The 41,306-nt window shown below is 62.3% G+C and carries 36 protein-coding genes and 2 pseudogenes; 18 read left to right on the top strand and 20 right to left on the bottom strand.

Annotated elements, in window-relative coordinates:
• Positions 1–158: 158 nt before the first annotated feature.
• The 3 genes from ACWEF6_RS10810 to ACWEF6_RS10800 form a co-directional block, all read right to left on the bottom strand.
• The gene (locus ACWEF6_RS10810; RefSeq protein WP_449682718.1) at positions 159–380 is read right to left on the bottom strand and encodes an MbtH family protein; all 222 of its coding nucleotides are present in this window, start codon (positions 378–380) and stop codon (positions 159–161) included.
• Between the two features lie 120 nt (positions 381–500).
• Positions 501–1,730, bottom strand: coding sequence for a pyridoxal phosphate-dependent aminotransferase (locus tag ACWEF6_RS10805; RefSeq protein WP_449682717.1), 1,230 nt, complete (start codon positions 1,728–1,730; stop codon positions 501–503).
• Positions 1,731–1,805: 75 nt separating this feature from the next.
• Entirely contained in the window at positions 1,806–2,582 is a 777-nt protein-coding gene (locus tag ACWEF6_RS10800) for a thioesterase II family protein (protein ID WP_449682716.1), read from the bottom strand.
• Positions 2,583–2,769: 187 nt separating this feature from the next.
• Between ACWEF6_RS10800 and ACWEF6_RS10795 the strand changes: the two genes are divergently transcribed.
• Positions 2,770–3,966 carry a cytochrome P450 gene (locus tag ACWEF6_RS10795; protein ID WP_449682715.1) on the top strand — a complete coding sequence of 399 codons (1,197 nt, stop codon included), beginning with the start codon at positions 2,770–2,772 and terminating at the stop codon, positions 3,964–3,966.
• Between the two features lie 22 nt (positions 3,967–3,988).
• On the opposite strand, the gene ACWEF6_RS10790 is transcribed toward ACWEF6_RS10795, so the two are convergent.
• Positions 3,989–5,737, bottom strand: coding sequence for a non-ribosomal peptide synthetase (locus ACWEF6_RS10790; protein ID WP_449682714.1), 1,749 nt, complete (start codon positions 5,735–5,737; stop codon positions 3,989–3,991).
• Positions 5,738–5,975: 238 nt separating this feature from the next.
• Here ACWEF6_RS10790 and ACWEF6_RS10785 point away from each other — a divergent pair, with 238 nt between their 5' ends.
• Together ACWEF6_RS10785 and ACWEF6_RS10780 are read left to right on the top strand one after the other, a co-directional pair.
• Positions 5,976–7,577 (top strand): (2,3-dihydroxybenzoyl)adenylate synthase, encoded by a 1,602-nt coding sequence (locus ACWEF6_RS10785; RefSeq protein WP_449682713.1) that lies wholly within the window; start codon positions 5,976–5,978, stop codon positions 7,575–7,577.
• 182 nt (positions 7,578–7,759) lie between these two features.
• Positions 7,760–8,164 carry a VOC family protein gene (locus tag ACWEF6_RS10780; protein ID WP_449682712.1) on the top strand — a complete coding sequence of 135 codons (405 nt, stop codon included), beginning with the start codon at positions 7,760–7,762 and terminating at the stop codon, positions 8,162–8,164.
• Between the two features lie 46 nt (positions 8,165–8,210).
• Here ACWEF6_RS10780 and ACWEF6_RS10775 read toward each other — a convergent pair whose 3' ends face one another.
• Positions 8,211–8,966, bottom strand: coding sequence for an SDR family NAD(P)-dependent oxidoreductase (locus tag ACWEF6_RS10775; RefSeq protein ID WP_449682711.1), 756 nt, complete (start codon positions 8,964–8,966; stop codon positions 8,211–8,213).
• A gap of 219 nt (positions 8,967–9,185) precedes the next feature.
• Here ACWEF6_RS10775 and ACWEF6_RS10770 point away from each other — a divergent pair, with 219 nt between their 5' ends.
• Positions 9,186–10,031, top strand: a complete 846-nt coding sequence (locus ACWEF6_RS10770) for an alpha/beta hydrolase (RefSeq protein ID WP_449682710.1) — start codon at positions 9,186–9,188, stop codon at positions 10,029–10,031.
• A gap of 24 nt (positions 10,032–10,055) precedes the next feature.
• Here ACWEF6_RS10770 and ACWEF6_RS10765 read toward each other — a convergent pair whose 3' ends face one another.
• From ACWEF6_RS10765 to ACWEF6_RS10755, 3 genes are all read right to left on the bottom strand, one after another.
• Positions 10,056–10,361 (bottom strand): helix-turn-helix domain-containing protein, encoded by a 306-nt coding sequence (locus ACWEF6_RS10765; protein WP_449682709.1) that lies wholly within the window; start codon positions 10,359–10,361, stop codon positions 10,056–10,058.
• A 327-nt stretch (positions 10,362–10,688) separates the two neighbouring features.
• Entirely contained in the window at positions 10,689–10,817 is a 129-nt protein-coding gene (locus ACWEF6_RS10760) for a 3-hydroxyacyl-CoA dehydrogenase NAD-binding domain-containing protein (RefSeq protein WP_378195881.1), read from the bottom strand.
• A gap of 186 nt (positions 10,818–11,003) precedes the next feature.
• Positions 11,004–11,798 (bottom strand): helix-turn-helix domain-containing protein, encoded by a 795-nt coding sequence (locus tag ACWEF6_RS10755; protein ID WP_449682708.1) that lies wholly within the window; start codon positions 11,796–11,798, stop codon positions 11,004–11,006.
• Between the two features lie 506 nt (positions 11,799–12,304).
• On the opposite strand from ACWEF6_RS10755, the pseudogene ACWEF6_RS10750 reads away from it, so the two are divergent.
• The 3 genes and pseudogenes from ACWEF6_RS10750 to ACWEF6_RS10740 form a co-directional block, all read left to right on the top strand.
• Positions 12,305–12,430: pseudogene (locus tag ACWEF6_RS10750) on the top strand (DNA-binding response regulator); the annotation flags it as partial.
• A 570-nt stretch (positions 12,431–13,000) separates the two neighbouring features.
• Entirely contained in the window at positions 13,001–13,840 is an 840-nt protein-coding gene (locus tag ACWEF6_RS10745) for an AfsR/SARP family transcriptional regulator (protein WP_449682707.1), read from the top strand.
• 82 nt (positions 13,841–13,922) lie between these two features.
• Complete coding sequence (locus tag ACWEF6_RS10740; RefSeq protein ID WP_449682706.1) at positions 13,923–14,603, top strand: winged helix-turn-helix transcriptional regulator; 681 nt, start codon at positions 13,923–13,925, stop codon at positions 14,601–14,603.
• A 12-nt stretch (positions 14,604–14,615) separates the two neighbouring features.
• Here ACWEF6_RS10740 and ACWEF6_RS10735 read toward each other — a convergent pair.
• Positions 14,616–14,823 (bottom strand): annotated as a pseudogene (locus tag ACWEF6_RS10735) (acyl-CoA dehydrogenase); the annotation flags it as partial.
• A 94-nt stretch (positions 14,824–14,917) separates the two neighbouring features.
• Here ACWEF6_RS10735 and ACWEF6_RS10730 point away from each other — a divergent pair.
• The 4 genes from ACWEF6_RS10730 to ACWEF6_RS10715 all read left to right on the top strand — a co-directional run bounded on the left by ACWEF6_RS10730 (position 14,918) and on the right by ACWEF6_RS10715 (position 18,045).
• Positions 14,918–15,349: a hypothetical protein gene (locus ACWEF6_RS10730; RefSeq protein WP_449682705.1), complete on the top strand. Its 432-nt coding sequence runs from the start codon at positions 14,918–14,920 to the stop codon at positions 15,347–15,349.
• 201 nt (positions 15,350–15,550) lie between these two features.
• Positions 15,551–16,618, top strand: a complete 1,068-nt coding sequence (locus ACWEF6_RS10725; protein WP_449682704.1) for a DNA-methyltransferase — start codon at positions 15,551–15,553, stop codon at positions 16,616–16,618.
• An 86-nt stretch (positions 16,619–16,704) separates the two neighbouring features.
• Positions 16,705–17,043 carry a hypothetical protein gene (locus ACWEF6_RS10720; protein ID WP_449682703.1) on the top strand — a complete coding sequence of 113 codons (339 nt, stop codon included), beginning with the start codon at positions 16,705–16,707 and terminating at the stop codon, positions 17,041–17,043.
• A 165-nt stretch (positions 17,044–17,208) separates the two neighbouring features.
• Positions 17,209–18,045: a DUF3846 domain-containing protein gene (locus tag ACWEF6_RS10715; RefSeq protein WP_449682702.1), complete on the top strand. Its 837-nt coding sequence runs from the start codon at positions 17,209–17,211 to the stop codon at positions 18,043–18,045.
• Positions 18,046–18,116: 71 nt separating this feature from the next.
• Here ACWEF6_RS10715 and ACWEF6_RS10710 read toward each other — a convergent pair whose 3' ends face one another.
• Positions 18,117–18,902, bottom strand: a complete 786-nt coding sequence (locus ACWEF6_RS10710; RefSeq protein ID WP_449682724.1) for a G1 family glutamic endopeptidase — start codon at positions 18,900–18,902, stop codon at positions 18,117–18,119.
• A 268-nt stretch (positions 18,903–19,170) separates the two neighbouring features.
• On the opposite strand from ACWEF6_RS10710, the gene ACWEF6_RS10705 reads away from it, so the two are divergent.
• The 5 genes from ACWEF6_RS10705 to ACWEF6_RS10685 all read left to right on the top strand — a co-directional run bounded on the left by ACWEF6_RS10705 (position 19,171) and on the right by ACWEF6_RS10685 (position 27,487).
• Positions 19,171–19,881: a TIGR02391 family protein gene (locus ACWEF6_RS10705; protein WP_449682701.1), complete on the top strand. Its 711-nt coding sequence runs from the start codon at positions 19,171–19,173 to the stop codon at positions 19,879–19,881.
• Between the two features lie 402 nt (positions 19,882–20,283).
• The gene (locus ACWEF6_RS10700) at positions 20,284–22,188 is read left to right on the top strand and encodes a type ISP restriction/modification enzyme (RefSeq protein ID WP_449682700.1); all 1,905 of its coding nucleotides are present in this window, start codon (positions 20,284–20,286) and stop codon (positions 22,186–22,188) included.
• Positions 22,189–23,249: 1,061 nt separating this feature from the next.
• On the top strand, positions 23,250–24,116 hold the full coding sequence (locus tag ACWEF6_RS10695; protein ID WP_449682699.1) for a DNA adenine methylase: 867 nt from the start codon (positions 23,250–23,252) through the stop codon (positions 24,114–24,116).
• 15 nt (positions 24,117–24,131) lie between these two features.
• Positions 24,132–26,150 (top strand): ATP-binding protein, encoded by a 2,019-nt coding sequence (locus ACWEF6_RS10690; protein ID WP_449682723.1) that lies wholly within the window; start codon positions 24,132–24,134, stop codon positions 26,148–26,150.
• A 5-nt stretch (positions 26,151–26,155) separates the two neighbouring features.
• Positions 26,156–27,487, top strand: a complete 1,332-nt coding sequence (locus tag ACWEF6_RS10685; RefSeq protein WP_449682698.1) for a hypothetical protein — start codon at positions 26,156–26,158, stop codon at positions 27,485–27,487.
• Positions 27,488–28,768: 1,281 nt separating this feature from the next.
• Here ACWEF6_RS10685 and ACWEF6_RS10680 read toward each other — a convergent pair.
• Positions 28,769–29,665, bottom strand: a complete 897-nt coding sequence (locus tag ACWEF6_RS10680) for a recombinase family protein (protein WP_449682697.1) — start codon at positions 29,663–29,665, stop codon at positions 28,769–28,771.
• 581 nt (positions 29,666–30,246) lie between these two features.
• Entirely contained in the window at positions 30,247–31,002 is a 756-nt protein-coding gene (locus tag ACWEF6_RS10675) for a hypothetical protein (RefSeq protein ID WP_449682696.1), read from the bottom strand.
• A gap of 420 nt (positions 31,003–31,422) precedes the next feature.
• Between ACWEF6_RS10675 and ACWEF6_RS10670 the strand changes: the two genes are divergently transcribed.
• Positions 31,423–31,821, top strand: a complete 399-nt coding sequence (locus ACWEF6_RS10670) for a hypothetical protein (RefSeq protein WP_449682695.1) — start codon at positions 31,423–31,425, stop codon at positions 31,819–31,821.
• A 194-nt stretch (positions 31,822–32,015) separates the two neighbouring features.
• On the opposite strand, the gene ACWEF6_RS10665 is transcribed toward ACWEF6_RS10670, so the two are convergent.
• The 6 genes from ACWEF6_RS10665 to ACWEF6_RS10640 form a co-directional block, all read right to left on the bottom strand.
• The gene (locus ACWEF6_RS10665; protein WP_449682694.1) at positions 32,016–32,606 is read right to left on the bottom strand and encodes a hypothetical protein; all 591 of its coding nucleotides are present in this window, start codon (positions 32,604–32,606) and stop codon (positions 32,016–32,018) included.
• A 189-nt stretch (positions 32,607–32,795) separates the two neighbouring features.
• The gene (locus ACWEF6_RS10660; RefSeq protein ID WP_449682693.1) at positions 32,796–33,380 is read right to left on the bottom strand and encodes a hypothetical protein; all 585 of its coding nucleotides are present in this window, start codon (positions 33,378–33,380) and stop codon (positions 32,796–32,798) included.
• A gap of 77 nt (positions 33,381–33,457) precedes the next feature.
• Positions 33,458–33,919: a nucleoside-diphosphate kinase gene (gene ndk / locus ACWEF6_RS10655; RefSeq protein ID WP_449682692.1), complete on the bottom strand. Its 462-nt coding sequence runs from the start codon at positions 33,917–33,919 to the stop codon at positions 33,458–33,460.
• A 33-nt stretch (positions 33,920–33,952) separates the two neighbouring features.
• Positions 33,953–35,998 (bottom strand): ATP-binding protein, encoded by a 2,046-nt coding sequence (locus ACWEF6_RS10650; protein WP_449682691.1) that lies wholly within the window; start codon positions 35,996–35,998, stop codon positions 33,953–33,955.
• A 19-nt stretch (positions 35,999–36,017) separates the two neighbouring features.
• Positions 36,018–37,442, bottom strand: a complete 1,425-nt coding sequence (locus ACWEF6_RS10645) for a Ppx/GppA phosphatase family protein (protein WP_449682690.1) — start codon at positions 37,440–37,442, stop codon at positions 36,018–36,020.
• 279 nt (positions 37,443–37,721) lie between these two features.
• Positions 37,722–38,834 carry a hypothetical protein gene (locus tag ACWEF6_RS10640; RefSeq protein WP_449682689.1) on the bottom strand — a complete coding sequence of 371 codons (1,113 nt, stop codon included), beginning with the start codon at positions 38,832–38,834 and terminating at the stop codon, positions 37,722–37,724.
• Positions 38,835–39,088: 254 nt separating this feature from the next.
• Here ACWEF6_RS10640 and ACWEF6_RS10635 point away from each other — a divergent pair, with 254 nt between their 5' ends.
• Positions 39,089–39,334 (top strand): helix-turn-helix domain-containing protein, encoded by a 246-nt coding sequence (locus tag ACWEF6_RS10635; protein WP_449682688.1) that lies wholly within the window; start codon positions 39,089–39,091, stop codon positions 39,332–39,334.
• Between the two features lie 9 nt (positions 39,335–39,343).
• Here the strand turns inward: ACWEF6_RS10635 and ACWEF6_RS10630 are convergent, their stop codons facing one another.
• Complete coding sequence (locus tag ACWEF6_RS10630) at positions 39,344–39,871, bottom strand: NUDIX domain-containing protein (protein WP_449682687.1); 528 nt, start codon at positions 39,869–39,871, stop codon at positions 39,344–39,346.
• Positions 39,859–41,043: a helix-turn-helix domain-containing protein gene (locus ACWEF6_RS10625; RefSeq protein ID WP_449682686.1), complete on the bottom strand. Its 1,185-nt coding sequence runs from the start codon at positions 41,041–41,043 to the stop codon at positions 39,859–39,861. Before ACWEF6_RS10625 ends, ACWEF6_RS10630 begins: the two co-directional genes overlap by 13 nt.
• Between the last annotated feature and the right edge of the window lie 263 nt (positions 41,044–41,306).

Below are 41,306 nucleotides of genomic sequence, written 5' to 3'. Positions count from 1 at the left end.
AAACACCCTTCCCCCCCCCCCCGCTCTCCCTATCTGTGGTCGCCCCCGCAGCATCCCCGCCCCCCCGGGCTGCAGCCCGGGCGGCCGGACGTCACTCACGTCGCGAGCAGCCATGCCCGACCCGCCTTGATCGCGGAGCAGAGCGGCTGCTCGCCGCGTTACGCCTTGTCGGCCGCCATCGCTTCCTGCAGACTTCGCGGCCGCATGTCGGTCCAGTTCTCCTCGACATAGGCGAGGCTCTCGGCTCGCGTCGCCGGACCGAACTTGACCTGCCAGCCGGCCGGAACGTCCTCGAACGTCGGCCACAGTGAGTGCTGGCCCTCGTCATTGACCAGGACGAAGAACTCACCGTTGTCGTCGTCGAAGGGGTTCACAGTCATGAGTCAGCTCCCGAGTTGAGGTTGGTCAACAGCCCGTTGACAATGCGACTGATCTCAGCCGCATTGTCAACGGGCCAGTACATGCCACGCGAACATCACCTGGAGCGGCAGCTCATGAAGTCACCGCGCCTGCCGCTCGTCAACGAAGGCAAGAAGGGCATCCACACCCGACTTGAGAACGTCTGGATCCACGCAGAAGGCGATCCGCACGAGGTTGTCCGCATGGGAATCAGTGTCCATCGCTACCAGAGCGCCTCGGTCATCGAGCTGCGGACGCAACCCGAACCCCGAGCCGGCAACAACGGCCACACTACGTTCCGCGAGCAACTGCGCCGAGAAGGCCTCCGCTCCCAGACCGGTGCTACTGATATCCACCATCGCGTACCACCCGCCGGCTGGGAGCTCGCGGATCAGGCCGGCGTCTCGAAGTGCCGGTAACACGGTGTCTCTGTTCTGCTGTACCAACTTGCGGTTCGCCTGTGCAGCATCGGGCATCTCCAGCGCCGCGATTCCGCCGTACTGCACCGGTGTCGGCGGAGCGATGATGCCGGCCTCTTGCACCACCCTCATCCCGGCGGCTGCCTCGTCCGTCGCCGGCACGACGTAGCCGAGCCGGTAGCCCGTCATCGCCAGGCTCTTGGAGAACGTGAAGACGCTGTGCACGATCCGCTTCTCCACGGGCAGTCGGCGTTCACTTGCCGCCAGGGACAGATGTTCGCCCTCGTACACGAAGTGCTCGTATGCCTCGTCGCTGATCACGTGCCATCCACGATCGCGCGCGAGCGTGAGCAGACCCTCTATCCGGTCCGCGTCCAGTACCGCGCCGGTGGGATTGGCCGGCGAGTTCACCAGAAGGATCCGGCTGTTGGGTCCCGACTTCTCGGCGATCGATTCGAGGTCCGGGAAGTACCTGTCGTCGAGTGAGTAGAACACCGGGCGCAGACCCGCGAGCAGGCTCTGCTGCACATGGATCGGCCAGTGCAGCTCCGGAAGCAGGATCTCGGTCCCCGGTTCGGCCAGCGACAGCAGCAGCGCCTGCAGTCCTTGACAGGAGCCCGGCGTGACGAAGATCCGCGAGCTCGGCGCGTCGATGCCGTTCTCCCGTTTCAGCTTCGCAGTCAACGCGCGCCGCAGTTCCGGAAGACCTTCGACAGCGGTGTACGTCGTCCGGCCGGCCCGCTGAGCTTCCGCGATCGCCTCGGCGACCTCGGGAGGGGAGGTGAAGTACGGCTCTCCGACGTGAAGTCTGGTCACCGGTGCCCCGGTGGCCAGCGCGCGGGCGTCGGCGGCACGAAAGATCTCGTGCAGCGACGACGACGGAATCGCGGTGGCAATAGGTGGATGGCTCATCGTTTCGTTCCCCAACTCATGGTCAGCTGCGCGGTCACTGTCAGGTCGAGACACTGCTGCTGGGCGGATAAATGCTCACGACACCGCCCGACGCCGCAGACCATCGATCGCTACGTCGGCGAAGACGTCCTCGAGCAGGTCACCGACTGCTGAGAAGACGTGGAAGTGCCCACCCGAGCGACGACGTACGGAGAACGACCCAGTGGTGACTTCGCCCCACTCGACCAGCTCGGACTCGTTCACGAGTGGATCGCCGTCGCCGTGGTAACAGATCACCGGACAGTCGAGCGAGGGTGGGTTCACCGGCGGTTCGTAGAGCTCGTTGGCCCTGATATCCGAGCGCAGAATCGGCAGCAGAACCTCACGCAAGTCGGCGTCGGCGGCAATCTCCGGCTCAACTCCACCGTGGCCGCAAACGATCGACCACAGTTCGTCGTCGTCATGGAGATGGGTTTCCCCCCCACCGGCCAGCCGCGGCGGAGGCGACGCCGAGATGACGAGCTGCACCGGGCGTACTCCGCTGCGCTGCAACGCGAGCGCGGTCTCGTAGGCCACCAAAGCGCCGAAACTGTGCCCGAACAACACCAGCGGGGCGTGGGACTCGAGGGTCAGGAGTTCCGCGCTCACGGACGACGCCATCCGCCGGACATCCTCCACGGCGGATTCGGCGAACCTGTCGCCACGACCCGGGTACTGGGCCACCACCAGTTCGGCCTGGGCGGGCAGCTCGTTGGCAAAGCCGGCGTAGCTCGCGGCCGCACCACCGGCGTGCGGAAAGCAGACGAGCCGGATCGCCGGCCGCGGGATGACGTTCGGCCACCGCAGCCAACCTCGGTTCCCGGTAGGAGTCATGACCTCCACCTCACGCTCAAGCAGACGTGCTCAATCAGAGCCTTGCACCTCTGCGGGTGGCCAGGCTCAAATCTTTCGGCTCTCAGTCACCGGTGAAGGAACTACGCAAGACATCCCGGACTCGACGAATCGCCTAGTCACGCTGGCAGTTGCTGTCCGCACAACGGTCCGGCTGAAGGAGACGCAGGTGGGTGCTGGCGAGTTTCTCGATCTCACGGATCCGGCGACGTTTGTCCGGCACGAACCCCGTGACTACTGGCAGGAGATTCGGCCGCAGCATCCCATCTACTGGCACGACTCCCCCGGCGATCTGCCGGGATTCTGGGTGGTCACCAGGTTCAGCGACATCCAGGCGGCGTACCGCAACGCCAAATCCCTGAGCTCGGCGCGCGGCACCGTGCTCGACGTACTACTGCACGGCAACGACTCCGCAAGCGGCAAGATGCTCGCCGTCACCGATCGCCCCCGCCACCAGCAGCTGCGGAACCTGATGCTGCGGGCGTTCTCCCCCAAGGTCCTCGGACCGGTGGTCGAGCGGGTCGAGCAACGCACCCGGAGTCTGGTCGCCAGCGTGGTCGATGTGGGCACGTTCGACTTCGCCGCCGAGGTCGCCGAGCACATCCCGATGACGACGATCTGCGATCTCCTGTCGATCCCCGACGGCGACCGCGCCGACCTGCTCAGGTGGAACAAGCTGGCCCTGTCCGCGGACAGCGAGGAGGTCGACGACCTCGACTCGCTGATCGCCCGCAACGACATCGTTTCCTACTTCATGGATCTCGCCAAGCATCGCCGGGAGAACCCAGGCGACGACGTCATCACCATGATCGCGAGCACACAGGTCGACGGCGAACTGCTCAGCGAAGAGGAGGTCGCCCTGAACTGCTACAGCCTCATCCTGGGCGGCGATGAATCGTCCCGGATGTCAGCGATCGGAGCGGTCAAAGCGCTGGCCGAGAACCCTGGGCAGTGGGCCGCGCTGCAGGCTGGCGTCGCCTCCCTCGACGACGCGGTCGAGGAGGTGCTGCGCTGGGTCACGCCCGCTATGCACTTTGCCCGGACCGCGCTCACCGACCTGGAGATCGCCGGTCAGAAGATCCGGGCCGGGGACATCGTCACTTTGTGGAACACCTCGGCCAACGACGACGAGACAGTGTTTCCCGATCCGCGAACCTTGGACCTGGCACGCAAGACCAACAAGCACCTCACCTTCGGCCACGGGCCCCACTTCTGCGTCGGTGCGTTCCTGGGCCGGGCGGAACTGCGGGCCCTGTTGTCCTCGCTCGCGGAGTCGGTGCGTTCAATCGAGCTGGCTGGCACGCCCTCGCGGATCTACTCGAACTTCCTGTTCGGCTACAGCAGTTTGCCCGTCAGCTTCCGGTGAGCGGACCCGTCTCAGTCGCCGGTCAGACGGCCCTCTCCACCACTAGCGCCAACTCCGAGATACTGCCGGCCTCGAAGAGTGAGCGGATCGGGATCTTGATGCCGAGGTCCTGCCGGATCCGCGCGGCCAGCTTCGTCGCCAGCACAGAGTGCCCACCGATCTCGAAGAAGTTCTGATCCGGGGTGACCACCGGCAGGCCCAGGAGCTCGGCGACGATCGCGCACAGCACATCGGCGTACGGCATACCCTCGTGCCAGCTGAGCTGTTCGGCAGGGGGCTCGGCGGGGCGCGGTCGCAACGCCTTCCGGTCGATCTTTCCGTTGTGCGTCGTCGGAAGTTCGTCGAGCAAGGTGACTGTCGACGGCACCATGTGATCCGGCAACATACGGCGGACATGGTGGCGCAGCTCCGACTCGGTCACTTCTTCCCCCGGCAACGTCGTCACGTACGCAACCACCCGGGCGTCTGCCAATTCTCCGTCCACCGCAGCGACGGCGAGTTTGACCGCGGCGTGACCGGCCAAGGCTGCCTCGACCTCGGCAAGCTCGACCCGGAAGCCACGAACCTTCACCTGGGCATCGGCGCGACCCGAGAAGAGGAACTCTCCATCAGCCCGACGCGAGCCGCGGTCGCCGGAGCGGTACATCCGGCTGCCGGGTGCTCCCTGTGGATCGGCGACAAAACGGGTGGCAGTGAGGCTCGGACGGTTGAGATAACCGCGGGCCAGCCCGGGCCCGGACAGGTACAGCTCCCCTTCGGCGCCGTCGGCAACTTCTTGCATGCGCTCGTCGAGCACCTGGACGGTCTCGCCGAGCCAAGGCGTCCCGATGGTGATCTCGTCGACAGCCGGGTCGACCGGTCCGCTGAGGGTGGAGCCAACAGTCACCTCGGTCGGACCGTAACCGTTGAAGAGCCGTCGACCGGGTGCCCACTTGCGGACCAAGGTCGGCGTACAGGTATCGCCCGTCGACATCACCGTGCCGCCTAGCAGAACGCCATCGGCGTCAGTGGCACTCAAGGCCACCGGCGGCAAGGTCGCGTGGGTGATCCGGTGCTTCAGCAGGGTTTCCCGCAACGGATCTCCCGGCAGGACGTCGTCCGAGGACACCATGACCAGCGCGGCTCCGGACAGAAGCGCCAGGGTGATGTCCCAAAATGCGGCGTCGAAGCTGATCGACGCCCACTGCAGCACCCGGTCACCAGGGCCCGGACCGATTCGGTGCGCGTGAGTTGCGAGCATGTCGCCCGTACCTGCATGGGTCACCGCCACGCCCTTCGGCGTACCAGTGGAGCCTGACGTGTAGATCACGTACATCAAATGGGATGTGTACAACGGAGACAGCCGCTCAGCGTCAGTCAGGTCGCCGGTCGCCTCACCTTGGATGTCCTCCTGCAGGTCGGGGTCGTCGATCACGTAGTCGGCCACCTCGTCAATCAGGCGGGGAACCTGGCTCGACCGGATCACCAGGACGGGGCTCGCGTCGTCGATGATGTGCGCCAGCCGATCATCGGGGTAGGTCGGGTCCAGCGGAAGATACGCGCCGCCGGCCTTCAGCACGGCCAGCAGCACGATGATCAGCTCGTCCGAGCGCGGTATGGCGACCGCCACCAAGGAATCCGGCCCGACTCCCAGGGCCACCAAGCGCCTGGCCAGCTGGTTCGCGTGGGTGTTCAGCTCGGTGTAACTCAAACTGATGTCACCGAAGATGACCGCGGGCTGGTCGGGGAAGCGGGCAACAGTCGACTCGAACAACTCCGGAACCGTGGACAAGGTCAACTCCTTGGATCAGCCGACTCGTGGAAGGGACGACGCACCTGCTACGGACCCTAGAAGCCCAGGCCGATGACGACCATCGAACTGACAGAGACAGGACAGCGACCCACACGGGCCTCCTGTCGCGTCTCTGTCAGCACGATTGCCTGACGGCGGCGGATGCCGGATGGTGAAGACCGTTGGCCTGTCGTACCGCTGATCCTCAGTTCGATATCTAGTCTGATCGGGAGCCGAGATGCTCGAAGGCTGCGTTTCCTGGCCCGACGAACTCGCCGAGCAGTATCGCCGCCAGGGTTACTGGCAAGGGCGATCGCTGGGCGAGCTCCTGGAGGCGGCCTGCGCCGAACATGCCACCAAGGTGGCTGTCGTGTACGGCGAGCAGCGGCTCACGTACGCGGACCTCGCAGCCCGCTCCGACCTCGTAGCCCGGCAGTTCGTAGCTCGTGGGATCGGCCCGCTCGACCGGGTCGTCGTGCAGTTGCCGAACGTGCCGGAGTTCGCGACCGTGGTTTTCGCGTTGTTCCGGCTGGGTGCCATTCCGGTGCTGGCTCTGCCGGGGCATCGCAAGCACGAGCTCGTTCACCTGGCCTCGCAGTCCGGCGCCGTCGCACTGATCGTGATGAGCGAGTTCCGAGGCTTCGACTACCGGCAGCTCGCCCACGAGGTGCAGCAAGCCGTCCCGGGGGTCGAGCAGGTGCTGATTGCGAACGAGCTCGCCGACAGCGCGCCGGAGACGCGGTATCCGCAGGTCGATCCGTCCGAGCCGGCTTTCTTCCTGCTCTCCGGCGGGACGACTGGCCGGCCGAAACTGATCCCCCGCACGCACGACGACTACGCGTACAACATGCTGGCTACCGCGGACGCGCTCCGGGTCGACAGCACGTCGACGTACCTGGCCGTGAACCCGGTCGCCCACAACGCCGCGCTCGGTTGCCCTGGGCTGTTCGGAACGCTGCTCGTCGGTGGCAAGGTCGTACTCGCCCCGACTTCTCGGCTGGCGGAGCTGATCGGGCTCATCCGTGCGGAGCAGGTCACGCTCACCACGTTGGTACCGGGAACCGTGCGGCTTTGGATCGACTACGCGCAGCGGACGCCTGTCGACCTTTCCGGCGTCCACTTGCAGATCGGCAGTTCCAAGCTGACACCAGTGCAGGCCGAGGAAGCGTGCCAGTTCCTGAACTGCGACCTGAGTCAGTGGTTCGGTGTCGGCGAAGGGCTTCTCACCTACACTCGGCTCGACGACCCGGATGAGGTGAGGTTCAACACCGAGGGCCGTCCAATGGCTCCCGACGACGAAATCCGGGTTGTGGACGACGCCGGCCACGACGTACCGGACAACGTCGAAGGTGAGCTCCTGACGCGAGGTCCGTACACCATTCGCGGCTACTACCGTGCCGAACGGGAGAACGCCGACTCCTTCACGTCGGATGGGTTCTTCCGGACCGGGGACCTGGTGCGACGTAGGTCGGACGGCAACATCGTCGTCGTCGGGCGGCTCAAGGACGTGATCAACCGGTCTGGCGACAAGATTCCGGTCGAGGAGGTCGAGGAACAGCTCATGGCGCACCCCGGCGTCCGGGACGCGGCGGTCGTGGGGGTCGAGGACCCAGTACTGGGTGAGCGCACCTACGCATTCGTCGTACTGCGAAACGAGAGCGTCGAACTCCAAGCCCTGAAGGTGTTCCTGCGAGATCGCGGTCTCGCGACCTACAAGATCCCGGACAAGCTCGTGTCCGTCTCCGAACTGCCCCGCACGCCGGTAGGCAAGGCAGACAAGGTCGCACTGCGCGCCCTGGCCGCCCTCACCCCGCCCGGCGCCAGCAGACAGGCGGCATGAAACACCCCCGCGCCGGGCTCCGAGTTCGGCGCGGGGGCTCGCCGCGCAAGCGTGGGCGTCGCCTTCGAAGATCACCTCGCCCTGGCTCCTGACTGGCTGGGCCCAAGGTGTCGACCAGGGGCCGTCACCCCTTCCTGGCCCCGGAGGTGCCGGTGTACAACCCCGACGCTGGATTCCCCGGAGTGGTCGTCGAACTTGGCTACACCGACGTGCCGGCCGCCGCAGCCTGGCTCACCCGGGTCTTCGGCTTCCGCGAACTACTCCGCCAAACCTTCGACGGCACTGTCTGCCACGCCGACCTGCACACCGGTGCCGGCGTCGTCATGCTCGCCAAGGTCGGCGGGCGGCTCACCATCCCGCCCACCGGTGTGCCGGCCGTGGCTCAGGTGATCGTCTGGGTCGATGACGTCGACAAGCACTACGCCCACGCGCGCGCCGAGGGCGCCCGAACCCTCCACGAACCCCGCGACAAACCCTGGGGCCTACGGCAGTACCTCGCCCTCGACCACGAGAACCACCTGTGGGAGTTCACCGAGCACGTCCGTGACGTCCCCGCCGCCGAGTGGGGAGCGACGACCTTCGCTTGATCGGCACCGCCTCACTACAACGGTTCCGCGAACGCATGCAGCCGGATCAGGTGGTCCGGCCGCCGTCGACCGGTAAGAGCACACCGGTGACCCACCCCGACGTGTCGTCATCGAGGAGCAGGGTGATCCACCGGGCGATCTCATCGGGTTCGCCGAACCTCTCCAACGGGGTCGACGCCAGCAAGTCCGCACGGAGGGTCTGGGTCTGTGGACCGGTAAGCCCCAGGTCGTCGTACATCGGCGTGTCGACCGGGCCGGGCAGGATCGCGTTCACCCGGACCTGTGGCGCCAGCTCCCGCGCCCACGACCGGGTCAGGCTGTTCACAGCGGCCTTCGTCGCGCCGTAGAGGGATCGGTTCGGCATCGCCAGAACGCCACCGACCGACGACACGTTCACCACCGCGCCACGATGCTTACGCAGTTCCGGCAAGCAGGCCCGCAGCACGTTCACCGGTCCACGGATGTGCACTTCGAACATGGCGTCCAGATCGGACGGCGAGGAAAACTCGATCGGCGCGAAGCGCGCCAGGCCGGCATTGTTGACGACTCCGCTCACCGGACCGCACCGATCCGTCAGAGTCCGTACCGCGTGCTCGACCTCGGCTGCCGAACCGACGTCGGCGGGCAGCGCCACCACCTCACCGGGCTCGTCGCTGAGGTCATCGCGCAGAGCCAGCAGTGGTTCCTTGCGCCGACCGATCGCGCCTACCCGCGCGCCTGCCCGGCACAACCTTGCACACGTCGCACGGCCGATCCCCGAACCGGCGCCGGTCACGACCACAGTTCTGCCGGACAAGCTCATCCGCGTACGCTCCTCACTTGCAGTTTCCACGACGCTTCGCCCACAGCCGGCCGCATGCTGACGGCACCAGACGCTACACGTGCCCCACGACACCGAACACACCTACGAAATGTCTTTGAAAGATGCTTTAGACCAGTCTTTCAGAGTTCTGTTGAGCAGTCGAAACGTTGGCAAGATAAATGTTAGCGTGTGACACCGTACTAGTTGGGGGTGACGACAATGACGACCATCTGGGGCGACTTGGACCGACAGTACTCGCCCAGCTCGTGCATTACCGACATCGAGTACTACCTACACGAGTACGCCACACGTAGCGCCGGCGCCCGAGCCACATACCGGCATCATACCGTGCACTATGGGCATTCCGATGTCGAGCAACTTGACCTCTTTCCGCATTACGACGCCAACACACTGCTGGTTTACGTGCACGGCGGCAACTGGCAGCAGCTCAGCAAGAACGAGTCCAGCTTCGCCGCACCTGCCGCCTTGCACGCCGGCGCGGCCTTCGCTGCCCTGGGCTACGGTCTCGCACCGAACTACGACCTCGACGCGATCGTGGCCATGGTGCGCCGTGGCCTGCTGTGGCTGGTGGACAACGCGGAAACCTATGGCATCGCGCCGGGCCGGATCCACCTCAGCGGCAGCTCAGCGGGTGCGCACCTGGTCGCCATGGCCCTGACCGACGGCTGGCTGCCCGACGGGCGGACACCAGCCGAAGTGTTCGGCTCAGCCACACTGCTCAGCGGCATCTACGACCTCGACCCGGTCCGGCACAGTTACGTCAACGATGCACTGGGCCTCACGGAGGAATCGGCTCACCGCAACAGCCCCGTCCAGCACGCCCCAGTCAAGGCGCCACCGATCACCGTGGCCCGTGGCGGACTCGAGACACCGGAGTACGCCCGTCAGCACGACAACTACGTCGCTGCCCTACGTGCGAACGGAATCACCGTCGAGGAAATGGTCCTCGCGCACCGAAATCACTTCGACCTGCCGTTCGACCTCGCCAACCCGGACACACCTGTCGGCAGCACCTTGGTTCGACTGCTGACCGGCAACAGCTGAAGTCCGCACCAGAGAGGCTTTGCTTCAGGAGCTCATAGCCTCGAGGATGTATCCTCGGCCCCACGCGGTGCGGATCGACAGATCGATCGACTGAAGTCTTCGGCGGAGCCGCATAATGTGCAGGTCGAGCGAGTTCCTTGTAAGGGTGGTTACCTGCGTTGCCAAATAGTTCGTGAGCTCGTTGCGGTACACTACTTCGCCGAAGCGTTCGACGAGCAGGGCCATGAGGTGGGCCTGAGTGGTCGAGATCGTGATCGAGTGACTTCCGAAACTCAGCGTTCCCGCCGAGTCGATCCTCGGCGCCCGGCGGCTGTCGAACCGGTTCTGCAAGGCATTGACTCTCGCATCCAGGTCAACCCGAGATATCGGTTGGCGAGCCCAATCTTCAATCGGGTCGTTGCTGACCGGCGGTACCGCGCCTCCTTCTACGACGAGTAATCGAGGTACCCCCTCAAGCTGATAGCGGTTCCGCAGGTCCGCCTGCGCGGGCCACCTGACGAAGACTACGTCGGAGTTCCGACTCCCCATCATTAGTCCTCCAGTCCCAATCAGTAATCGCTTGTAGAAGTGTTCATCCCCGAACTCTGCGGCGCCGACGTCGACTGGAGGGACTGAAGGCCTCCCGCCCCGGGGCGAGCGGAACGCCCGCGCCGCGACTCACCGCGGCGGCGAGCGCGTCGGCGTCGGGTCGGCCAGCCGGACGCGCACACCGCTGCGGGTCAGCGCGAGTCCGATCGACGTGCCGATCGTGCCGGCGCCGAGCACGGTCACAGTGCGGAGGTCCACGAGATCGACGGTACGGCCGCCTCTCGGAGGTCGTCCTCTCTTCGAGTGCACACTCCCCCGTTCATCCTGGGGTGAACTCGTGGTTCTGCAAGCACCTGGATGGCCTTTGCGGGGTCGTCCGGCGCGTCCGGGGCCAAGAACCTGCGGCGCAGGCGCCGAACGTCGTCGCCATCATCGCGCCCCTGGTCAGGCCGCAATCCGCAGCTCGGGACGGGCCAGATCGCGGCTCATACCGTGCGGGAAGGTGTCGGAGGCCAGCGTGATCGCGATGGGCGGATCGGTCAGTTGCAGTTCGCGCAACCGCAGGTACACCTTGGTGGCGCCACCCGGCGACACGACGACCGGCTGCCGAACCGTGCCGAGGTAGATGCTCTCCGCGCCCTCGGCGACCGCGAGCACGGTCCACCGCCCTGGCGGCACGTCCGAGATGGTCAGCCTGGTCGAGCCGACACCGGCCTGCGCGGCGTACGCCACGGGCCCGCACTGCGGGATGCGCTCGGCGAACAGGCCGACCAGCACGTTGGCCGGGGCGGCCTCGGCGGGCAGGTCGACCGTGGCGGACATCGACGCCGCACCCTGCACGGGCAGCCCGTTCGCGCCGGGCAGTGCCTCGGCCGGGGGCACCCGGTGGAAGTCGGGGCTCACGGCGAGCAGCAACTTGCTTACCTCCGGGCTGCGGTACTGGGTGGGGGTCATCCCGACCGCCTTGGTGAACCGGCTGGTGAACGTGCCGACGCTGTTGTAGCCGACGCTGCACACGACGTCGGCCACGGTGAGATCGGTGGTCAGCAGCAGCCGCTTGGCCTCGAACAACCGGACGGCGGTCAGGTAACGGCCCGGCGTCACGCCCGTCAGCTCCGCGAACACCCTGGAGAGATGAAAGGGGCTGACGAACACCTCAGCCGCTATCTGGCCGAGGGTGATGGGGTCGAAGTACCGATCGCGCATCGCCGAAATTGCGTGCTGGACGGCAAGTTGCATAGGTCTCTCCTCCGGTCCTCGAGAACGATCCGCAACCGCCGGATCCACTCGCCTCCCCCATGGACTCCAGCATTTGCGGCACAGTCCGGAACCCTGGAGACAAAGATGTCCTACCTGCTGTGGTCCGTGCTCACTCGCGGCCTCTCACTCGCTTCCGAGTCACCGCACGTCCCTGACCGGGCGGCTCGGCCCCAGTTCGCGTCGTGGTCTGCCCCGACCACGACCCACCGGAGCGCCGCGCGAGGTGCGGCGACGTTCCGGCTCATCATTGCTTCCGACGTCTGTGTCGACGAATCGCGCCGTCAACCTCGTCTGGGAGCTAGCATGACCCCACCTGTTCTCGCGCACGTCAAAGCGGGGTCAAGGACCAGGCAAGTCAGTGGCACCCAGCCGATGGCACGGGCAGTGCGCACGCGGTTGGCCGCCGGGGCGGCCGCATCACCTGATTGTCGTAACGACAGGTCACCCAGCAGGTGGTTCGGCTGGGACAGAACGGATGGCAACCGTTGGTCAGAGTGTTGCTTGCCGAGGACGCGCACATGGTGCGCGGTGCGTTGGTCGCGCTGCTGGGATTCGAACCCGACATCGAAGTGGTCGCCGAAGTGGCTTCCGGCGACGACATCCTCCCCGTTCCGAACCGGGTGGACGCGATCAGGATCGCGCGCGAGGCCGAATGGTTCTGAACGGGCCCGGTCAGCGTGGCGGCAATGGAACCGTGGCGCGCAACCGGTAACTGCCCGGCGGCTCTGACTCGGTCTCCAAGTCGCCTCCGACGAGGCCGAGCCGGCGGATCCTGGGCCATTCGCCAGTCTGGAATTTAGAGCTCGATGGAGTAGACACTGCTGGACTGTTCGAAGTAGTGTTTGCTGCCATTCTGCGTACTTTACTGGACCCGATTGGTCATCATTACGCCTCAGTATTGTGCAGCACGTGACTAACTAACATACTCCTGGTGGTTCGGGAAAGTTAGTGCTGTGCCAGAAATTCTGGTTTCGTGTCGCCGATATCGCCGGTGCACAATCCATGAACCGCATATGCGTTGACCATAGGTACGGCGGGCCGGACTCAAATCGGTATTCGTGGCCGGTGCACTGCCGCGAACACAATCGATCTGCCAATGTTCAGGAATCGACCGTCGCTTGGATCGACATCGAACTGGGCGGACGTCAACCAGCGACGGAAGTCACCGATGGGAGCCACGTATGTTGGATTCCGACCTGGCGTTATGGGACCGATCTGACGACGCCTCGGCCGGGTTCGCCGGCCAGCCCAACGGTGGGCCGCACTTCACCCTTCTCGGCCCCTTGGAGGTCCGCAAGGACGGCGAGGACCACGCACCGACGGCACCGAAGGTGCTCCAGGTGCTGGCGATGCTGCTCATGCGTCCCGGCAAGGTCGTGCAGGGTGACCTGATCATCAAGGAGCTGTGGGCGGACGACCCGCCCCGCGGCGGCCGGACCACCATGCAGACACACGTCTGGCAACTGCGCAGGTACATCGAAGCCAACGGATTCGCCAGCGACGGCGACCGGATCATCGTGACCAGGGCACCCGGGTATCTGCTGCGCGTCGACCCTGGCCAGGTCGACGTCGCCGTGTTCCAGTGGCTGGTCAGGGAGGGCAGGGCGCTGTTCGACCGGCAGCACTACGGCGAAGCCGCCACCGTCCTGCGCAAGGCACTGGACCTGTGGGGCGGGCCGCCGCTGGCCAACGTGACATGCGGCCCTGTGCTCTCGGTGTATGCGACCGACCTGGAGGAACAGCGACGAAACGCGCAGCGCCTGCGCATCCATGCCGAGATCGAGGCGGGCATGTTCTACGACCTGATCGGCGAGTTGCGATCGCTGATCGCCGCCAGCCCCCTTGACGAGGGCCTCAACGGCCAACTGATGCGGGTGCTCAACCTCAGCGGCAGGCGGATCGAGGCGCTGGAGCTCTACCGGCAGTTCCGGGCAAGGCTGAGCGGCGAGCTCGGCCTCGAGCCGTGTAACGAGCTCCAGGAGCTGCACCACGTCCTGCTCTCGGACCAGTCGCACCGCTGAAGGGGCCACGCGAACAAACCAGCTTTCGAACGCAAACCACAACACCTACACCGCCCTCACCGGCGTAGAGGGGACGCACATCATGACCGGTCGAACCTACGGGCAATTCTGTGGCGTCGCCCGCGCCCTCGAGCTCGTCGGCGAGCGATGGTCGCTGCTCGTCGTGCGAGACCTGTTGCTCGGCCCGAAGCGATACTCGGACCTGCGGCAGACCCTGCCGAAGCTGCCACCGAGCGTGCTTTCCGGCAGGCTCAACGAACTGGAAAAGGCAGGCGTGCTCCGGCGGCGCGTGCTGCCGCAACTGGACGCGGGCGTGGTCTACGAACTCACCGAGTACGGCCGCGACCTGGAACCGGTGCTGTTGCAGCTGGGGTTGTGGGGCGCGAGGGCAATGATCGACCCCGCGCCGGACGACCTGTTCACCATGGACTCCGCGATCCTTTCGCTGTACACGACGTTCCGGCCGGAGCACGCGGCGGGCGTCAACGTCAGCTTCGAGATCCGCTATGGCGACCTGATCGTGCACGCCTTCGTGGACGACGGCGCGCTCAAGGTCGCCGAGGGCGCCCTTCCCGGGGCCGACCTCGTCATCGAGCCGGTCGGCTCGATCCAGCCGCTGCTGAGCGGCAGGCTGAGCCCGCTGGCCGCGATCGAGGCCGGGATCCTGCGGGCGAGCGGCAACCTCACCCTGCTGGACCGGTTCGTCGACCTCTTCCACATCCCGGCGCCCCCGGCCCCGGTGGAGGGCCTCGTTGTCCGCTGACCCTGGCCGCCTTCACTGTTCGGTCACCATCGGCGCGGCCAGGAACTGCTCCGGGATGGCGAACGCGTCGACCAGCGTGCGGGCGTAGTTGCTTGCACAGCTGGTCGACGGCGGCGACCACGGCCTTGCCCCTGCTCGCGCTCAGCCACCCGTGTTCGAGTAACCACGCCCGGTCCGCCTCGACGCCCGCCAGCACGTGCAGATCGCAGACGCGGCCGAGCTGCCGCTTTCGCTTGGCTGGCAGGGCTTGCACGTCTCCGGGAGCCGAAGGATTCCTCACCGAGCTGGGCACGATCCGTCCACACAACGCCAACGTGGAGGTCGATGACCTGCTCACCGGGAAGGGGCGTCGTTGCCTGACGAACTTTACGACTGCGGCCTACGCACCAGGGCCACCCGGTGCACGCCTGCTGCGCAAGCAGATCACGGCACAGCTCAAGGAACTCGACACGCAGGACGAGAACTTGATCGACCTCGCCGCCGACAGCACGCTGCCTCGGACCAAGGTCGAGGAGAAGCTGCGCGACATCGCACGCGAACAGCCCGACCAGCTGTCTCAACGCTGCAACGACCAACAGCGCCGCCTACTCAACCAAGCGATCTTCCACGCCATCCAAGGTCAGCGGGCCGCAGCAACCGGCGCGGAGGGCACAACCAAAAAGGACCACCCGCGATGCGGGTGGTCCTGGCTCGCCGTCAGGCGTTGCGGTCCTACTGCGCAGCCTTCATTCAGGCATTTGTTCTAGTGATAACCCTAGGGTGGCCCTGATGCGACCCAGATCGAACCCCGCCCTGGCCCGGTACGTCCGCGAACACGCTGGTCAGGACTAGGAGCGGGTACGCCACCGCCCCAGAGAACCGCCCAGATCGGGCCACGTGGCCCGATCCCCGCCCCGGCGCCCTGACCGGCGCCGGGGCACACCCAATACCTAACCCGAGACCCATTCATGATCAAAACCCCGCAAGGAGGTGAGCTCCCGGCACCCCGTCAGCTCCCCCGCAACACCATCCTCGTCGGTGATGCCCGCCAGCGCCTGGCCGAGCTAACAGCTGACTCCATCGACACCATCGTCACCAGCCCGCCGTACTTCGGCGTCCGCGACTACGGCCACGACCAGCAGCTCGGCGCCGAGTCCGACGTCGACGTCTGGGTGAAAACCCTCCGCGACATCGCGGCTGAGCTGGCTCGCGTGCTACGACCGACCGGCACCCTCTGGCTCAACCTTGGCGACAGCTACGCCCGCCGGCCCAGCGAAGGCGCCACGCCGAAGAGTCTGCTCCTTGGGCCCGCACGAGTCGCCTTGGCTCTGGTCAACGACGGTTGGACGCTGCGCAACGAGGTCGTCTGGGCCAAATCCAACCCCATGCCGTCGTCGGTCGTTGACCGGCTGACTACGACCCACGAGCTGCTGTACTTCTTCAGTCGCTCGCGGCGCTACTACTTCAACTTGGACGCCATCCGTCAACCACTTGTCACACGTCACCGGCCTCCTGAACCTGCGACAAGCAGGGTCTACCCACCGCCAACCACCAGAGCGACGAGCCGACCCGAGCGGACGCTCAACGACAACCGCGGGCTGTCAAGACTCAAGGCCGGCGGCCTGGCTGGTCACCCGCTCGGCAAGAACCCAGGCGACGTCTGGACGCTGCCAACTGCCGGGTTTCGCGGCGGCCACTTCGCGGTCTACCCGCTCGCGCTGGCTGAACGATGCCTACTGGCGACCTGTCCGGAACGAGTCTGCTCGGCGTGCGGGACACCATGGCAGCGCAGCCTCGAGCGCCAGGACGGCCGGCTACTCGCGGTCGGTGACCTCCAGGCTACCTGTCGTTGCAACGCGGCGAGCCACCCCGGCGTCGTCCTGGACCCGTTCCTCGGGACTGGCACGACGGCACTGGCAGCTGAGAAGCACAGCCGCGACTGGCTCGGCATCGAGCTGAACCCGGAGTATGCGGCGATTGCGCGTGAACGCCTGCGTGGTCAACGTCAGCAACGCGGTGAGCCAGCGGCTGCCTGACCTCAGCGCCTCGCCGGTGCCATGCGGCCGCCCATGTCATCCCAGCTGAGGGATGGCCGGCCGCACCAGCACCGAGGAGGCTCCGCATGTCGGATCCACGAAACGTCAACGTCAAGACGCTGGGCATCAAGGTGCCCGACGCCTTGCATGCGCAGTTCGCGCTGGTCGCTCAGCTCGACGGCATCTCGCTGGGAGATGCAGCCCTGCGGGCTGTTGAGCTGTACGTCAACACCAAGCGGGCCGAGAGCGACTTCGCTGCTCGAGCAGAGGCAGCTCTCGAGGAGATCGAGCGCGAAGCCGCTGCCCGACGCGGCGCGATTCAGGGCCTGTTCGGCGAAGCCGTGCCAGCAACAACCGATGCACCTGCCGCCGATGCCCCTGTTGAGCGCCGGGGCCGGCGCAAGACCGGTGAGACCACCGACTGAGCTCGATGGTTCGCCAAACCTGGAGCGGAGCGGCGGTCCGCGAGACCGCCCTCCGCCCCACATCCACCCCAGACCGTGTTCCCCAGTTCAGAGGGGTGATCGGCCTGGTGTGGACCGGACCGCCCACCAGGCAAAAGCCCAACGGTCCAGAAGCGAGCGGCACCCATGCCTAACGCGATCGTCATGCCTGTCGATCTGGGTCAACCGATCCGACAGCAGCACCTCAACCAGAACGACCTCGACGCCTACCGCCAGGTGGTCGGCGGCCCGCTCGAGCTCATCAATCTCGAACGGCCGGACGCCGGCATGTACTTCCACGAGGAAGGCAAACTCGAAGGACTGCCGGTCAACGCCCGCGCCACGGTACTGCTGTGGGTCCACAACAGCGTCTTCCTTGGCCGAGATCTGATCGCCGGTCCGGCGCTGCTGGTTGGACCGCCGGACGCCAACGGTAATGACCTCGACTGTCCCGAAGACCTTGTCGACCTGCTGTTCGACACTGAGCAGTATCTCGTTCAGATGCACGTCGCTGGCGACGCGCTCTGGCACGGCGACAACCAGGTCTTCGAGAAGTGGTTCGACGCCTACGCCCACGCCGTACGGCTCATGCAACGATGGCAGATCGTTGACGAGGTCCGCGTGGTGCCGCGGCTCAGCGACGACCTGCGGGCGGAGTGGTACCAGCTCGGACTGGCCAACCCGTGGATCTCGCAGGCCGGCGATCCGCCGTTTACCCGCGGGAGCTTCGTCGGCTGCTACAGCGTCCAGGAGCTCGAGCAGCGCATCGGGTTCACGAACTGGTCTCTGGGCACGGCGTTCTACTACCGGGACCTGTGCTTCATCCAGCAGGTCGACGGTGGCGATGAGTGGCTGGCGATCCGACACGGGATCGCGTTCGAGAGCATGACGCTGATGCCGTTCATCGAGCAGGGTGAGTTCGCTTCACTAGTGCGTCGACTTCTGGCTGCTTCGAAGGAGCAGTGCGAGATGTTGAGGTACTGAGCAGTATCCGCCGTCCGGTCGAGTGCCGGGCGGCGGATACTCGGACTCCCAGTGATGTTGCCTGCCACCGCCTACTTCGCAGCGAGCCACTTTGACGTGAACGAACGGGCCTGTCCGATGACCGGGTCCACGCGCGGCGCGGAAGTACGTGTCAGGTAATTGCCCGATTGCTTGCTTCGGAGCTCGATCTTATTGACCTTGTAACCCGCCGGGGGCTTCGCCAGATCGATCGCGACGCCGTCCGACGTGAGGACACTGCAATAGATGTCCGTCGGTGAGTACTGCGGGAAGAGATCCTGGCCGTCGGTCCCGGTCGGCTTGCCCTTGATCGTCGGACGCTCGACGATGCACTCACCTGTCACCTGCGGCGTCGTGTAGTTGATCTGCTTGACGAACAGGTCGCTCCAATAGCCCGGATCTGTCTGCTCAAGCGGCGGCGTCACGACGGCAGACAACTGAAACTGCCGAGGCGTGTTCGGTCGCGACGGGCAGCCATAGCTCTCACAGATGTCCAAACTGACGCCGTCCCCCGGACTGATGGCATGGTCGACCTTGACCGCCTGGGCCCGGTTCGGCATCTGCTCCCACCACAAGTAGTAGGTCGGGCCACCATGGCCCGAACAGGTCGCTCCCAAGCCGACCTGTGCCAACGTAGCCCCGTAGGCCCCGTCGATGCCGACCCACCAGACGATCTCCGCCGCCTTTTTCGGACAGGTCACCTTTGGGACCGTGAACGTCGCATGCGCGCCAGTGACACGTGGCGACCCGGTCTGCGCTGTGACGACGTAGCCGGACCAGAGCGGGCTTGTCGGAGGGAGATTCTGAGCTGCTGCGGCTGGGCCACCCGCCAACTGCATGAACAAGCTAAGCAGTCCGAAAACTACCCCAATATTCCGCAACGTTCTTCGCGACTTCCTCACCGAGGCACCTCATTTCTCCACGCAACTCGTCCGAAGCCAGGTCGGAGGGCGCTAACGCCTTGTTACAAGATCATCCACGACTCTCTGGGTATGTCGGCACCGACTTCTAGCCGACAAAGCGCTGGTCACGCTTTGACCAGCCACGAAGTTAGCTGCTGTTAGCCTAGGCATTTCGTTGGGGATGTTCCGTTTGCTACTCTATGGCATGCAAGCCGAAGACAAAGCATGGTGCCGAGAGAAGCTTGAAGCCTACCTCGCTGCTGTCAAACGCTACGATTCATTCATCAACGAAGGAACCGGGTTCAACCAGCCTGCCTTCGAGGAAGCCGTCAAGCTGGAACCCAGCGCGAAGGCGATCATGAGGCGCGTCCTGCCCGACCTTCGCGACTACGAACTGGTCATGGGACCAAGTCGAACTACCGCCATTACCTTCAGCCTTCAGGCGCTTACCCTTCTCGAAGAGGCTGAAGAAATCGAACGTCACCTCGGACCAGCGGGTCCGCAGCCTGCGGCCGATGAGATGCATCCGTGGATCTGGGAAGCCGCCCAAAGCCTCTGGGACACCGGCCATTACCGCGAGGCAGTACAGGCCGGCGCAACGAGCCTCAACGCTCATATCCAAACCCTTGTGAGCCGACGCGACATCTCCGACTACAAGCTCGCCACGGAGACCTTCTCCGAGAACCCGCCAAGCGCAGGAAGGCCACGCCTGCGATGGCCAGGCGATCCCGCCAACGAGTCGACGAAGAGCATGCAAGACGGGCTACGCTTACTCGCGAGCGGAATCTTCCGCGGCATCAGAAACTCGGCCACTCACGAACTAACAGAACTGCCTGAGCAAGCAGCTCTTGAGCAGCTTGTAACGATGAGTCTGGTCGCGCGTTGGATTGAGACCTGCGACCTAACCGTAGCTTGAACCTATGGTCATGCAGTCACGCCTCACCAGGCACGATCGCCCCAGCGTTAGCCGACGTCTTCCGCAGAGTCGCCCCCCGCGCTCTCCGTCTGGGCGTTGTTCTCCGCACGATGTTCCAAGAAGCTCGGATCGACCTCAATGTCACCCGTCAATCTCCAGCTTCGACGCTCAAATACAAGCGTACCGGTAACCGTGAAGGGCAGCTTTCGTCGATAGGCGACGATCGCCCAGTCATGGTCTTGACCAGAGAGAAGTATGTGTACGGTTCGAATTCGGCCATGAACCTCAGCCAGCAGCTGGACAGTGGCTGCTTCGTCACCATCCAGGTCAGGTTCCTCACGATACAGCGGACGAACAACGGATACTCGACCATGAGTTGCTCGAACCTGGTACCGCGTCCTGGTGCCTTCCATTGCCATGCTCTCGCAGACGATCCGCGAATGGTCATTCGAGGCCGAAGTACCCCTGCGGCCCTTCGCTGTGTGCTCGGACGCACGGGTCAGTAGGCAGCAGACCCAGGGCGACGACAACGACATGGCAACTCACGACCTGGCCCTTCCAGCCACGACGGACTCGGATCGCCTCATCCGTCAGATGGCCAGCGTCGAGGAAAGCGCCGCCGGATTGATCGTCGTGCTCTCGACCTATCAGTCCATTTCGACGATCGCCGAGGCTCAGCAGAAGGGCCTGCCGCGTTTCGATCTCATCGACGGCAATACAGCAGACGGACTACGCAAATCCCTCATCGATGAGTTCGACATCATTTATTGCTATAACCTGCGCGGCAACCAGCGCACCGCCGGAGAACTCTCCCGCAAGGAGGGCGGCAAGGTTTTCGATTCAGGTAGTCGAAACACGGTAGCTATACTAATCTTGCTGAAGACAAGTGACGCAAGTGGGCAATGCGTGCTCCACTATCGCGACATCGGCGACTACTTGACTCGCTCGGAGAAGCTCCGCACGCTCGCCGGCCAGGACCTCGAAACTGTTCCGTGGGAAATCCTCAAGCCGAACAGCGAAGGTGATTGGATCAACCAGCAAGATGACCGGTTCGGCACCTTCCAATCGATCGCCGAGCGAGACAAGTCCAAACGCAGCAAGGCAGTTTTTCAAGCATACTCTGGCGGACTCAAGACTAACCGCGATGCCTGGGTATACAACTTCTCGAAGACCCAACTAGAAGAGAATACTCGATCGATGATCGAGTTCTACAACGAGCAGGTGGAGAGTTTTGGCCACCACTGTGGCAAACATGGCATCACAGCGCCGACGACTGCCGATGTCGAAAAATTCATCGATTTAAACCCCAAAAAGATCAGCTGGTCATCGGGACTGATCCCCAAGGTTGCACGTTCTAAGCGAATTGAATTCGACGCAAGCCGGGTCACCCGCGTAGCCTATCGGCCATTCTGCCAACAGTGGATCTACTTCGACCAAGCCGTCAACGATCGCGCCGGACGCCTGCCGGACATATTTCCCGAAGTCAGCACCAAGAGCCTTGTATTTTACAACGTAGGTAATGGTTCAGTCGTACCGTTTTCAGTCATTATGCTTGATTCACTGCCCGATCTGCACCTGACCGGCGCAGGCAGTGGCGGCCAGTTCTTCCCTCGCTACACATATCGAGAAGTCGACGGCCATGGGGATCTTTTCACGGTATCTAGCGACAGCGCAACATGCTACGAACGCATCGATAATATCACCGACTCTACGTTGCTTGACTTCCGCACGACATACAATGACGAGAAGATCAGCAAGGACGACATCTTCTTCTACACCTATGGACTCTTGCATTCTGTTGAGTATCGCGAACTGTTTACGGCGGATCTAAAGAAATCTCTGCCTCGAATTCCAAGGGTTCGCAACTTCCATGAGTACTCAAAGGCAGGTTCACGACTACCAGGTCTTCACGTCAATTATGAGCACGTCACACCATATGCGGGTATCGTCGAGGACGTCAACGGCAGCCCGCTAGCGAGCAACGATCTATTTCGCGTGACCAAGATGAAGTTCGGTCGAGCCAAAGGTAAGCCTGACCGATCGACGATCATCTATAACAGCCACGTTGCAGTTACAAACATTCCCGAAGAAGCGTATCGATATCAACTCGGCGCGCGCTCGGCGATCGAGTGGATTATCGATCGATATCAAATCCGAGCCGACAAGCCATCGGGAATAGTCAATGACCCCAACGACTGGTCCAGCGATCCGCGCTACATTATCGACCTTTTAAAGCGCATCGTAACAGTTAGCCTCGAGACGATGAAGATCGTTGATAACTTGCCGCCGCTCGACATCGTGGAGTGATCAAGCATTGGGCTTATCCAGTAGTGCTGTGGTCGCCGTCATCGCCGACGCCCCGGAATACCGTCTATGGCCAGCGCGGTACGCCCCCTGCCTCGACAACGGCTGTGTGGCGTCGTTCAAGTGCCATCAGTCTCGACTCGGACGCCAGTCGACGTCGTGATCCGGAGCCGCTGCCGCGACGTCAGCTTCTCACCAACTCGTCGTGGAGCCGAACTCTGCTCTAGGTCCCCCTGTAACTGACGCCCCGCCAGCAGCGACATAGGACCCATCGCTACCGATGAGGAGGTGCCTGATGCAACTTCAGGCCACTTGGCGAGCGCTCGCCGTCACCTATGGCGTTATCGCCGGCATCCAACTCTACCTCGCGATCACGACAGGCGCTTTCTGGGCTTGGGTGTTGGCTACTGTCTGCACGGCTGCCGTGGTCGGGCTCGGTGTCGCGGCAGTCCACTGCTCTCAGGCAGCCCACGACGACGAAGTGGTTGATTCGCGCCATCGGGTCGTAACAAGCAGCTCAGCGAGAGCGACCTCATCGTGTGATCATTTATCGTGAGGGGGCGGCGCATGCAGCCGGTTTAGCCAGCAGGGTATCGCTGTCGTCACCCGATTCTGACCAGGTCACAGAGGTATACGTCGAGTGAGCGATGAGTCGGTCAGGTTGGCGTCGGCGATCACCGATCGAGACGGCCAAGCACTCCTCTCTGCTGCCAGCTGCTGCGGGTTTCCGACGGCACGTCGGCCTAGGTACATCAAGCCAGTTGCGCACCTGTCGGCTCTACTCCACACGGGTGAGCTTCATGGGTCGAACCGACCCACCCCGGCGTGGCAGGAAGGCGGCGTGCGTGTCGACAGCGCACGCTGAGGATGCAGCGGAGGCTCAGATCAGGCAGGAGGGGGGCAGGCGTTTATCGATGGTTGACCGCACGAGGCTATCGATGGGGAGCCAACGCGCTGCCGCCCGCTCGCTGTTCGACTACAAGCTCAGGTGGGAAAGGCATAGCAGAGCGTTGTCACGGCCCGGCGGTCGGGGCGAAGCAGCAGGTATCGGTAAGGTGCGTCCGGTGCACGAACCCCCGCCACCGACATCACAGCCTGCCCACGCTTCTCGTCTAGCAGTCGACGACGGTGAAAGGTTTGTTCCGTTCATGAAGTGGGCTGGCGGCAAGCGCTGGTTCGTCCATGCACATGCGGACGTCCTTCCCAGAACCTTCAAAACCTACATTGAGCCCTTCCTCGGCGGCGGCTCGGTCTACTTCCATCTCAAACCGCGACGCGCGATCCTGGGTGACTCCAACCCCGACCTGATCTGCGCGTATCAGGGCATCAAGGCCTACCCACGTGAGGTTGAGGAGCAGCTGCGCCGACACCATGCACACCACAGCTCGGAGTACTACTACCAGGTGCGGAATTCTGAGCCTGATAATCTCCCCGAACGCGCGGCCAGAGTCATCTACCTCAATCGCACGTGTTTCAACGGCATCTACCGCGTCAACCGACAGGGGAAGTTCAACGTGCCTGTCGGCACCAGGTCACAGGTTGTGTTCGACACGGACGATTTCCCGGCGACGAGCCGACTGTTGCGGTCCGCCAGGATCCATCTGGCCGATTTTGAGCAGACCATCAAGCGCGCGAAAGAAGGCGACCTGGTCTTCGCGGATCCACCCTATACGGTACGGCACAACAACAACGGATTCGTCAAGTACAACGAAACTCTGTTCTCCTGGGCTGACCAGATCCGCCTAGCTAGGGCGTTAAGGCGAGCCCGCGATCGCGGCGCCATGGTCGTGGCGACCAACGCTGCCCACGACACGCTTAGAGAGCTGTACGAGCCGTACGGCTTCCAGACTCGGGTGGTGTCAAGGTTCAGCGCCATCGCGGCCGACGCTCAGAAACGCAAGACGTTCGACGAGCTCATCGTATTGAGCTGACGAGGGAGTGTGACCATGACGGCCCCATCGAAATTCTTTTCACGGCTGCAGCACCAGGAGAGTCCTCTGGCCGCGTTGAACTCATTCCTGGACCGGGAACAGAAGTATGAGCAGGCGCAGCAAGTCGAGCTGATGCGGTTCGTGGGTTATGTGCTCGAGGTGGGATACGATGGCGCGACGATCATCACCTCCGACCCTTTCAAACGGGCCGTTGGCGGGATCCCGCGAGGCTCTTTTCTAATCTTGGCCCCCGATGACCTCGAAGATCTTCCACCGCACTTCACTCTCCTACGCGTCATGGAGACCGCGCCGACCCCGCTCAGCCAGCAGGTGCAACAGACCTACTTCGAGCTGCACAAGAAATCGATGCCTGAACTCGACGTGTGGACACAGAGCGAGCTGCAGTGGGGCGCGCTCCGGTGCGCGGTCCTGGGCATGTTTCATCCCGACGTTGACGACCGGTCGAAGGTCCAGTTCGCCGGCGACGTGAACAACGTCGTCAGCGCCCACCGGTACAAGGTGTACGCGCCGGACGCCGAACTACTCGACATCATCGTGAACGGCCTCGTCGACGCAGAGGGCGATGAGACATTCGAGTTGGGCGATCTGAGGCTCACCGAAAGCAGGCTCGCCGACCTGATCGACAGTGCGAACGCCAAGAAGCTGGAGCCGACACCAGTACGCGTTTCAATCGACAAGTTTAAGGGTGCCCGCACAGCCATGTTTGGCAAGACCCGCCTCGGCAAGTCGAACGTGGTTAAGCTCATCGCGCAAGGGATCATCGACTCGACCGCTGGCGACCGCAGCGTCGGCCAGCTGATCTTTGACATCAACGGCGAGTACGCCAACGATAACGAGCAGGACGGTTCGAGGTCGATCCGCAGTGCGAACGAGGACGTCTGCAGTGTGTATGCGTTGACAGAACGCCCGGGCACACCGTCTAAGCGTCTCAGGTTCAACTTCTACGAACAGCCAGATTCGTGTATCGAGGTGCTGGCCTCTCTCCTTGAGGAAGACCGTCAGACTTCGATCTATATCCGAAGCTTTGCTCAGGTCGCACTGCCTTCGATCGCAAGCATCAAGGAGCTCGATCACGGCGCAAAGACGCGGCAGATCCGGAAGATTCAATATTATTGGGCTATTCTGCATGAGGCCGGGTTTGCGTCCGACGAGAGCCGGCTTCGCAAACTGGAACTGAGGTCTCCCAACGCCGCCGATTTCAATCCGAATTTTAATCAAAAGGTCCGAGCGGCGGTCTACGGCGCCGCGAAGCAGGCTGTGCCCGAGAAACAGCCCTTCAACCTGCACACTCTCGTTTCAGAGCTGAAGCTTGTCGCCGCCTTCGTACACAAGAAGGGCGACGACCCGGTACTAGTGAGCACTAGTTCCGGCGAGCCGCTCTTCGACTCCGACGATCTCGCCATGCTGAAATTTTTGAACCCGTCCTCTGGCGCCGGGCCATCGGTCTTGCGGACGTACGCAAAGTACCATTCACCCCACGCCAACGACCTGGTCAACGAGATTGTCCGAGAGCTTGACAATGGACAGACCGTGATCCTCGACCTCGGGAACGCCACAGACAAGGTTCGCCGATATTTCTCCGACGCACTATCCAAAGGGGTGTTCCGCCGCCAGGAAGAAAAATTCACCGGCCAAAATCTGGGCGGGCACTTCGTTCAACTCTATTTCGAGGAAGCGCACAACCTTTTCCCGCTCGATGACAAGGACATCACCGGCGTCTACGCGCGGTTCGCGAAGGAGGGGGCCAAGTTCCACATCGGCATGGTCTACTCGACGCAATCTCCGTCGACCATCAACCGCGAACTGCTGACACAGACCGAGAACTTCTTCATCGGTCACCTGTCGTCCGAGTACGAGGTGAAGGCGCTATCGCGGTTGCAGCGCGCGTTCAGCGGCGTCGAAGAAGAGATCATGCGCTCACGCACACCCGGCTACATGCGTATCCTGACCCGATCGCATCGCTTCGTCGTCCCCGTCCAAGCACGTAAGTTCGAAGCCAGGCAGGGGGACTGATCTGGATGCCGTATCACGGAGGCGAACGTCTCGCCGGCGAACGGGCCAGTAAACTCGGTCACCTTGACGTGGTACGAAGCCCATTCGTCAAGAGTCTGGTCGAACAGTTCGAATATCCCCAGTCAGACGAGAACGGTCCACCTCCCGCGCCGTGGCAGGAGTTCGATCCAGCTGATTCGACGCCCCTGGGCTCCGTCATCGCTGTTGACGGCTCACTGCAGACCGTCGCATCGACCGACCACCCCGTGCGCGAGTTGTCGTTCGTCAAGACTGCTCTTGTCCGACTCGACAAGCGGGAGTTAGACAAGATCGACAAGCGCATGCCTCACCCAGTGCACATGAAGGCACTGATGCGCGACTGCGCACTACACGCAGCCACTGTGTTCCCCTTGCGAAACATACGAGTTCAAGGGCAATCACACCGGACGTTAGTCCGCAACATCGTGCGGGACTCGTTGAAGATCGAAGCCGACGGACTCGCATATGAAACCCTCAAGTGGCTAGCGTACCGGAAATGGGACTCGACGAAGCATCGATCTCCAGCATTCGGCTGTCCCCACTGCGAGGAACTCTCGGAGGGGCTTGCGTACGACACGGATGAGGGTCCGTGCAGCCACTGTGGCAACGAGGTGTTCGTGTCCGATGTCATCGGATTTCACCTTGAGATGGGTGAAGACTCCGCCCCGGAGAGCTTGGCCACCGCCTACATGAACATACACGAAACTCTGCTGCTGTTCTCAGTAGTCCGTCACTTCTGGGTGCGTAACGACTTCAGCTCGCTGAGCAATCTGCTACTCATCAAAGACGGGCCACTGAATCTACGTGCCCAATATTCCAAGTTCGTGGAACCGATCCGCGCTCTGCTTGCCGAGGCAGTGGCTCGCAAGCATCCGATTCACATCATTGGACAGGAAAAAACTGGATACCTCGTCGATCACCTTGCCGAATTCGCTGCCCTGTCACCGCCGGTCAAGGTCAACGACCTGCCTCGTTACGCCGTACTATCCCACCGATATGTCCGGGAGGAGGTCTACCGGACACCGGAACTGCCCAACCCATACGGATTCCGCACCAACTACGGCGAGAAAATCTTCGTTAAACTCGACCCATACAGTTGGATGGTGCTCAACGCGCCTACCGGCAAGTACCTAAACGACGAAGATAAGCCAGCGTCTATTGATGACCTCATCGACTTCGAGCGAGTTCTCGCAACACTTCCGTCACTAGTCAGCTACCACAACGAGGGGGCACTGATCCCGATCAACCTCGCTAACGGTGTTGCGTCGTTGTCCAGCTATCCCTCTGCTGCTGTCCTGAAGCTGTTCGCTGGCCTGTGATCTAGTTGCACCGAGCGGGGAGGTTGCGATCGTGGCGACAGGCGAGCGAATGATCTTGGCGTGAGGGAGGGCATCCGGGTTCGGGTGCGGATTTCGACCTTTGCACCAGCTGACCTGGAGGCCCTCGTGACCCACGCCCACGCCCCCCAATCCCGAGGGGCAGACTGCGCCCGGCCGCTATCGCAACCACGGCGAAACGGGGATGCTCGACCAGTCCAGCCATCCCCACACCAGCCGCGACAGCTAGTACACGACGCAGGCCACGGACGCCACATCCCCTGGTCGGACGTCAAGGCATTGATCAACTGGCTCGGTTGGCCGGTCGGCACGAAGCTGACGTTCACCTCCAAGTCGACGAACTTCGTCAGCATCGACGACATCCCAGGTGCCCCGGGCTATGAGTTCTGCAGGAAGGGGTCAACAGAGGCAAGCGAGGGGTACTGCGGCGTCTAATGCACGTACTGCCACTTGTCAACGTTAAACCGGGTACCGACTGTTCAGCGAAGCGGCTGGCCAGCTCATCGAGACAATTGATGACAGCAAGTTGAGGCAACCGGCCGTTGCTGGCCTTGCTCCCAGAGACGCTTTTACGCCTCAGTCGACAGTTTGCCTGCAAGGCGATCACCACCCACACGCAGGGGCTTCGGTCACGCCGAAGCCCCGCAAACGCGTCAGGACAAGTAGTCGATCAACCAATCGGCCGCTTTGGCGATATTCCCTACAGCGAAGATCACCTTGACGACCATCAAGATCCGCTTCCACCTCAGGCTTCCTTTGCTTGTCTTATCTGGACTATAATTAGCCTTATCAAAAATCATTTCAATCTCCTTCTTATGAATACCTCCGGATCCAGTGGTTGTTGTCCGTTGGTGCCACACACCTTAGCTTGCCACGCCAGTTAGTCAAGCCGGGAATCTCCCGTCACCGCCCGGACTGAATTAGCTTTGGCATTTGGAAACATTGCATAAAAATCTGACAAAAATTCTACCAGCGTGAATGGAGCAGACTCGACAAGCTCGACAGCTCATGTGACCTTCCGCACAGATCAACTTGGTGGCGCGGCGGCGCTGCTGCCGACCAACAGCGAACCCACCAAAACGAAGTCTCGTCAGGAGACTCTGGTCCATGTTCGGCCGGTATTAGCTGCCGACACCATCCGGTCAGCGGGCTGTGAAGTGATGATTGCCGTCAGCGTTGCCGAGTCAGGGTCGAACCGAAGGGCGAGGCCGAGAGCACGGCACATGTCGGCCGCCGCGATGTCCTCGCGCTGACCCGCGCTGGCTAGCCCAGCCAGCTGGTTCGTCGCGAGCCAGGGATCGACCCGCTGCAGGACAGCATCCTCACGGACGTAGACCGAAGTTGTGCGCAGCGGATCAGCCCCTGAAAGCGGTATCGATGCACCGTACGGCGCGTCCTGCGTTCGATCATGCTGCCGCCACCAGCCTTGGCACGGTGCAGCAGCTGCACCCGAATGAAGTCCGCCACCGAGACGATGCCCGGATGTGCGGGCCGCTCCGAGCGCACAACATCGCCTGGATCAGCTCGCCGGAACCGCACGGCATGGCCGGCGGCCACGTCGTCGGGATCGAGCAGGACGTCGTGCTTCGTCCAGCGGCCAAAGACGGCGTAGCCGGTGTAGCGAGGGTTCTCCAAGATTGCCCGAACCGTGCTGGCGTGCCATCCGTCACCTCGTCGGTGCCGATTCTGCGCCGGACACCTCGCAGACGGGCATTGGATCCCGTCTCGGTCCAAGCCAGCAGCGATCTCACGGTCGGTGTGGCTCTCCAGGTACTCGGCAAAGATTCGTGCCACGACCACCGCCGCGTCCGGATCGAGGTCCAGGACTCGCAGGTGAAGTCCTTCGGCGGCTTTGCGCGGATGCGGGTGCAGCCCGCCGTCGACCACGACATAGCCATAGGGGGCGCGACCACCCTGGTGCCGGCCTTCGTTGCGGACCTGCACGTCCATCGCCGCGCGTACCCGCAGCTGGACGTGCCGACGCTCGGACTCGCTCATCCCTCCGAGCAGGCTCATCAGCATCGCGTGCGACGGGTTCCGTGCTTCGTACCGCCCACCCAGTTCGGGAACCCACAGGTCAACTCCGTACGCTGCCAGTCTTGGCGCAGTCAGGGAGAACTGATTGCCGAACCAACATCGTGTGCCCTCGCCGACCACCACGGCCTTCCACCCACGTCCACGGTCCTTCAGCTCGCACAGGGCTGCGCGGCGGCCGGCCGCCGATGCCACGGTACGGATCGGGACCCGCCGATGTCGAAATACTCAGCGACGATCCTCCCACCTCGCGGTTCGATGAACCGTCGGGCGTTGCCCAGCTGCCAGCCTCGCGATGTCCGCGGATCCTGGTTGTCCTCCGTGGAGCATCGGCCGTAGAAAGCAGTGGCATCCGCGCTCGCTTCAACCGGCTCTGCCGCTCCCCTGCCCCACAACGCATCCAAGGCCGCCCACGGATCCTGCTGGATGCTGCTGGCCACGGCCACCTCCGATCCACGCGGCAGCGCTAACGCACTCGCGGCGACCTCCAGAAGTTCAGTGTCGTCCTGCGGCAACGGCACAGCCGCAAAGTTCACTCCGATGAGTGTCGGTACGCAGTGGTGAGCTCAGCAATCTCGGCTTTCGGCGGGTGACCTAACATCGCGCCTCGTCGGCCGCACGCCGCAGACGTGGCGGCTATCAGACGTCGCAGACTGCCTGTGGCATGATCTGGCCCCGGTTCAGCACTGCGCGCAGGACAGCGCTGGTCAGGAACGTTGCTCAGGACGAACGAGCTGAGAATTCAGCGTCGGAAGGGCGGGATCCCGGGATGCCTCGAGCCAAGCCTGTGGTGCCGGGCCGAACGCACGGCGGGCGGCACGGACGGCCAGGGCAGCAACGGTGGCGTTGGCGCCTCCGCCGATCACAGCGCCGATGCCGAACGGAGCCACCCGGCCAAGGACGATGATGCCTTGCTTGGTGCCGTACTTGGTGACGAAGTTCTTGCCCAGGACGCTGTTGATCTGTTTCAGCGTCGCCGTGGGCACCTTGCTGACGAGCTGGCGGGCCCAGTGCTGACCGGTGCGCTCGGCGACCTTCCCGACGATCGCGTTGGAACCTGACTGGCCAAGCAGGATCCCCATGACCAGCGTCCGCCGGCGTTCGATCTCGTCCAGCCGAACGCCGTGGACCTCGGCCACTGAGAGCACGAACAGGACGCTCAGTTCGAGCGAAGAGAAAGCCTCGCCCGCCGACAACGCCAGTGCGACCCCAGTACCGACGGCGGGCGCGGCCGCAGTGGCCCCGACCGCCGCGCCTGTGCCCGTCAGGGCGCTGACGTACATCCTCTCCAGCGTGCGCACGACCTCCGCCGGTGTCGCCTCCGGGTTGCGCTGACGAGCCCGGGCGATGTTCTTGCGTACCAGCGGCGCTTGCAAACCAATGGCCTTGTCCAGCAGCTCGAGGATCGGCTGCCCCTGCCCGCTCGACGCCGGGACCGATCTTTCCAGGGCATCAGAGGCCACACCGAACTCCTCAAGTCGTCACGTTCCACCCAGTTTCGCACCTGACCGGCCACAACCGTTCGCAGACCCGCCTCGATGACGCCGTTCGAACAGGCACCCCTGCTCGAAGGTGAGCAGAGGTGACGTCGGTGATGCCCCCGAGCTCCTTCTTGGACATCGAGGGCGTGAACCAGCCTTCTCCCCCGGGAACGACAGCCACATGACGCGACTGCGGCGGCGGCCGGGCGGCTCGCCGCTACCGGGCGGCAGGCGTGATCAGGAACGACCCTGAGTGCTACACGAGGGTAACCAACCGACTTCGCCAGGGTGTTTCTTACCGCCTGGGGGTGAGGCCCAGAAGATGCTGCGTGGCCCCCTGTTGCACCAGGGAGCCACGCGGGTTGTCCGATTGCTCGCTTGCGACACAACAAATAGGACGTCGTGACTGTACAACCAGATAATGGCAAGAAGCTAGACAACGATGCACCCGATCGGGTCAAGATTGTCACAAGAAAGGCCGATGCGCCTGAGCCGCGGCGAATCGCTTCCCGCGAGGAGATGCTGGCAGCCGCCGATCGCGTCATGATCCGCCGCGGGCTAGGGCGCCAGCGTCGTCGTACCAGCGACAACTGGTTGTGCCTGGCAATGACCATCCTTGCAGGCTGGGCGCAGACCATGCGCGTGTGCCTGCTGCTCGCGGTGGGTGGCGGCATCATCATTGCTGTGTTTATGACGACTGCGCCGGCGGTCGGAACGTCCCTCAGCACGCTTGTTGGCAGCTTCAGTCTTCTCGGCGCGTGGGCAATGCGGCCTCGACGCGGCCGAGTGCCGAGCCTCTGATCGAACTGCGGCCCAGGGTCGCGCAGTCATTGCTCGTACGAGACCAGCAAACGGGTGTGCGACCCCACTTAACCAGACGGGGCGTAACACGCTCTTGACTCCGTACGAATTACAGGAAGAGAGGAGCACTAGTGTAACAGTGACCGAACGCGCGCACCTTCCACCCCGATCTCGATCGGCGTGACAATTGGCCGTCAATAGCGCTTATCCAAAGACTTCACCCGGTCGATAAGTTCCTTCCCGCCCTGCTCCGGCGACCACTTGATGACCTCGAGTTGCCCCCTCGGCGCGTCCCTACGAGCCTGCTCCGCCGAGTTTGTGAGCCTATTCGATGTCACAAGGACAACCAAGTCGTCCGTCATATCCGCCAGATCCAGTAATTCTTGCACAATCATCGAAGGAATGGGGGTTTTGAAATACCTAGGAACGACCCTTAAGCGACCATAGCCGGCACCCGGCGTGCGTATTACTAGCCGACTTTGATCCGATTCGCTATCCACCTTGAAGCTGCTCACCAAAGCGTCTCGGACGGCGTCGCGATATACATCTTCTGCGCTCAACTCAGGATCTACGTTGGCTGCGTCTTTTTCCGCCAAGAAGTCGTCGCGTACAGAGATCATTGAGGCAGCGATGCGGTCCTCGGCCTCATCAACGCTATGACTCATCAACTCGTCAGTCAAGATACGCTGCATCACTACGAGAGGAGCGATCAGCAGTATGGTCGAGCCAATCTGCAGAAGGACCGCCTGCGTAAACTCCGAGGTGAACCCAGCGATCCCGATCATAAGGATCCCCAACCCGACAGAAGACCAAGCCAGAACGGCTGCTCGTCGAGTGGACCGGACCCTCCATGATCTCACGATGTACTTCCGCAAGCCAGACCACATAGAACCAACCTAGCCTAAGAACTACACGATACCCCTAGGCCAAACCAGTGACATCATGCCGTCAGGCAGCCAGCACACGCGCTTAGCTCAAACCGAAATTAGGAGATACCTCAAAGCACGTTCGCACTCATGCGAATCGAACTTGCCAGCTTCACCATTCTGACTCCCCAAGTCTACGCCGAGGTCGACCAAATAAACAGATCCGTGGTCCACACGAAAATCGGACCAGCCAAAAATCGGCCGGAACCCGAGCGCATAGATGCGTTCGATAATAGAGCGAACCTGACCAACCAATAGCTCATACTGGAGCTGATCTACACGCTTTAGCGACCGTAACTGCTCGACGGCCACATCCGGGATATAGTCAATAAGAAGAGTCCCGTTCAAAACGGCGTAGACATTCGGTACCTGAACACCACTGGCCCGCACATACTCGTGATGCTGAAGATACAGCCCTGTAGCAGCCTGTACCGTTTGCGTACCAACAGTTGGCACTAACGCCTTCAGTAAATATGACCGAGCCTGGCCGGCACCCAGGACATCGAAGGCATAGGTGTAGGATTCACCACCACGTCGTGCCCATTCAAATCGCTCCTGGATAGTCGCATCTGAGACCGATTCGCCTGGCATCAACTTTGCTAAGGCTTCGGAGAGGTCCGATACGGAGAACATCGCGCAAAGTTCTGAACTGAGCGACCATCCCATGGGACTCACATGCCTTCGATGTCCTAAGAACCCGCACTAACTGACTATTGCTCGTCCGCGGCGTAAATGAAGTCGTGCAATGGATGCTTGACAGCGAGGACTTCTCCCTCTGCAAAGAAGCGCTTGACCTCCGCCGCTGCCGACTCGGCCGAATCAGAAGCGTGCACGAGGTTGCACTGGACGCTTACAGAGTACTGACCCCGTGCCGTACCAGAAGCCGCCTCACGTCCGTTCGTCGGGCCAACGACCCGTCGAACGACTTCAACAGCATCGACACCCTCCCAGCACTGCACAAGGACAGGGAGCGAACTCATGAATCGCGCAATACGCGGAAAGAACGGACGATCAGCCAGATGAGCATAGTGTTCTTGCAAGAGGCTGTCGTCTAGCATCATCAGTTTACACCCGACCAGCAACAAACCTTTCTGTTCGAACTCGGAGGTCAACTGACCGAGCAGCCCTCGCGCGTACGCGTCCGGCTTAAGAAGAACTAGAGTGCGCTCCACCTAAACTCACCTTCTGGAAAGACTGCGGCAGTCCTAAAAACTACCAGTGCTATTAAACCTGTTGTTCTCGCGCCATTCATCAATCTTGATGCTCGGTTCAAACTGCTCGAGAGCAGCTAGCAGAGCCTGTTCGGCGGACTGACCCTTCCCTTGCCCAGCCAATATAACATTGACAATGTTCCTCATCTCACCGTGCGTCGCCCACTCTAGCTTGTCTCTCTCCTCTCCACGGTCAGCGGACGTCGACAGGCGCTTCAACGCAGAATCAAGCTCCACAACGAAAGTCTCGGAAGCCTCCGCGCCTGGCGTTGCTTGCGCTTCCGCAACACCGTCAATCGTCTGGCGCACCTTCTCGTCAAGACACGCCGGCAGAACCTCTAGGATAAGATCAAATCTTCCGAATCTTCGCGCGGCTTCGTCGATCTGCGGGAAGTGATTTGTCGCCACGAAGAACAGAGATTGCGCCCGATCGTGCAGATCTTGCAGCTTAGGCAATAGTGCCGTCGTCAGCAATCGCTGCTCAAAGCTGGAGTCACCTGCACCCTGCAGAGACGATCGCCGATCACGCATTAATTCTTCCATCTCGTCGAAGAAAATGACGGTATCGCGAGTTTCTCGAAGGTCGGAAAAAATCTTGCCGATCGTCGTCGGGAGCGAATGAAGGCCCTCACTTGCAAAATCGCTTGGATCCAGCACGACTACTGGCCAGCCTAGGTATCGTGCTATCGACTTAACAAGAGATGATTTGCCAGTTCCGGGCGGGCCAAATAAAATTGCCGAACGAGCCCGAAGCTCCGAGTCGCTGCTAAAAGAAAGGGAGTACTCTGGGCCATTTGGATGAAGTCGCAAAGGCTCAAGCATTACCTTCCGCAGAACGTCACCAAGAAGCGGCGAGCTCGTCCGAGCAGAACGCGTCCTCGATCGGACTTCTGGCTGATAGAAGCGGGTGAATATATCGAGACTTGGCACACCGCCTGGACTGCCGCGGTATTTTTTTAGCAGAGAGGACGTTATCTTGAAGTCCAAGTACCGTTCGTAACGGCGCAAGAAAGCGTAAACTTCCGCTGTAGCCCACGATTCAGGTGATTTTGACTCAGTCCGATGTCCGGACCGCCAACTGGATGTGCGATCGAACTGATCGTTATGCACATTACGTTCGACCCAGGCGAGCGAACATTTGAACGCCTCATCAAACGGTGCAAGCTCGGCGTAGCTCTTGCGAAACTCAGATAATAGTGTGGTCAGCAGCTCAAAGGAAAAGCAATAGGCGTCTCCTCTGTCCTTCCAGACAAAGAGCGGTTCTTTCTTCTCCCATACGCCACGTGGCAGTTGAACCTTCTTGAGTTGTTCCAATGCATAGGCGACAACATTCGGACGCAGCTGCGCTGAATTGAACGCGATCTGAATCACGAGGTTGTATGCCAACTGGAAAGCGTCAGATTCTTCTTCGTCTTGAGCACTAAGAAGCGCCAACTGTCGATCAAATTCGTGACGAGACCACTCAACGAGGGCAGAGTCTGGCAATATTGCAACATCAACTGCTCGCGCCGCTGCCAAAACCCAATAACTCAGATACCCATTCGGCGGAAATTCTCCGAGCGGTACACCTGGCTGCAGAAGCAGATCCCGCAGTCGCTCGGTGCACGCCTCCCAGATCGACTCATCCCTACCAATTCCGATATCGCCGAATATGGGAACCAACTGCCCAAGAGTGAAAGCATTCAGACTCGGCAGACCTGCCGTCGTGAGCGTACCTTCTTCAAAACGTCGACGAATCTCTGCAGCTAGCGGCTCGAAGTCAAGATGAGCCCAGTTCCGTTGATTGCCTAGCCTCAGTGAACGCACACAGGTCGCCGTGCTGGCGAGACTGACACGCGACCCTGGCTCAGGTTTGCTTCTGGTCAGATTGGCGAAACCTCTTATCCTCCGCTTGCTGCCGCGAAGAGGCTCGGCCTGCTGTTCCTCAATCGCAAAGTGCATAACTGAGGGCCAGTGACGTTCAAGCAACTTCTGGACCCGACGTCGAACCGCATAGAGTTCGACAAGTTGCGACTCAGCACTCGCCAATTGATGATCCATCGGTAGCCTGACCTAGTCACTAGTGGAGCTCAATGAGGCCGTCGACAACATTAAGATTACTCGGCACAAGCCACTTAGCGTTGAGCGCTTCTGCAACGCACAATGCCACAGCGTTCGAGGCGACCGCTCCTGCCAGCCAACCCGCCTGCAGGCGGGTTTTCTTCATGATCCACTTAGGAGATTGCCGATAGAACTCCTCAGCGAACTGCTTAAAGTCAGATACAGCGATTCGCGATACATGCGAGTTGCTAATGAAATTCGTTTCCAACTCCACCTGGCAACGAAGCAGAAAGTCGAGTTCGCCTCCGGTGTGGAAGAGGTACTCACAAGGAGATCCTATTCCGTACTTTAGATTAAGGCGCTGCCGAACCTCGTCTTTTAGCCTCTCCCACTTAACTTCTTCCCAAGGAGCATCCCAGGGCATTGAATGGATCAAGTCCTTAGTGCCAACATCGAATAGTGCGTATTCGGGGGCGACACCGTTGACATTCGTGATAATTTGAGTAGACGACCCGCCAAGATTGAGAGCGGCCACGCTATCGTCCGTGAACACTGCAGCCTTGACAGCTGCTCCCACGGCCTTCGCTTCGTCCTCTTGCGTCAGCACACGAGGCGCGACCCCCAGAATACCCTTGACAAGAGAATCAACATCTGCAAGATTGTCAGCGCGCCTGAGCGATTCCGTCCCAACAACTATTGTTGTATCAATATTCAACGTTGAGATCTTGTCAGCGAATTTGCGCAGAAATTTGTCCATCTCTTTCAGTTTTTCACTAGAGACGGAGCCTGTTGCCCGCACACTATCTGCAATGCCGATTGACTCACGATCGGGCTCATCCAGGCGAATCGCGCGCTGCCCAACACGAAAAGCGGAGAATTTCAGCGAATTTGAACCGATATCTACAACGGCCATTCTGCGCATGGAATCCTGCTCGCTAAATTCAGTTGACTGCAGTAGCTTTGCTACTATACTCGGGACTTCAGATACATCGTCGACTTCGATTTCGAGAAACTCCCCCTTCGAAGGCAAGCGGTCTCGATGCTTCGCAGGTAGCGCGATAGAAGTTTGGAGTGTACTCGCCTCCTGCCCCTTGGTGCGGAACCAGACCATGGAGACACCCTTTTCTCTTGCCATCCAGGTCAACTCGATCGGCACTCCGCGCGAGGCGCCAAGAACAGCGCAAATCAGCTCGGACGTCTCAACGTGTCGCAGACATAGCGTGCCGATTGCGCGAGGCTCATAGTAAGTCTCACCCCAATTACCTTCGTCTCGATGAGGCAAGCACGTGGTCCAACCGTCAGCAAGGAATTGAGCTTCTATATCTTCGAGAAACTTAATGTTAGCCTCTGATTTTAACACGCCATACGCCCGGCCCTCGACGTCAGAATCGCGCGTTGAGAGGCTTCGAAATGGTGCGGCAATGTATACTTTCTTCGGCTTCATTGGTAACCTTGCTTGTTAGTTTAACTTCCTGTTTACAGGATAGCATTCCTCGCCAGAAGCGCAAATTTCAGGGTGCGCAGGTCTAGGATCGGAGTCCACAGGTGAGACGCGATGACATCGCGAGCAGGTGACCCGACCTCCGGTTTGTCACTCTCGGTAACACCATTGCTTCCATGCGTCATATGGCCCGGTAGGACGCCGTTGGTCCAACCATAGCAGCCGCGTGGACCGGAGCGCACCTGCGGGAATCGCGTGCTCGCCGCAGCGGGTCAATGACCGTCAGGACTGAACCGACTTGGCAACTTCTCCGTCCAGAACCCACACAAACGCCACACCAGCTCGCGGGAAAACCCAGCCCTCGAAGCCGACGTCGATCGTCCGCGCCGGCGCCGTCTTCGGCGACCGCTCGACCCGCGACACATCTGGACTCGCGAAGTAGTCGACGACATTGACCTGGCGGACGTCGACTTGACCATAGTCCAGCTGTAGGTGCACACCCTTCGTCGGCCGCGGCAGGTCGAGGAACAAGAGGTGGCCATGCCGCTGGATGAGAACGCGGTAGGTGTACGAGACCATGACTTCGTCGCCGCTGGTAGCGGCTTTGCCGAGCGCGACGGTGTAAACCTGAGCGCCCAGGCGCTCGGCGCGTCTGATAGGACGCTGCTTCCCATCAATGCTGAACTGAACGAGCTCGAACGCCTCGGTGCTCGCAGGATCGACCGGCGACGTCTTACCGATGTACCACTGACCAGCCACCGTCGGGTCACGTAGCAGTTCCCGGTACTCCGCCTGATCGGATACGCAGGCGAAGCGCATCGTTGGACTGGCTGGTCGGACGTGGTACTCCCATCGGATTGTGGCCACGAACATCGAACCCTCGCCAGTCGAAGGGCCTGTCGTCCAGGGGCTCAGCGAGGCTGATACGTCAACATCGCGCCATCTCTCCGGCGAGCGGATGACCTGTTCGCGCAGGTCAGCGTAGACATCCCCTGCTAGCGCCTGGTCGTCGAGCCGAAGTCCAATCGCGTTGGTCGCGATGCGGTCGAGTGTCTCGTCCGACGCGATGTTCCGCATCGTCTCGGGCTCGAACGCGAAGCTGTGCAGCACGGTGTCGCGGATGGCCGGCGCTTCCTTCCGGATCGCGTCGCGCAGCAGCGCCTTCATGCGCTCTGCGCTCGCCTCGCGGTTGTAGTACTCGAAGATGACGGCGATAACACCGGCACTCAGCAGCACGCTACCGACTTCACTCGTCGGCCAGCCCACAAGCCAGCTCAGGACGGGGATCGCACCGACCCGGTGCGACACGACGATCAGGGCGATACCGAGGAGCGCAGTCACCAATCCGGCGAGCCGGAGCTTGGTCTTGTAGAACTGGTCGAGGAGGTGGTTCATCTGCCACTTATTGTACCAGTATTTGTATTCTTGTTGAATAGCAAAGCGAGAGCCCTGGGCGAGTACAGCGCCCAGGGCTCTCGCTTCATGCGTGGCTACCAGGTCACGTGTCGCCGCCACCACCGCCACCCATTGGGGCCTTATTCATCGGTTCACCTCCTTCGGCACGCCGGCCGCGGGAATGACTCCGGCCGGACCGCGGCCGACAATATCCGATTTTGGGATATTAGCAAGCAGCGCGGTCGTCTTGGCCCGTGGACAAGTCGATCTACTCTGCGGACTACCGGCGGCTGTGCGTGCTCCTCCGCGAGCTGCGTGACGAGGCCGGCCTAACGCAGGTGCAGGTCGCCGAGCGTCTCGATGAGCCACAGTCCTTCGTGAGCAAGTACGAGGCTGGCGAACGCCGGATCGACGTCGTCGAGCTGCGCCAGATCGTGGACGTGCTCGGCATCGACATTGTCTCGGTCATCCAGCGCCTCTGGCCAGCTGCTTCAGCCTAAAACTCCTGGTCAGCCGCGAGCCGCATCTCCGGCCTCGGACTCCAGCTCGGCGTAGGCGACGGCGCCCGACGTCCGCGCCGCGAGCGACTTGTCGAGCTGCGACCAGAGGCGCGGCTTGAGCAGTGACTTCGCTTCAGCCGGTGTCACGAACCGCAGTTCAGCGAGTTCCTCGTCGGTCAGACGCAGGTTCGCCACCGCTGCGTCGTCGAGCTGGCCGCCGTCGAAGATGAACACCAGCTGGTCGTCCCACGGCCCGTGCGGCGGTACCCACTCGACCACGAGCAGCCTGCCAACGGTCAGCGTCAGACCCAGCTCTTCGCGGAGCTCTCGCTCGGCGGCGATCCGTGGCGGCTCGTTCGCTTCGACCATTCCGCCGGGGAGGTCCCAACCTTCTTTGTAGGTGGGATCCACCAGGAGGACGCGGCCGGCCTGGTCGGTGATCAGGACGTCGGCGGCGACCCGCTTCCGCGCCTGCTTGGCATTGCCTTCGGCCAGGTAGGCGAAGCGAGCAGGATCGTTGTCAGTCACACCGGCCACGCCATGTCTGCTTCCGAGGCAGCTGCAGGTTGCAGAACATGACTGCAGTCTGCCAGGAACAGCTGCACTTCGGGCACTGAGCGGTGCGGCATGAGGGCCGTCTTGAGGTCCGTAAGTCGGCTGCGGACGCGGCTCGAGGTGAGCGACCCGAGGGCCGTGCACACCTCGCGGCCGAGCGACGCCGCCTCGTCAATCTCGCCGCCACCGACGAGCACCTCGGCGAGCGTCAGCTGCCCGAACGCCCGGCTGCGCACCCGGTCGCCGACGCGCAGCTCAAGCACGCGTCGGGCCTGCCGTTCCGCCTGCCGCCGGTCCCCTAAAGCGTCGTAGCAGAGCGCCGCTTCACCGGCGAGCGAGGCTTCGTCGAACTGACTGATCCACTCCGCCGGTGTGTCTTCGTGTAGCCGCTCCAGCACGCGTTCCGCATCCATCAGGGCACGGCGGCTGGCGTCCAAGTCGCCTTGCATGGCGAAACCACGGGCGGTCATAGCGTGCAGTCGGGCTGTCAGCCGCTGCCGACCGGGCCCACGCTGGGCGTGGGTCAAGCCGATCTGAGCGATCCGAACGGCATCCTCGGCCTGGTGGAGCTGGCCAGCCAGGTGGCTCATGCTGGCAGAGATGTTGGCGAGGAGCGCCGGGTGGTCCGCGGCTTTCACGAGCCGGTACGACTGGCTGAAGTGCCGTTTGGCCTGTTGGTCACGGCCGCTGTCATGAGCCATCCAGCCGGCGATCTCTGTCAGCGACGCGGCCGCCTCGAATAGGCGCTCGCCCAGGACGTCGCTGGCCGGATCGAAGAGCCGCGGGCTGATCTCGGTCTGCAGGTAGCTGACCACGGTCGAGTAGATCCGGCCGCCGCCGACCTTCCGGTCCGCAACCTGGAATGCCGTGGCCATGGCCTGAATGGTGGCAACCTCTCCTTCGCCAGCTTGTGGCTTGTTGCGGAGGTCGACCGCCGTGGAGACCGAGCTGACGCGCAGTAGTTCCTCGAGGCGGTCCGCGCTGACGTTCAGAACAGCGGCCAACTTGGGTCGTTTGTACGGCAGGGGCTCGGTCTTCCCAGATTCCCAGTTGCCGACCGTCTTGACGTCGACGCCAAGCACCTCCGCGAGCGTCTCCTGGGTGTAGCCGGCCGCTCGCCGTGCCCGTGCCAGTCCGTCGCGTTTGGCGACCATGCGTACCCCTCCGTGTGCGGTCCGCGCCGCCCGGCCACATTACCGCAGGTCAGGCCTTGTGGTTGCTGGTCTCTTTCGTCAATTTTCCCGATCTTTGCCCTGGGATCCCCTCGGCGCATCGCCCAAGGTCAAAAGCGGCATCCGGCGTCGAGGTGGGCGTCCTTCGCAGAGGTACCACTGATCGCTTCCCCGCCGATCAGGCGAAGCCCTCGGCGTCGGATGTCGTCCAAGATCGACGACGAGACGGACGGAGCGGTCATGAT

It is taken from the genome of Amycolatopsis sp. NPDC004772, assembly GCF_053601215.1.
The sequence above is the reverse complement of the archived record's forward strand: the minus strand, read 5'-3'. Positions and strand labels throughout refer to the sequence as shown.

What these genes read in the sequence shown, in the direction of transcription:
- ACWEF6_RS10810 (WP_449682718.1), bottom strand. Translation starts at nt 380, where the DNA reads ATGACTGTGAACCCCTTCGACGACGACAACGGTGAGTTCTTCGTCCTG.
- ACWEF6_RS10805 (WP_449682717.1), bottom strand. Translation starts at nt 1,730, where the DNA reads ATGAGCCATCCACCTATTGCCACCGCGATTCCGTCGTCGTCGCTGCAC.
- ACWEF6_RS10800 (WP_449682716.1), bottom strand. Translation starts at nt 2,582, where the DNA reads ATGACTCCTACCGGGAACCGAGGTTGGCTGCGGTGGCCGAACGTCATC.
- ACWEF6_RS10785 (WP_449682713.1), top strand. Translation starts at nt 5,976, where the DNA reads ATGCTCGAAGGCTGCGTTTCCTGGCCCGACGAACTCGCCGAGCAGTAT.
- ACWEF6_RS10775 (WP_449682711.1), bottom strand. Translation starts at nt 8,966, where the DNA reads ATGAGCTTGTCCGGCAGAACTGTGGTCGTGACCGGCGCCGGTTCGGGG.
- ACWEF6_RS10770 (WP_449682710.1), top strand. Translation starts at nt 9,186, where the DNA reads ATGACGACCATCTGGGGCGACTTGGACCGACAGTACTCGCCCAGCTCG.
- ACWEF6_RS10755 (WP_449682708.1), bottom strand. Translation starts at nt 11,798, where the DNA reads ATGCAACTTGCCGTCCAGCACGCAATTTCGGCGATGCGCGATCGGTAC.
- ACWEF6_RS10745 (WP_449682707.1), top strand. Translation starts at nt 13,001, where the DNA reads ATGTTGGATTCCGACCTGGCGTTATGGGACCGATCTGACGACGCCTCG.
- ACWEF6_RS10740 (WP_449682706.1), top strand. Translation starts at nt 13,923, where the DNA reads ATGACCGGTCGAACCTACGGGCAATTCTGTGGCGTCGCCCGCGCCCTC.
- ACWEF6_RS10725 (WP_449682704.1), top strand. Translation starts at nt 15,551, where the DNA reads ATGATCAAAACCCCGCAAGGAGGTGAGCTCCCGGCACCCCGTCAGCTC.
- ACWEF6_RS10720 (WP_449682703.1), top strand. Translation starts at nt 16,705, where the DNA reads ATGTCGGATCCACGAAACGTCAACGTCAAGACGCTGGGCATCAAGGTG.
- ACWEF6_RS10715 (WP_449682702.1), top strand. Translation starts at nt 17,209, where the DNA reads ATGCCTAACGCGATCGTCATGCCTGTCGATCTGGGTCAACCGATCCGA.
- ACWEF6_RS10710 (WP_449682724.1), bottom strand. Translation starts at nt 18,902, where the DNA reads ATGCAGTTGGCGGGTGGCCCAGCCGCAGCAGCTCAGAATCTCCCTCCG.
- ACWEF6_RS10705 (WP_449682701.1), top strand. Translation starts at nt 19,171, where the DNA reads ATGCAAGCCGAAGACAAAGCATGGTGCCGAGAGAAGCTTGAAGCCTAC.
- ACWEF6_RS10690 (WP_449682723.1), top strand. Translation starts at nt 24,132, where the DNA reads ATGACGGCCCCATCGAAATTCTTTTCACGGCTGCAGCACCAGGAGAGT.
- ACWEF6_RS10685 (WP_449682698.1), top strand. Translation starts at nt 26,156, where the DNA reads ATGCCGTATCACGGAGGCGAACGTCTCGCCGGCGAACGGGCCAGTAAA.
- ACWEF6_RS10665 (WP_449682694.1), bottom strand. Translation starts at nt 32,606, where the DNA reads ATGATCGGGATCGCTGGGTTCACCTCGGAGTTTACGCAGGCGGTCCTT.
- ACWEF6_RS10660 (WP_449682693.1), bottom strand. Translation starts at nt 33,380, where the DNA reads ATGTTCTCCGTATCGGACCTCTCCGAAGCCTTAGCAAAGTTGATGCCA.
- ACWEF6_RS10650 (WP_449682691.1), bottom strand. Translation starts at nt 35,998, where the DNA reads ATGGATCATCAATTGGCGAGTGCTGAGTCGCAACTTGTCGAACTCTAT.
- ACWEF6_RS10645 (WP_449682690.1), bottom strand. Translation starts at nt 37,442, where the DNA reads ATGAAGCCGAAGAAAGTATACATTGCCGCACCATTTCGAAGCCTCTCA.
- ACWEF6_RS10640 (WP_449682689.1), bottom strand. Translation starts at nt 38,834, where the DNA reads ATGAACCACCTCCTCGACCAGTTCTACAAGACCAAGCTCCGGCTCGCC.
- ACWEF6_RS10625 (WP_449682686.1), bottom strand. Translation starts at nt 41,043, where the DNA reads ATGGTCGCCAAACGCGACGGACTGGCACGGGCACGGCGAGCGGCCGGC.